The organism is Tenacibaculum finnmarkense (assembly GCF_900239185.1).
Lineage (GTDB): Bacteria > Bacteroidota > Bacteroidia > Flavobacteriales > Flavobacteriaceae > Polaribacter > Polaribacter finnmarkensis.
Map to the genome: position 1 here is coordinate 1 of NZ_OENA01000001.1, position 45301 is coordinate 45301.

The window sequence follows — 45301 nt, forward strand, 5'->3', positions numbered from 1 at the left end:
AACCGATATCGCCGATGCTTATAAAGAATTTACTGCGGAATTTGTGAAAGTAATTGAGAAGTTCACTGTAAAATATACCGCAGGAAATAACGGAACAATCACAGGAGATTTATCACAAACTATTGAAGAAGGAAAAGCAACATCACAAGTAAAAGCAATTGCCGATGCAGGATATAAATTTGTAAAATGGAGCGATAATAATACTTCTGAAACGAGAACTGATATCGCGGATGCTGATAAAGAATTTACTGCGGAATTTGTACAGGTTGTAAAAGTCGTTAAAAATGGAATTACAGCTTCAAAAGGTTTTTCACCAAACGGAGATGCCAATAACGACACTTGGGTAATTCAAAATATAGACCGCTACCCTAATAATACCGTAAAAGTATTTAACCGATGGGGGAAAAAAGTGTACTATAAAAAAGGCTACCAAAACACTTGGGATGCCACGGCAACCGATACTGGTACAAAGCTTCCTGTGGGTTCATATATCTATATTATCAACCTAAATGAAGCAGGTATCAAGCCAGTTCAAGGCATGATTTACATAAATTACTAGAAACTTTTCAAAATTTTAATCGCTATAGAAACCTTTTTATAGCGATTGAAATACAGTTGTTTCAAAATAGGAAAAACAATATTTAAAAATATAAAATGAAAATAAATACTCTAAAATATATAAGCCTGCTATTCTTGGCAATGCTAAGCAGCAAGGCAATCGCACAGCAAGACCCCTCGTTTAGCTTGTATCAATTTAATATGAATATTATAAATCCTGCTTATGCGGGTAGTAGCGAAACTACAGAGGCTACAGCAATGATTCGTAGCCAATGGACGGGCATAGAAAATGCGCCATCAACACAAACTTTATCGTTTTCATCGCCTACTGTTTTAGGTAAAAATATGGGACTGGGTTTTTCAATTGTAAACGATAAATTTAACATCGCAAAAGAAACCGCTGTTTCGCTAGATTTTTCTTACAAATTACCCTTATCAGAAAATCAAAGTTTATTTTTAGGCTTAAAAGCTGGTGGTTCATTTTTTAATGTAGAACTGGCTTCCTTACAAATAAATGATCCATTATTTTCTAAGAATATCAGTAGTTTTAATCCTAATTTTGGGGTGGGTGCTTATTTAAAAGGAAAAAATTACTATGCTAGTTTGTCTGTCCCTGCCTTATTAAAGAGTAGCCGATACCAAAAAGATGGCAACACAATTACAGAAGCCTCAGATAAGCCCCATATTTATTTATCATCTGGTTATATATTTGATTTAGATGGTGTTTACAACGCTAAATTAACGCCTTCATTTATGATGCGTTATGTATCGGGAGTGCCGGTATCGTTTGATATTACAGTAATTACAAGTATGTTAGAAAAATATGAAATTGGTGTATCGCATCGTTTTCAAGAATCTGTTAGTTTCTTCGGATTGTTTAAGTTTTTAGACCATTATAAAATAGGATATGCCTACGAATATACGACTACTGATATTTCAATATACAGCAGTGGTTCACATGAATTTGTGTTTAAATACCATTTTTAACATCGAATAATTTACACTATGAGAAACGCGATAAATCGCGTATGTATTTACATTTTAAAAAAGCCGATTATTTATTTAATCGGCTTTTTTTGTGGGGTTAGAAACCTCAACCTAATACCTCTTTTAAAAGCTAAAAAATACGGCAAATTAGGATGCGAAACTGAACTAAAAATCCTTTGACAGCTTCCGTTTTTTAGTTAAAAAAGTTTTCTATATTTATAGGATTCCTTAACTTATATATCAGCCTGTTTTAGTACTTTTAAGGTTAAAATTTTGCTATGAAATTTAATGAAGACTCTAGGGTTAAGATTCCCTCAATTTTACATTTAATACAGTTAGGATATACCTATTTATCTTTAAAAGATAATCATTGGGATATTGATACCGATATTTTTTATGCTCAACTAAAAAAAATTAATACGAACCTTTCTCAAAAAGAAGCTGAAAAACTTTATAATGAAGTTTCACTTACTTTAGAAAATGAAGATTTAGGAAGGGCTTTTTATAAGAAGTTAACAAATAAATCTGGAATTAAATTAATTGATTTTGAAAATTTTGAAAATAATTCCTTTCATGTAGTTACAGAATTACCTTACGAAAAAGATGAAGATAATTTTAGACCCGATATTATTTTATTAATAAACGGAATGCCTTTGGTTTTTATTGAAGTTAAAAAACCTAATAATAAAGATGGAATTTTAGCGGAACATAAACGAATGCAAAGGCGTTTTAAAAATAAGAAGTTTAGAAAATTCATCAACTTAACACAGTTAATGGTTTTTTCTAATAACATGAAGTATAACGATAATGATACGCAAATGTTAGCAGGTGCTTTTTATAGTACCACAAATTACAAAAAACCAATATTCAATTATTTTAGAGAAGAAGAAAACTTTGATTTAGCTAAAATATTAGCGCCTATTTCTGATGAACAAGAAAATTATGTATTAAAAGATACAAATCTTATCAGTATTAAAAATGCTAAAGAATTTATTTCAAATAAAAATCCTACTTCACCAACAAATTCAATAAGTACTTCCTTATTTCAGAAAAAACGTTTACAATTTATATTACAATATGCTTTTGCTTATGTAGAAGAAGAAAATGGTTTGGAAAAACATGTAATGCGCTATCCTCAAATTTTTGCAACAAAAGCTATTGAAAACAAGTTAGAAAATGGTGTTAAAAAAGGAATTATTTGGCACACACAAGGTTCTGGTAAAACGGCATTGGCGTATTTTAATGTAAAGCATTTAACAGATTATTATCAGCAAAAAAATATTATTCCTAAGTTTTATTTTATTGTAGATAGAATAGATTTATTAAATCAGGCTGCAAAAGAATTTAGTTCTCGTGGTTTAGTCGTACACAAAGTAAGCAGTAGAGAAGAATTTACAAAAGATATTAAATCAAGCAAAGTAATTCATAATAATTCAGGAAAAGCAGAAATTACAGTGGTTAATATCCATAAATTTAAAGATGATCCTGATCTTATAAAAAACAACGATTATAATTTAAAGGTGCAACGAATTTTCTTTTTAGATGAAGTACATAGAAGTTATAACCCAAAAGGAAGTTTTTTAGCAAATTTAGAATTAGCAGATAAAAATGCTATCAAAATAGGACTAACAGGAACACCGCTTTTAGGAAAAGAATACAATTCTAAAACCTTGTTTGGTGATTATATTCATAAATATTATTATAATTTATCGATAAAAGATGGCTATACTCTACGTTTAATTCGTGAAGAAATAGAAACAAAATATAAATTAACACTTCAAGAAACTTTAGAAAAAATTAAAATTTTAGAAGGGAATGCTGATAAGAAGACACTCTATTCGCATTATAAATTTGTAGCGCCGATGCTACATTATATTGTTCAAGATTTAGAAACCGCCAGAATTTCTATGAATGATAATAGCATTGGCGCAATGGTGGTTTGCGATTCATCTGAACAGGCTGAAATGATGCAAGAAATTTTTGATGAAAAATATGCTATTAAACCAGCAAGCTATTTCTTGCAAGCTGCAGAAGATCCCGAACAATATGGGGATAAAAAAAATACAAATAGCAAAGTAAATAAAGCTGCTGTAATTTTACACGATGTAGGCACAAAGCAAGAACGTAAAGATTGGGTTTCTGATTTTAAAGCAGGTAAAATAGATGTACTTTTTGTCTATAATATGTTATTAACTGGTTTCGATGCTAAAAGATTAAAAAAATTATACATTGGGCGTAACATAAAATCACATAACTTATTACAAACATTGACCAGAGTAAATAGAACCTATAAAAATCATAAATACGGTTTTGTAGTTGATTTTGCCGATATTCAAAAAGAATTTGATAAAACAAATCAAGCGTATTTTAACGAATTGCAAAGCGAGTTAGGCGATGAAATGGAACATTATTCGAACCTGTTTAAATCATCCGAAGAAATTGAAAAAGAAATTGAAGAAATAAAAGATGTTATTTTTAAATTTGACACCAATAATGCCGAAATATTTAGTGAGCAAATATCAGAAATAAACGAACGTACAGAAATTAGAGAAATTGCAAAGGTTTTAAACAATGCTAAAGAACTGTATAACTTAATTAGATTATCGGGTAATTTTGAATTATTAGAAAAATTAGATTTTAAAAAATTAGCTATTTTATCAAGATTAACAAACGACCGTTTAGCACTTATCAATACCAAAATAGCCTTAGAAAATAATGTTGAAACGAATAATATTTTAAATACCGCTTTAGAAGATGTCATTTTTGCTTTTACAAAAGTAAAACAAGAAGAAATGATATTGGCTGATGAATTAAAAGATGTTTTAGGAAAAACTCGTGGGAAATTAGGTGATAATTTTGATCATAAAGACCCGAAATTTGTTTCTTTACGCCAAGAATTAGAACGTTTGTTTAAAAATAAAAATTTAAGTGAAGTTTCTAAGCAAGAAATGGAAGCCAATATAAAAGCCTTAAATGAAATTTATAATATGGCTAAAAAGTTAGAAAGAGAAAATCAGTTATTAAAAGCTAAGTATGATTATGATGAAAAATATGCTCGTATTCATAAACGCTTAATGGAAAAAGACCCGCTAACAGATAACGAACGCAAACTTTTTGATGCTTTAAAAGGATTGAAAACTCAAGTAGATAATGAAATATTACAAAATTCAAAGCTTTTAGAAAATGAAAGTTATGTAGAAAAAATGATGATGCGTTTGGTTATCAATGAATTTAAAAACAAACAAAACATCCATATAAATGCAACCGATGTAAAACGCATTAACAATATTTTAGTAAAAGAATATATTAACGAATACAATAGCGTAGCCTAATACAAAAAATGGAAGAAACAAAGCAATTTGAAACCCAAACCAAAGCATTAATAGACGATTTAAAAAGCGTTTGTGCTAATTACGGTTTAGGGAATGATGGAAATGAATTTAAAATTATAACGCAAGTTTTTTTATATAAATTTTTAAACGATAAATACGTTTACGAATTAAAACAATTAGACCCAAAATTAGCATCCGAAGAAAATTTTGATGAAGCCTTAGAAAATTATCCTGCTGATGATTTAGAAATGCTAATGATGCAAATTAGCGCAAAAACAGCTCGTTTTGCTCCTAAAAACTTATTGCCAAATTTAGCAAAACAGCAAAATAAACCCAAATTTGCCACGATTTTTGATGAAACTTTATTAGAAGTAGCCAAAGCAAACAACGATATTTTTTCTGTAAAAACAAAAGGAGGCGAAAAAATAGTATTATTCGATAATATTAGTAAATATGTAACCGATAATAGAGATGATTTTTGCAAAGCCTTAGTTAGCAAAATGACAACGTTTAGTTTTGAGCATATCTTTACGCAAAAGTTCGATTTTTTCGCCACTATTTTTGAATACCTAATTAAAGATTACAATACCAATGCAGGTGGTAAATATGCCGAGTATTTTACACCGCATGCCGTGGCAAAAATTATGGCAGCCTGTTTAGTAACCGATAAAAATGTAAATAATGTAACCTGTTATGACCCGAGTGCGGGTTCTGGTACGTTGTTAATGAATATTGCGCATGCTATTGGCGAAGAAAAATGTACTATTTATTCGCAAGATATTTCTCAAAAATCGTCTGCGTTGTTGCGTTTGAATTTAATTTTGAACGACTTAGTACATTCTATCAAAAATATTATACAAGGAAATACTATTTTAAATCCGTATCATAAACAAGATGACGGACAATTAGAACAGTTTGATTATATCGTATCTAATCCGCCATTTAAGTTAGATTTTTCTGATTATTCGGCAGATTTAGATAGTAAAGCTAACAAAGAACGCTTTTTTGCAGGAATCCCAAATGTTCCGAAAAGTAAAAAAGATGCTATGGCTATTTATTTGTTGTTTATCCAACATATTATGCACAGTTTAACCGAAAAAGGAAAAGCTGCAATTGTTGTGCCTACTGGTTTTATTACCGCTCAATCTGGTATTGATAAAAAAATACGTCAAAAAATGGTGGAAAGTAAAATGTTAGCTGGTGTGGTTTCTATGCCCTCGAATATTTTTGCAACTACAGGAACTAATGTTAGTATTTTATTTTTAGATAAAACCAATACTAAAGACGTAGTTTTAATTGATGCTTCTAACTTAGGAACAAAAGTTAAAGAAGGAAAAACACAAAAAACGGTTTTATCAGCAATTGAAGAACAACAAATTATTGATGTTTTTAATAACAAAGAAGCGAAAGAAGATTTTTCTGTCGTGGTTTCTTATGATGAAATAAAAGCTAAAAATTATTCTTTAAGCGCAGGACAATATTTTGAAGTTAAAATTGAATATACTGATATTTCTTCGGATGAATTTACTGCTAAAATGAAAGCTTTTGAAGATAATTTAGAAAGTTTGTTTGCAGCATCTAAAGGTTTGGAAAAGGAAATTCAGCATAATTTAAAAGGCTTGAAGTATGAATAGAATATCTCTTGAAAAAATTTCTAAAATAATAAACAGTGGATTAACACCTTTAAGGTCGAATAAAGAATATTGGATTGATGGAAATATTCCTTGGGTTAAAACAGAACAATTAGGAGATAAATATATTTATGATTCAAACGAGAAAATAACAAATTACGCTTTACAAAACACTTCAATTAAACTAAACTCTCCAAATACATTAAGTATTGCAATGTATGGTGAAGGAAAAACAAGAGGAAGTGTTTCTATTTTAAAGAACGAAACAACGACAAATCAAGCTTGTTGTAATATATTTATTGATGAAGAAAAAGCTGACTTTGAATTTGTTTATTATAATATAAAAACTCAATATAATAATTTAAGAAATTTATCTTCTGGTGTAAGAAAAAATCTTAATTCTAGAGATATTAAAAACTTTGAAATATTATTACCTAATCTTCAAACCCAAAAATCCATAGCGAAAGTTTTATCAGATTTAGATTCAAAAATAGCAATCAACAATAAAATAAACGCAGCATTAGAAGCGATGGCAAAAACGCTTTATGATTATTGGTTTGTTCAGTTTGATTTTCCTGATAAAAACGGAAAACCCTATAAATCATCCGAAGGAAAAATGATTTTTAATGAAGAATTAAAACGTGAAATTCCTGTTGGGTGGGAGGTTGAAACATTATTATCTATCGCAAACTTTCAAAATGGTTTAGCATGTCAAAAATTTAGACCTATTGATGATAATTTTTTAAATGTCATCAAAATAAAAGATATGAAAGAAGGTTTTTCTTCAAAAACTGAAAAGGTTAGAGTTGATGTTCCTGATAAAATTAAAATTTTTAACGGAGATATTTTATTTTCTTGGTCTGCTTCTTTAGAAGTTATTCAGTGGTCAGGTGGAAAAGGAGCTTTGAATCAGCATATTTTTAAAGTTACTTCTGATAAATACCCAAAATCATATTATTACTTTGAATTGCTTAATTATTTACAGCATTTTAAAATGATGGCTGAATTACGTAAAACAACGATGGGACATATTACACAAGAGCATTTAAAACAAAGTAGAATAGTAATTCCTCCTAAAGAAATAATAAATCAATTAGATAAGTTGATTAATCCTATTTTAGATAAAATAAATAAAGGTAAAATTGAAAATCAAAAGCTTTCAGAATTACGAGATTGGTTATTGCCCATGTTAATGAATGGACAGGTTCGGGTTGGTGAATAAAATATGTCGTAGAGACGCGATGCTTCGCGTCTTTATATTACAATTATAAAACATCAAAAAAAATTGTATAAAAACGCAATTATTTATGATGAAATATGCCGATTTATCGCATTTCAACAATCAAGATTATAATAATTAAACCACAATGTGAAACATCATAAATAGCAAAACAGACGCGAGGAAAATCGCGTCTGTTTTGCTATAAAAAATTATCAAAAAAACTATAAAACCCTTCCCGCTAATCGATGTGCTGACATTGGCTTATGATTTTCTAATCCTTTTATGTAAACCTTTCCGCCGCTAAACTGATAATCATGCTTAAAATGTTCTAAATTTTCCATTACAGAATGATCTACAAGTTTTGTTTTTTCTAAATCTATGGTAATATTTAAACCTTCGGGGATAGCCTCTAAAACTCTTTTAATCCCTAAATAATTCGTAAAAATTGCCGATTTATCAATTTCAACCAAATAATCATCGCCTATATTAGACACCACAGTAGGCGCTTTAAAAAATGAACCTATCGGTACGCCATTAATTAAATGGATTATCATTTTTAAAACCATACCCGCTACAATTCCTATTAATAAATCTTCAGCAAGCGTAACAACTATCGTTACTATAAATATTAATAATTGCTCCTTCCCTATTTTAAAAACATGTTTAAATTCTCGTGGATGTGTTAATTTTATACCAACCGCCACTAACATTGCTGCTAATGCTGAATTAGGAATCATTTCTAATACTGGGGCTGCTACTAATAAAAATATCAGAATAAAAAAACCGTGAAAAAAATTTGCCCAGCGTGTTTGTGCGCCGTTGGCTACGTTTGCTGAACTACGTGCTACTTCCGATATCATGGGTACTCCGCCTAAAAATGCCGCAATCGTATTCCCGATACCCACAGCAATTAAATCTTTATTCATATCCGATTTTCGCTGGTGAGGGTCTAGCATATCTATTGCTTTTACGGTCAGTAACGACTCTAAACTTCCTACCAAAGCAAACATAATTACATATTTTATAAATATTCCTGTTTGAAAAACGCCCGCAAAACTTGCGTTAATATTCAAATTATCTAATAAACTTCCTACCTCTAATAAGGCGTATGATGGCTCTGTATTGGCAAAATCCATAAAAAATTCAGCAGGAATAGCAAAAATTAATACAACCAATGCCGCTGGAATCATTTTAATTGTTTTGTTTTTTATACCTGGCCACAGTAACATTATTAACAAACTTACCACGCCAATTAAAGCAGCTTTAGGATCTAGGTTTTTTATAAAATAAGGGATGTTCCAAAGTAATTGTAAAGGACTCATTCCTTTTGAAATATCTGGCGCATCATTTAGTAATACAGGAATTTGTTTTGCAATGATAATAATACCAATAGCGGCAAGCATTCCATGAATTGCCGACAACGGAAAGAAATCAGCAAGTTTACCGAGCTTTAAAACACCAAAAATAATTTGAACTAAACCTGCAACAACCATTGCTCCAAGGGCTAGTTTCCAGCCTAAAACAGCATCGCCATGACCAAAATCAGACACCGAGCCTGCAATAATCACAATAAGCCCAGCCGCAGGACCTTTAATCGACAAGCGAGAACCCATAATAAAACTAACCAATAAACCGCCAATAATAGCAGAAATTAATCCCATAATTGGCGGAAAATCTGCCGCTTTTGCAATTCCTAAACTTAACGGCAATGCCAATAGAAATACAATAAAACCCGAAATAGCATCGGCTTTAAAATTTTCTTTAAAACCCGCCCAACCATCCGCAGGAATTTGTTTTAATTTTTGAGTTTTCATTCTATATGTTTTTAATTTAAAATTTATTTTAATTGTTTCTTTAAGCCGATCTTCTAGCTTCAGCATTAGACCATTTGTGGTTAGGTCCTAAAAATATTCTGGCGTAAATTCTCATTATCGAAATACCTGATACTACATAATTGATGGCAAGCATCCCCATAAAAAAAGGTTGATTTATACGCACATGAGAAAACAGTAAATCTTCGCCTAAAAATGTTGTGGTAATAGGAAAACCCCCTAAGGCAATTGCGCTTATTAAAAAAATAATTGCTTTGTATTTATGCTCAATAGCATGCCCGTAGTAATCGTCTAAACTGTATTTTTCTTGCTTTGCTAATTTGTACAAAATAACAAGCCCTACCACTCCCGATACAACCACACCAGAGAGGTAAAAAACAATTTCGATATACTCAAAATGTTCATTGAACGATATTGCTAAGGCAATTAAAAAATGGTTAAGAATTAATAAAATCCAAGCGCCATACGGATGCTTTCGAATGGTAAATGCTCGCAACACAAAAATTAAGGCAATTAAACCAAATACATCGGGTAAATACTGTTTAAAAATGAAGTGATCATACTCATAAAAAGATAAAATATATCCTGCTACGCCTCCAATTAAAGCAAATAGTATAAGCGCCGTTTTGGTATTTAAATTAGAAAATTTATCGCCTAATTTTTTAAAAGGAAACCACAAATAGTTATAAATATAGGTATCCATATGAAATTCTTTAAGCCCGAAAACATACAAGGTGTTGTATAATTTTTTTTGCCAAGCACCCATCGGTTTAAAACTCTTTTGTTTATAATTAAAAAACTGATCTCTTAATTTATATGTTACAATAGAAGGGCTAATTAATAATTGATACGAACGTAAAAAAGCATTTCCTGTTAAATGTAATAAGGCTAAGGTTTCAAAGCCCAATGCTACTTCCACCATCATAATTCCTATTTGAGCAAGAGACGAATAGGCAATTTGACCTTTAATTGAAAATTGAACCCTTGCAATTGTTGTAGAAACAAGTGTTGTAACCAAGCCTAAGAGTATTACATTAACCTGAATAAAGGGTATGTGATGCCAAAAAGGATAAGTTCTTAACATCAGATAAACACCAATATGAACAGCAATCGAGCCATAAAAAATAGAGCTAGAAGGTGTTGGTCCTTCCATAGCTCTTGGCAACCAAGATGAAAAAGGAAATTGCGCCGATTTAATTGAAGCAGCTAACATAATCGCAAAAGAAACCATAATGGCAACACCCATATTTCCAGCGATATGATTTTGCACAAATTCAGGATTTAACAACTGTATAAAAGTTACATTTTCATGAAATAAATGATGCATAAACCACATGGCTAATAAAATACCGATGTCTGCCAATCGATACATTGAAAATACTTTAAAGGCATTTCTAACAGGCAAATACCTGTCTCGATAATACGCAATTAATAAAAATGATGACAATCCTAAAATTTCCCAACCGATAAACATGGTTTCAAAATTTCCTGAGAAAATAATTACCTGAACACCAAAGAAATACAAAATCATGGTGGTAAAATACCGCTTAAAACCATTGTCTTTATGCATATATCCTCGGCTGAACATCGCAATCATAAAGGTTAGCGTACTAGACATCATTAAATAAGTTGCGGTAACTTTATCGAATAACAAATCAATAAAAAAGCTATAATCACCTGTACTATAAAGTGTTATTTCTTTAATATTTAACGTATTTTGATTAAAAAATAACCAATAAAAAATAAAGCCAATTCCAAAAAATACTTGAAGCCCTGCAGGAATAGCCATTGATAAAAAAATGCCTTTTTCATTTTTACTAGGGATGATAAGACTCACTACAAATCCTAAGAAAGGAATTAATAGAAATAAAGGTAATAATTGTTCCATTGTGCGCTGCTTAATTAAATTGATGAATAGGTAAATTATTAGAAGAACTTTCAATAAATCGCTCGAAATTCTCAATTTTAGGAACCACCTTTTGAATCGGATGGTATATTTGAAAACTGCCATTTACCAAAATATAAAGCTCCTTATTAAAAGGATTGTAAACCGCTAATTTCATCCAACCTTTATCGTACCATCCAAAAGTATCAGGATTTTCTTTGAGTACTTTGAGTACTATTTCTGGTTTTTGTTCTACAATTGTCAAAATGCGTACTGGGTCATGAACATCAATCATTTGATATGGCAAACCAGGTCTTAAATCGCCCTTTACGCCATTGGCTACCGAATATAATCCCATTACATTTTGTGGTAATTTTGAACCTGCACCAAGCTTTTCATTATCTACAGTAGAAAAAAAATATTCTAAGTTTATTCCACCTGCAACCCCTGTTCCTGCGCTTAGTATATTGGCTAAAAGCGCTCCATCTACATCCGATTTATAATCATAAGAATTTAAAAAAGCACGCTGATCTAAAAATAAATTTCTAGTTAAATTTCGATGCCCCACAATAAACAACGCATTGTTAGAATGATTATACTCAGGACGAGGTTCAAAAAGAGATAAGGCTCTTTTTTTAACAACTTCATGTACTTTTTTAGGTGTTTTTTTTGTGTTAATTAACAAAAATTGACGCGCACGTTCTTTGGCATTCATCGCTAACCCTGCTTCAAATTTTTCTTTATTTTTTGCATGTGCTGTAGCCAATATTTCAGGAATCAATTCTTGGTCAAAATAATCAAAAGTATCTTGGGTAGTATCGTGATACGCCCCTACAAAATGGGTGCTTTCAGGAATTATTACACCCTGTTTTACAAGCGCTTTTCGAAGGTCTTTTCGGTTTGCCATTTGAGCAAATAACCTAGCGTTTACCGTACTTGGTCGCCCTGCACAAGCACCACAGTTATACCCAGCAAAATAGGGGTTATTTGTACTACTTCCGCCATGACCAAAAAAATAAACTAAGGGCATAAAATTTTTAGTTAACCCTGTATTAAACAGCTCTTCTTTTACCATTTTTATCATTTCTGATAAGGTAAATCCTACAATTAAATTATCCTCTAAATCATCTTTTTCATCCTTTAAATTATTTTTATTTTCATAAATTAAGGTTGAATTATAATCCATGTGATCGCTTTCGGCGCTATACTGCCCTACACTTTTCTTCGGATTAAAAATATTGAGTAATAATTTAAAGCTAGACCAAAATCCAACGGTTTGAGAAACTATAAATCCAACAAAAAAACCATGGGTATTATTATTAAAATGTATATCGGTTTTAAATGTTGTTTTTCTATTTACTTCTTTAATTAAGTGCTTTGGAGATGCCGATGAAGGGCAAATCTGAGTCGCAAACTTCGCTTTTTCGGGTTTAAATTTTGCTAAAATATTAAAATGAGCAGGTGTTCCAAAAGTTTGACATTCAGGAAATAATAATTCAATATTTCTTCGGATACTCTCTTCTCTGTCGTCAATACAAAAAAATGCTTGTGTTTTTATCGCTGTTAATTCTTCCTTTTTTGAATATTTTATTCCCGCCAAAACTTGGTCGTGAAACATCAATTCAAATGAGGTGTGCCATAATTCTAAAACCTCCCAGTAATCAGTAGTTTTAACCTCTCTAAAAATATCTTCAGGCGCAAAATCGGCACCAATCGCTAGTGGTCTAAAATTTTTATTTACCGATAATTCTAAGGCTTCAAGTTCTAGTAATAATTCTAAATAAATAAATTCAAACAACAAAATTGGACGTGCTGCATACAGCGCATCAGGTTTTTTTTCAATGGCACAAACCATACCCGATATTCCTGGATGTGTGTATTGTTGATCTAGCAAATATTGCTCATAATAACGCTCATCACCTACAATTAAACACAGTATATCCGATAATGATTTCTCTTTTTTATAAAGAAGTTTTATGGCTCTTTTTGAATTGAAAACCTTTGCATAACTATGTTCTTGAATTTCAATAATGGTGTTCAGTAAACCATCAGCTTGCTTAGGAAATCCTTTAATTGCAATTCCTTGATCTAGGTAGGCGTTAATAAGTCGAATTAATTTTGGACGAACCATTGCATCCATATCGATGCTGTAATCGCTTTGCCAATGTGCTCTTAATTGTCCAATTCTTGGATTTATAAAAACAGGTTCTTCTAAGTTGAACATCTTTTTACGCCAGTCATCAATTTGATTTTCGCCTTTTTTAACGGTAATTATTTCATTAATAATTTGATCGTTAATTTCGCCATTTTTATACTTTTTTCTATAATTAGATAGCGGTAATAATGTTCGATTACCAAAAATAGTAGAAGAAACTCGTAGTGCTTTAAAAAATTCTAACTCTTGAAAAGCATGTAATGTATTGTGATGCACAAAATCTTTTAAGGGTGCTTGTGCTGGTAAAAAGTGCTTGAGCTGATGTAGCGTAAATGCTTCATCAAAAACGGCTTTTTTTGTAGACATTTTTGTGTATTTATATTGAAAATCAATGTGGTTTTATAAAAACCATCAGCAACCACCCTGACTTAAAAGAAGTTACAAGGAGTCGAACTATTGAAATTCAAAAAATTAAGAAAATTAAGAAGATAAGTGGTTAAGAGCCTGTTTAAATTTTATCTAAAAAAGTTTTATCGCTAAAAGTAAAAAACAGAACCATCAAAGGGGTTTTGTTTCAGTTTTACACACTGATTTGTGGCAGTTTTTTACGATGTTGAAATAAATTCAGCCAAACTTTTAAAGTATTTAAAACAGGCTCTAAGAAAAAATAAGAAGAATGTAAAATTTGAATTAACAAGGAATTTTTAACGAACAATATTCAATATACTTTGCGTTTTTAGGGGTAAAAACACAAAACTCAAAATCAATAAAAAGAGGAATGTAATAATCGTGAAAAATAAATGGATTTTTTGATTTTATAAAAACAGTATTAGCACCGCCAGAAGAACTTCCTGATTCTATTGTCTTTTTTTCAGATAATGCCGATACACTTTCTAGTTCCGTTTCTTCTTCAAGCCATTTATTACTTAAATTTTCAGTAGTATTGCAAGGAATAAAATTACCCAATAGCACCCCTTCCGAAACCTCTGGTATCAGAAAAAAAACAAGTGCTATTATAATATATTTTAAATTCATTCTCTAAAAACAAAATACTAAACAAAGCACAAATGTAACAAATATTACATTTAAAAATAATATTTATTACATTTATTGATATATTTTAATGATGAAAAATTTTTTTACACAGTTTGATTTCCAAAGTAACCTCTTATTTGAGGGCTTAAAAAAAGAAGATTTACAATTATTAGCGACTGTTTTAGAGCCTTGGCATATTAAAAAAGGTGCTGATTTATTTATTGAAAATGCGATTCCAACAGGAATTTTTCAAATTAAAGAAGGGCGTGCTAAAAAATTTAAAAAAGGGTTTAGTGGCGATAATCAAATATTTTATATTTATACAGCGGGTGATTTATTAGGATACCACGCTTTATTAGGCGAAGAGCGTTATCAGGATTCTTGTCAGGCGCTAGACGATGTGGTTCTTAATTTTATTTCTGAAAAAAACTTTAGAATGTTACTGCATAAAATTCCGACTCTTAAAGAAGCTTTCATCAAGAATATTAGCCATGAGTTTGGGGTGCTAGCAAACACAATTGCCTTGCTAGCTCAAAAAGATCAAAATGCCCGATTAGCCATTTTTTTAATATTACTAGACCATAAATTCAACCCTGATAAGGAACAAAATAAGGGTATTGATTTAACTAGAGATGATTTAGCAAATGTTATTGGTACCTCACGAGAAAGTTTGGGGAGAAGTCTTAAAATTTTTAAAGATAATAATTGGATTACAATACCTAAAAAAATCATTTATATTAAAAACAAAACAGCCCTTTTAAATTTTTTAAATTTAGATTTGACTGCTTTGTAGTTTTATAACTTTTTTAGATATGAAAAATGCGATAAATTACGGCGTTACATTACGCGTTCATCCGCTTTATAAGCACCACGTCTATGTAAAATCCATTGGGCTTCATCTAGTGGATTTACACCTTTATAATCTCGGTGTGTTCCTTCATTTTTAGGGCAAACATCATAGCCAGAAAATTGCAAACGCAAGCGTAATTTCCCGCTAGATATGGTATTTAATTTAATGCTAAAATCTAAGGAAGTAGCTACAGGAATTTTTCCTTTTAAACTAAAGGTATCGCCTGAAAATTCTGGCGTATCAAAAGTAGCTCTTCGGGTGCTTAACTCAGAGGCTACTTTTCCTAATAACGCCTCATTTGCCTTTATTTCAAAACTTAAAATTGGTTCTAATAAATGCGTTCCCCCCTTTTTTAAACCTTGCATAAGCCCCATCGGAGTTGCTAAATTAAAATCACCAGGACGAGAATGTATATTATGGTCTTCCCCTTTTATAAGCGTAATTTTTACATCGGTAACCTCCCAGCCTAAAATTCCTTGTGCCAATGCTTTTGGAATGGTTCGGGCTATTTCATTTTGATATTTTATATGCACATCATTTTGAGAAACAATACTACTATAACTAACCCCCGAATTTAACGGCGCAGGCTCAATTAAAAACGTCATAATTGCCCAACAAGGTTTTGGCATCCAATAACGAATATAACCTTCCGCTTTTTTACTGATGGTTTCTTTATACACCACTTGTGGGTCGGTAAAAGTTGCCGAAATATCAAAACGTTCTTTTAAAACATGGGCTAATATTTCAATTTGCATCTGCCCCATTAACAGCAATTGCAATTCTTTTTCTGCCTTAAACCATTTAAATTTTAACGAAGGATCTTCGCTGTCTAATTGCTCTAAAGCTTGTGCCAAGGCATTATAATCTTCATTTTTTTCAGGAATAACCTCAACGGTAAGCACCGGAATATGCAATTGCGGAAGTGTAGGGATTTTATCGGGGTTTCCTAAAATATCGCCTGCTTTTGTTCCTAAAACTCCTGTAATTACGCCAATATCACCCGCTTTTAAAACAATATTATCAACATATTTTGTTTGTTCTAATTGCTTGGTTTGATTTATTTTTGTTTCTAATTCCTGAGTATAATTGTACACCGTTATTTTAGAAGATAATTCGCCTGAAAAAACTTTTACATGTGCCATTGCACCAAAAACCTTATGATGTTCTAACTTAAAAACATAGGCTGAAAGTGCTGTTTCTGCTATTTTTTCTGATGATGCTATTTCTGTTTTTTCTGATATCGGACAGAAAGCGATAATTCCATCTAACAATTCGGTTACACCCAAGTTATTTTTAGCAATTCCTGTATAAACAGGTGTAATTTTTGCATCAATAGTTAAATTTCGGATGCTTTTTAAATAGGTTTCATCAGTTATTTTTTCATCATTTAAAAAAGAGACTAGTAAATTTTCGTCCGCCTCTACTAAATGTTCCATTGTTTTTTCTCTGATATCTGAAGTTGCCACTGCTGCTTTATTATCCGAAGAAACATTAAAAATAGCCGAAATATTCGCTTCTAGCAAACCATCATTTTCAGAAGCGTATAACACAACAGGTGTTGCTTTTAAATCGGTTTCTAATTGCGTAATTACCGTTTCGGAATCGGCTCCTTGCCTATCTATTTTATTGATAAAAATAATGGTCGGAATTTGTAATTCTTGTAAGGAATCCCAAATATTTAAGGTGTGGGCTTGCACGCCTTCTACAGCAGAAACCACCAAAACAACAGCATCAACTACACAGAGTGCTCGCTCTACTTCGCTCGAAAAATCAACGTGACCCGGTGTATCAATTAAATTAATTTTAACGCCTTTCCAATCAAATGATGTGGTGGTGGCTTTTATAGAAATTCCACGTTCTTTTTCAAGCGCTAAACTATCAGTACTTGTAGAGCCTTTATCTACACTTCCAAGGGTTCTAATTGCTCCTGAATTGTATAAAAAATGTTCTGTTAATGTTGTTTTCCCAGCATCTACATGTGCTAAAATACCGATATTTAGTATTGGTTTATTCATAAAATATACACTTATAAAATTGCTTAAAAAGCGGTGTTTTAAATTAATCTAATTGCGCTTCATTTTTAGCTTCCACAACTTTATCAGTGGTTTTCTTTGCTTCGGATGCTTTCTTTTTTTTAACCTTTTTTTTCGGCATTTTATCTTTAATACGCTTTTTTTGTTCGGTAATTATTTCCATAAAAGGCGTATTAAAAGTATAGGTTTTTGCTTTTTTAATAAAATGCAATGCCTTTTTATATTTTTTCAATTTCTCATATAACACTGATTTCTTAGTGTATAAAACCGCTTTATCAGCGCCTTTTATTGTTAGAGCAAAGTCAATAAAATCAGTTGCTTCCTTCATATCTTCGTTCCACAACAAGGCGTTTATAAAAGGTTCATATACTTCAAAAGCATTTATTTTAATCGCCAATACTTGTTTGAAGTAGTTAATTCCTTCTTGATAATCGTATAATTTTTCACTGTATATACGTCCCATTAATGTTAATGCCATCGTATTTTCGGCATCGTAAGACAAGGCATAATTTAAAGCCTCCATGGTTTCTTCTGTATCGTAATTAAAAGAATCTAATGCTTTAAAAACATAATTATTTGGTACTGTTCCCATTTTATTTTTTATTTATGTTCGTTTTAAATGAAATTAAGTAAAGTACTTATAAATGTTGATAAAAAATACAACACTAAAAAAAGCTTGTTTTTTACTATTTAAAAATTGAACGCCACAAAGATACTGTATTACCCGTAAATAGATTATTCGGTAGAGAGATGATTAATTGTGTTGTTTCTGTGGATAAAAAAGGAAGATGATCTTTTTAAAAAACAAAGACTTTTATGATTGATGTGGTTATTTTATTTATTATTGATAAATTGTTAGACACATACATATTTACGCGACATAAATCGTACATATATACACTATACCCATAAATACTATCAATAAAAATGGATAAATTTAAGGATAAATACCGCATACTATCGGCTCGTTTACAAAATTGGAATTATGGAAATAATGGAGCTTATTTTATAACCATTTGTACAGTAGGAAACCAACATTTTTTTGGTGATATAAAAAATAATCCCGCCAATTGGAATGAGGATAAATTTTATCGATAAATAATATACGTGATAAATCGCATCCACCCCGTACAGACGCGATTTATCGCGTCTCACATAATAATTCTCACATAATAGATTCACGATTAATAGATTCCGTTAAATAGACGCGATAAATCGCGTCTCTACAGTAAAACACAAAAACCCTAACCAAATAATACACAATCTATATTTTATTCAATATTTTTGTGCTTCAAAAAAATAAAATGAAAAACCTACACCCTATAATGTTAGTCGGCACAGGCTCTGATGTTGGTAAAAGCTGGATAACTACAGGAATTTGTAAGTGGCTAAAACAAAAAGGATATAATCCTGCGCCTTTTAAAGCGCAAAATATGTCGTTAAATAGTTTTTCTACGCCCGATAATCTTGAAATTGGAAGAGCGCAAGCGGTACAGGCAGAAGCCTGTGGTATTTCACCAACTGTAGAAATGAATCCTATTTTATTAAAGCCATCTTCTTTAAATAAATCACAAATTGTTTTACACGGAAAACCAATTGGTGATCAAACAGCTAAAGAATATTTTTTAGGCGATAATAAAAAACAACTGTTTGAAGAAGCTAAAAAAGCCTTTAAAAAATTAGCGTCAAAACACAATCCTGTTGTTATGGAAGGTGCAGGAAGTATCAGCGAATTAAATTTAAAACATCGAGATATTGTAAACATGCCCATGGCAGCAGCAGCAAATGCTTGTGTCTATTTAATTGCCGATATTGATAAAGGCGGTGTATTTGGTAGCGTTTATGGAACGATTGAATTACTTGAACCTTGGGAGCGAAAACTTATAAAAGGTATTATAATTAATAAATTCAGAGGAGATCCTGATTTATTTATCGAAGGAAAAAAGAAATTAGAGGAGCTTACAAATGTTCCTGTGTTAGGAATTTTACCCTATGCTACGGATATTATTATCGAAGAAGAAGATTCTGTTGCTTTAAATAAAAGAATTACAAAAGCAACCGAGAATAAATTAAATATTGCGATAGTGAAACTTCGTTATATGTCTAATTACACCGATTTTCAAGCATTAGAACAAGAACCGCTTATCAATGTCTATTTTACAAGAGATGCCGAAGAACTAAAAAAAGCCGATGTACTTATTATTCCAGGTACAAAAAATACGATTGAAGATTTAATCGCTTTAAAAAAAGAAGGTTTAGATACTGTTATTAAAGAACAATACAAACACATTCCTGTTCTTGGGATTTGTGGCGGGTATCAAATATTAGGTAAAACTATTAACGATCCTTTTTCTGTAGAAAGTAACATTAAATCGGAAGCAGGCTTGGGTTTATTTGATATTGAAACGACACTTTCGAAAACCAAGCAAACCATACAGCGTAATTTTTATTTCAAAGATAAAAAAGAACTTTGTGAAGGATACGAAATCCATATGGGAGAAACTATTGTTCCGAAAAATAAGCATCTAAATTATATCATCAATAAAAAAAGCAGTCAAGAAAAAGAGCAAGAAGAAGGTTATTTTGACGGAAATAAAAGTTGGGGAACCTATTTACACGGTATTTTTGACAATCAAGAAATAGTAACCGATTTATTACAGTTAAAATATCCGACCGAAAAAGCCAGAAATTACAAAGCTTTTAAAGCAATTCAATTTGATAAATTAGCCGATTGGATTGATAAAAATTTAGACATGAAAGCTATTATTAAAAATAGTACACACTAAGAGCCTGTTTAAATTTCATGTAAAAAAGTTTTGTAGTATAAATATAGGAAATTGAATTTGTCAATTCGAGTGATTTTAATGACTAAAAGGAATTAAAATTGTATCGAGAATTTGAATTCTTTTATATGATTTTTGATTAACTTTCAAGCTAAAAAAGTTCTCGATACAATTTTTTTGAAGGAAAAAAATCACTCGAACTGACAGTTTTTGTCAAAAAAATTATTATTGAATAGAATTTAAACAGGTTCTAAAATTAAAAACAAAAATAATGTTAAACGGACATGGAGATGATCTTCATTTAATTAAAGGAGAAATTAAACACAATTTTAGCTCGAACGTTTATTATAAAGGATGCCCAGAAACGTTGCTTTCTCACATTTCAAAAAATGTTCCTTTAATTCAGAGTTACCCCTCGCCCACTGCAAGCGAATTAAATATTTTGGCAGCTAAAAAATTCGATTTAAAAACCGAAAACTTTTTATTTACAAACGGTGCTACGGAAGCTTTTTATTTGATTGCTCAATTATTTTCTGATAAAAAAACGGCTATTGTTGCTCCTACTTTTTCGGAATATGAGGATTCTTGTAAAATTTTTAAATTAGATTATCAATTAATTTCTAGAGATAAAATAAACCAAACAACTGCCGACCTTATTTTTATTTGTAACCCGAATAATCCTACGGGAGCTATTTTTTCATCCGAAGAATTAACAGCCTTTTTTAAACAAAAACCAAACACTATTTTTGTTATTGATGAAGCTTATATCGAATTTACTGATAGCGGAACATCTATTGTTTCATTAATAAAAGAGTTTGATAATTTAATAATCGTTCGTTCGTTGACAAAAACATTTACCATTCCTGGTTTGCGTTTAGGATATATTATTTCTTCGGATACATTAATAACATCACTTTTAAATTTAAAAATGCCTTGGAGTGTTAATTTATTAGCTATAAAAGCGGGTGAATTTATTTTTGATAATTATAAAACACTTCAATTTAATACTGCGGAATTAATTGCAGAAACAACACAATTTCAAAAAGAATTATCTATTTTAAAAGGCATAAAAGTTTGTAAAAGCAATACCTCTTATTTTTTAGTAGAAATTTTAAATGATAAAAAAGCCAAGGATTTAAAAGCGTATTTAATTGAAAATCATCAAATTTTAATTAGAGATGCTACTAATTTTAAAAAACTAAACGGCGAATATATTCGATTATCGACACAAAGTAAATCGGCTAATAACATTTTAATTAACGCATTAAAAGAATGGCTTTAAACGCAATTTATATTTTAATAAGTGCTTTTTTGTTAGATTTAATTTTTGGCGACCCAAAAAAATTACCGCATCTTATTATCGCTTTTGGAAACAGTATTTCTTTGGGTGAAAAATGGCTTAACAAAAAAAATAATCAATTTTTAAAAGGGGCTTTTTTAAGCATTTTTTTAGTGAGTATTTCTTTTATCGCTCCTTATTTTAGTATCAAATGGCTGAATTTAAATGATTATAAAATTTTAGCTAGTATTTTTTCAGTACTGATGTTATTTTATTGTCTTGCTAATAAAACCTTAGTTAAAGAAGGATATGCTGTTTTTAATACCTTAAAAAAGGAAGGTTTAGAAGCCGGAAGAAAACGTTTATCCTGGATTGTTGGGCGAGAAACCACCAATTTAAACGAACAACAAATCAGAATTGCTACTTTTGAAACCATGTCGGAAAATTTAAGCGATGGTGTTATTGCGCCGTTATTTTATTTTTTGATTTTCGGTGTTCCTGGTGCAATGGCGTATAAAATGATCAATACTTTCGATTCTATGATTGGTTATAAAAGTGATCGGTATTTTTGGTTCGGGAAATTTGCCGCAAAATTAGATGATGTTGCTAATTATATTCCTGCACGAATTACTGCAATACTAATGCTCGTTGTTCAAAATAAAATTAGTGGAATTCCTACTGTTTTTAAAGAAGGAAAAAAGCACAGTAGCCCAAATGCGGGATATCCTGAAGCTGCTTTGGCGTATATTTTAAATTGCCAATTTGGAGGCTCCAATTATTATCATGGTAAATTAGTTGAAAAACCTTTTATCGGAACTAATAACCGAATAATTAAACATGAAGAAATTAAAATAGTACATCAAATTAATTATAAAGTAAGCATATTGTTTGTTTTATTGATGATTAGTGTGTTTTTGCTTACCGTAAAATATGCCTAAAAACCAAAAGAAATACATTATTACTGGCGCTCCTGGCACAGGTAAAACAACCTTGATTAATCTTTTAAAAAACAGCTTTTCTTGTATGGATGAAGTTTCAAGAAAGGTAATTACAGAGGAACAACAAAATAACCGAAACGGAATGCCTTGGCGTAATATCAATCGTTTTGCTGAGCTAGTTTTCACCCGTACAAAACAAGAATTATTAACTTCGGATGCCCAATTTTGTGATCGATCGGTGTTAGATTTAGAGGCGTATTTATCCGTAGAAAAAAAAGAAATACCTGATTATTTAAAAAATTTCTGCTATAAAAAAAACTACCACAAAACCGTGTTTTTTACCCCTACTTGGTTTGCTATTTACCAACAAGATCCACAGCGATTACAAGAATTTGACTATTGTTTGAAATTAGAAAAATCGCTTTTAGAACACTATAAAAGTAAAGGCTTTAAAATCATTATACTACCTCGTTTTTCGGCTATAAAAAGAAAAAAACTCATTTTAGACTCTATCTTTTAAGTCAAAAAAAAACGATACATTCGCGCCGATTTTGGTTTCTTATTCTTTTTGATCATCAGAATATAGAATTAAAAGGGAATTTGGTGTAAATCCAAAGCTGTCCCCGCAACTGTAAAACTTATTTAAAGGCATCATTAATAAAACCACTGTAGCAAAACTATGGGAAGGTAAATGATTGCTTGAGTTGAGTCAGGATACCTGCCTAAATCAAAAACATAATCTAAACTTTCGGGAATAAAAGTTAAAGTGTTCGACTGCCTATATTTTAGGCTTCCGACCCTTCATTTTTATTTCTGAACAAATGAAATTCAATGAAATTCAAATTACTTTTTTCTTTTTTAATTAGCAGCAGTTTACTGATTGCTCAAAATTCAAAATCCGTTCAACTTTTAAATAAACAAAACGGGCTACCTATTGAGTTTTCCTCTATTATAAATAACAATTCTAAAAAAGGAACAAGCTCTAACCATAAAGGGATTTTCAAAATTACAGGAAACCCTAACGATGTTATCAATATTTCATATATCGGCTACAAATCAACAAGTATTTTATTTAAAAAATTAGCCGCTATTATTTATTTACACCCGCTATCGGTTCAATTACAAGGGGTCGAAATTTCGAGTACAAGAAAAAAATATGTTGAACTAAACAAGCTTCAATTAAAAAATTTAGACGCGCCATTAACAACCAATAGCGTAAGTTCTAAATTGATTAAAATTAGAAATACCAATGATTTAGGGACTGCTGTTAAAAGTGCTACAGGTGTTCGCCCGATAAACAGATACGGTGGTTTTCAAACTTTTAGAATACGAGGTTTTAACAATTTTGTTTTATTAAATGATGGTACAAGAGATGAACGTCATAATCTTTCTACAAGTGCGCCGAGTACTAATTTAGCCAATGTTGAGCGTATAGAAATACTTAAAGGTCCTTCTGGTGTTATGTTTGGGCACGCTGCTTTAGGCGGAATTATAAATATTATTCGTAAAAAACCAACCACCGCTTTTTCTGCCGAATTTAATACTACCTATGGTTCTTTTAATACCTACGAAATGTCGGTAGGTATGGGAGGTCCTATTAATCATAAATTAAGATATCGAGTAGATTTTGGTGTTTCTAAATCTGACGGTTGGAGAGATTTTGGCATCAATACGAATAACGCTTCTTTTGCGGTTAATTATACTCCGACTAAGAAAGATGTTTTAGATATTTCTTTCCAAGCGAACAATGATAAATATGATACTGATACAGGAATTCCTGTTGATAAAGATGGAAGTATTGTAAAAGCAATGGATGTTAAAACGCGATATAACGATCCTCAAGATTATTTGAAACACAAACGTTTTGACCTGCAAGTTAAGTACAAACATCAGTTTAACAACAAATTAAAATTAGCCAATAATTTTTCATGGTCTGATGATGATATTAATTATCTTTCAACAGAATGGCTATCTTTTAATGCAGCAAAAGATTCTATAACTAGAGGGTTTCCTTTTTATTTTAACCACACCACTAGTACCATTCAAAATCAATTAGATGTAAGCTATCAATTTAAAACAGGAAAGATAAAACACAAATCGTTGTTTGGTCAATCGGTAAGTATTTTAGAAAGAAAATCGTTTAGAGGAAGCGTTGTTGGTCCTGGTACATACACTACTATTTCTGTTCAAAATCCTATTCTGAACCAAGGGCATATAGAGGCTGTTGATCAAAAAGTACAGGTAAGAGATGAATTTAATAGTGGTTTTTATTGGCAAAACTGGTCGAATATTTCTGATAATTTTAAAGCGTTAATTGGTATTCGCTACGATATTTTTAAAGGAAGATATGCTACCGATAAAATTAAAGCAGATAGAACCTTAATTAAAGCGGGCGACAGAACAGAAATTCCTTCAACAGCTTTTAGTTATAGAGCTGGTTTAGTGTATCAGCCGCTTAAAAATCTTAGTATTTTTTCTTCTTATTCTAATTATTTTAAACCTTCAAGAACTATTGCTCCTAACAGTGAAATTTTTGATCCTGAAAAAGGATATCAAATAGAAGGAGGACTTAAGTTTGAAAGAAATAACACTTTAAACATCAGCCTGTCTACCTTTTATATTTTAAAACACAATATTGTTGAAAAAAATAAAGTAAACCAATACCTTCAAATTGGAGAAGCTGACTCGAAAGGTATCGAATTTGATTTAGAATACACTCCTATAAAAAATGTTTATCTTAAAGCTGGCTATGCTTTTACAGAAGCTAAATTAGGTGCTTACGGAGCAGCTAATTCACAGGTTAAAAAAGCAGGAAATGCCTTGCCTTTTACCCCTAAACATTTAGCAAACTTATGGGTTAATTATGAATTAGAAGACGGCTTAGGTTTTGGAGTTGGAGGTAATTATACGAGTGATAATTATACAAATTCTGACAATTCATATACACTACCCGCTTATTTACTACTTGATGGCGCAATTTATTATCAAAAAAACAATATCAGAATTGGTGTTAACATAAATAACATTACTAATAAATTATACTTTACAGATGCCATTTATGATTATCAGTTTTTTCCTGGTGCTGAAAGAAATTTCAAAATAAATTTAAGTTATAAAATTTAATATCAATTAAAAATTAGCGCTTTACATCATTACTTAGGTATTTTCTTTTTGATACTTTTTCTTGGTTCGTTTTTATCAAGATTTGTAATGATGTATAAGCGTTTTTCTTTTTTATCCGAAGTTAACCGCATAAAAACTCCTTTTCGATTCCATCTTTTAAGTCAAAAAATAACAATACATTTGCAGCATATTCGGTTTCTTATTCTTTTTTTATCATCAGAATATAGAATTAAAAGGGAATTTGGTGAAAATCCAAAACTGTTCCCGCAACTGTAAAACTTATTTCAATACTTTATTAGCAAAAACCACTGTAGTTACAACTATGGGAAGGTAAATAAAGTGGAGTTAAGTCAGGAGACCTGCCGTTAAAACAATAATTTATATTAATAACTCTCGGGTAAAGAGTTAGAAAATTATGTTTTTTCATATTTTCTTTCCTTGCCTGCTTAAACTCTTTTTTAAATGTTAAAAAAAATGATTTTATGCAGTCTATGGTTCATGTTTTTTGTACATGCCATATTCTCACAAAAAAGTACTAGTACAAACGAAACAAGTACAAACGAAACAGAAACACAGCTTTCTGAAGTAATTATCAACTCTAAAAATGAAAAAAAATTAGGGACTCATAAAGTTTCTAAAATTTCATTGCAATTAAGACCTATAAACAGCGCGCACGATTTTTTAAAAACAGTGCCTGGTTTATTTATCGCACAACATGCTGGAGGCGGAAAAGCAGAACAAATATTTTTAAGAGGTTTTGATAATGACCACGGAACTGATTTTGCTGTTTTAGTTGATGATATTGGCATTAATTTAAGTTCTCATGCACACGGGCAAGGATATGCCGATTTACACTTTTTAATTCCTGAAACTGTTCAAACTGCCGATTATTATAAAGGACCTCATGAAACTTCTTTAGGTAATTTTGCCGTTTCTGGAGCTGCTAAGTTTACATCAAAAGATAAAGTGCATCGTAATTTTGTAAAGTTAGAATATGGTCAATACGATTTTGCTAGAGCTTTGGCAATGGTATCGCTTATCGATAAAAACAACTTTTTAACTAAAAACGAAGAAAGTGCTTACATTGCTATTGAAGGAACTTATAATGATAGTTTTTTTGAAAGCGAACAAAGACTTAAAAGATTAAATACATTTACAAAATATACCGTAGTACTTTCTGATAATCATAAATTAAGAACATCAATTTCTACATTTCATAGTACTTGGAATGCCTCGGGGCAAGTGCCTTTAAGAGCTGTTAAAAGTGGGCTAATAAATAGATTTGGAGCTATTGATGATAAAGAAGGTGGTGATACTGAAAGAATGCATTTTAACATGCAATTATCTTCTGATATTTCTGATAAAACACAGCTTACAAATCAGTTTTATTATGTTGCTAATAAGTATAATTTATTTTCTAACTTTTCTTTTTATCAAAATAATCCTATTGATGGAGATATGATTCATCAACAAGAAAATCGTAAAATGTATGCTTATAAAGGAAATATTTCAATAAAAAATATACTTCAGATACCAAATAGCACCACTACTTTTGGCTGGGAAGCTAAACGAAATAATAACACTATTGGTTTAAATAATGCTATTGGACGTACGTTATCAAATCCTATAAATGAGTTTGATATTAAAGAAACAAATGTTGCTTTATTTTTAAAAGAAAGAATTCAAGTAGCTCCTAAATTAACGGCTTTAGCAGGTATTAGAGCTGATTATTTCGATTTTAACGTAACCGAAATAGTACCAATTCCTCAACAAGGAAAGACAAATTCTATTAGACTAAGTCCGAAATTTAGTTTGTTTTATGATGCAACTAAAAACCTTCAATTATATGCAAAAGCAAGTTCTGGTTTTCATTCAAACTACGCAAATGCCGCAGTAAAAAACAAAGAAATTAATCCGTTACCGAAAGCTGTTGGATACGATATTGGTACAGAATTTAAAATAGGAAAAAACTTTGTTGGTAATATTGCTACTTTTTATTTACAGAGCGATGCTGAATTTGTTTTTGTTTCTGATGGTTTTGAATTTGAAAATAAAGGAAGGTCTAAACGAATTGGTAGTGAAGCTTCTTTTAGATATCAACCACTATCTTATTTTTGGTTAGATACCGATTTAAATTATAGTTTCGGAACTTTATTAGACGCTCCAAAAGAAGAGAATAAAATTCCAAGTGCGCCTCGTTTTACCTCAACCGGTGGCGCTACTTTCCGTTTAAAAAATGGAATTAACACATCGTTACGTTATCGTTTTTTAGGAGAACGTCCTTTAATTGAAGATGAATCTGTGATTGCTAAAAGTTATTTTATTGCAGATTTTGTTATCAACTATACAAAACCAAAATATCAAATAGGTTTATCCGTAGAAAATATTTTTAATACCGCATGGAGAGAAGCTGTTTTTTATGATTCTTCACAATTACAAGGAGAATTACAACCTGTAGATGATATCCATTTTACACCAGGAACACCATTTTTAGCAAAATTAAATTTCACTTATTTCTTTTAAATATTTATTTTAAATTATGGGTAAAAATATCGCCAATACAACACATACTTTTTTCTTTTGCGACGGAGGTTCTTGTCAAAAAGCAGGAAGCGAACAAGTAACAAGAGCCGCTAGAGCGTATTTACGTAACAATAATCTTTGGGATAAAACCCATACGATTAAAACAAGATGTAATGGTAGATGTGAAGATGCTCCGACTTGTATTGTGCAACCTGGTGAATTTTGGTATAAAGAATTAACTCCTGAAAAAATTACTCCGATTGTAAAATCGCATATTAATAATGAGCCTTTTAATGAAGATAATTTATTATACAAAAAAGGATGGGAAAAGCAAGTTTCTAATAACGAAAGAGCGCCTATAAAACCCAAACCTTTTGAATTAAAAAATGATGCTGAATTAGGCGAATGTTTTATTACCAAAGGTTTTAGTTCTGATCAATATTTATATCCTCTTTTCTTATATTTGTTGGAAAACCCAAAAGGGATAACCCTTGCTATGGCTGATAAAAAACTTATTTCATTTGAAAAAATAAATGCGGTAAATTATTCAGATACACATACGCTTGAATTAAAAACTGAAACAACTATTATAAAATTAACGATTGCCGCAGTTCCTAAAGAAAATAAGGAATTACAACAATCAAAAATTTCTAGTACAGAATATTTTCATCAAAAAGAAACGGCGCTAACAGGTATTCGTTTCAAAAATAAATTTGGTGAAATTTTAGGGAAAATAACATTCGATTCCATCGAAAATAAAGCGTGGGAATATTGTACTAAAATTCAGTTACAAAACACCTGCTTAGATTTAACATAATTATGAACAAACAACATATTTCCATAGTAGGATTAGGCTGGTTAGGTTTACCGCTTGCGTTGAAATTACAAAAAAGTGGCTATTCGGTTAACGGAACTACTTCTTCGTTAGAAAAACTAAAAACACTCGGCAAATATTCGTTTCATACTTGCAGAATAAAACTTGAAGCTGATACTATTACTGGTGATTGGGAATCTTTTATTACTGATACAAATACACTTATTATCAATTTCCCACCAAAGAGAATTGATACTATTGAAACAATTCATCCCAAGCAAATAGCACAGATTATACAACGAACTCCAAAAACGACAAAAGTTATTTTTGTGAGTTCTACTTCGGTATATCAAAACAATAATAGTCTTATAAATGAGACTGAAAAATGTGTTCCTGAAAAAGCATCTGGACACGCATTAATTAAAGCCGAAGAATTATTACAACAACATTTTGGTGATAATTTAACTATTTTACGTTTAGCAGGATTAATTGGTGCTAAACGTCATCCTGGGAGATTTCTTGCTAATAAAAAGCAATTAAAAAACCCAAATGTACCTGTTAATTTAATTCATCAGAAAGATGTTATTGGTTTAATCGAAACTATTTTAGAACAAAATTGTTTTGGTGAAATTATCAACGGTTGTGCAGATATACATCCGAAGCGAAAAGAATTTTATGAGAATGCTGCCATCAAATTAAATATGCCTGCTCCTATTTTTGAAACAGCATCAGAAGAACGTTTTAAAATAATTGACAATTCAAAATCAAAATCTTTATTAAATTTCACGTATCAATTTGCTAATCCCGAATGGATTTTCACAAGAGAGCATTTACCTGAAATTTCAATTGTTGGCGCAGGTCCTGGAAATAAAAATCTACTAACTTTAAAAGCTTTTGAGGCGATTGAAACTGCAGAAATTATTTTACATGATAATTTAATTTCTGATGAAATATTAAACATAAATACACAAGCGGAACGTATTTATGTCGGTCGAAAATTTGGCGATAAAGAAGACCAAGAAACACGTCAAAACAACATCAATTTATTGATGAAAAAACATTGTGAACAGGGTGATAAAGTAGTTCGCATAAAATCTGGCGACCCGTATATTTATGGAAGAGCTGCCGAAGAAGTTCGTTTTTTAAAGAAACATGAACTTCCTTTTACCGTTGTCCCAGGAATTTCAGCAGCTTTAGCCGCTGCAAGTACCGCAAATATTCCGATTACCGAAAGAAGAAAATCAAACGCTATTTTAATTTGCACCGCACATACGGCAGATTATTCAACAGCACAATTGAAAGGAATTGCAGAAATGCTAAAAGCAGGAAATACATTGGCACTTTATATGGGCTTAAAAAGCTTAGATAAATTAATTCCGAAATTAATAGCCGTTTGTGGAAATTCAGAAATCCCTATTAATGCCGTTTCTAATGTTTCAAGAGAAAATGAAGTGGTACTTTCATCAACATTAGGCGACATAGAAAACGACATCAAAAAACAACCACTACAAATGCCTGTAGTCTTTTTAATAGGTGTAAAACCAATCAATTAAATCAATGAAAAAAGGAATTTTACTTTGCGGACACGGTAGCAGAACCAAAACAGGAACTGATGCTTTTAAACAATTAGTTGAAGCTTTACAGGCTCGTTATACCGATTATGAAGTTGATTACGGATTTTTAGAATTCAATCATCCTGTGTATGAAGCTTCTATTGAACGTATGTATCAGAAAGGAATTCGTGAAATTTATGCTTTACCAATTATTCTTTTTGCAGGTTCGCACGCTAAAAATGATATTCCGTATGAAATGAATACCATACAGAGTTATTACAGCGATTTAACCATAAAAATGGGAAAACATCTTGGTGTAAATTCGTTTTTATTAGAATTGGCTCAAAAAAGAATTTTAGAAGAAGAAAGTAAACATCCTGTTATCGATAGAAAAGATGTTTGTTTAATGGTCGTTGGACGAGGAACTACAGATACTGATGCAAATTCTGATGTACATAAATTAGCGTGTATGTTAGGCGAAGGAATGGGCTTTGGTTTTACAACGGTTTCTTATAGCGGAACGGCATATCCGACGGTTACTAAAAGTTTAGAGCTAACAAGTAAAATGGAATTTAAACGAACTATTGCGATTCCATTTTTCTTTTTTACAGGAATTCTTTTAGAACGTATTTATAATCAAATTCGCACTTTTAGTGAAAATTCTCCGAATGAATATATATATACCGATGCTTTTGGAAGCGATGAATTAATCTTAAAAGCTTTTGATGAGCGCTTAGATGAAACCATTAACGGTACAGCAAATATGAATTGTCAATTATGTAAATACAGAAAACAAATTGTTGGTTTAGAAGATGAAGTTGGAAAAGAACAAGTTGGACATCATTTAGGTGTAAAAGGTGTTTTATTTGAAGAAGATGAAAAAGTTGGGCAGAAAAGTAATGTATTTACTAAAATTAAAAAAGGTTTAGGAATATGATAACGGGTAAAATACATGGTGTTTCGTTAGGAACTGGTGATGCTGATTTAATTACCTTAAAAGGATTAAAAACCTTACAGCAAGCTGATAAAATATATTATCCAGGTTCATTATTTAAAGATGGTAGAAAAGTGAGTTATTCACGTACTATTTTAAATAACTATAATTTAGATACTAATAAACTAGTTGGATTTTATCTAAAAATGGATTTAGAAAGAGTTCAGGCTAAAGAGGTTTACGAAACTACTTTTCAACAAATTTTAAGCGATTATAAAAATGGTTTATCAATAGCAATTGTTAGTGAAGGCGATATTAGTACGTATAGCTCATTTTCTTATCTATTAGAAAAAATTAAAAAACATCAATTAAAAATAGATTTAATTCCAGGAATTACGTCTTACTTGCATTTATCATCAGAAAGTCAAATTCCTTTGTGTTTGCAAAATGAAAAAGTAACCGTTATTCCTCGCATCCAAAGTAAAGAAGAGTTACAAGAGGCTATTGATAATTTTGATACTGTCGTTTTAATGAAAATTATATCGGTTGTTGCTATAATTACCGCTGTAATTGATACTCAAAAACATAGTGTCACCTATGCCGAACGCTTAGGAACTGACGAGCAATTTATAACTAATAACTGGAATACAGCCAGTAAAAGAGAAACTCCTTATTTTTCTCTTATCATTATTAAAAAAATAAAAAAATGAAAATAACCGTTGCGGGATTAGGTCCTGGAGATATAGATTATATGTTACCCGTTGTTAAAAATGCGTTACAAAAAGCAGATGTTGTTATTGGGTACGACTATTATTTTCAATTTGGAAAATCGTTATTTAAAGAAGATGCCGAATTAATTTCGATGCCTTTAGGAAAAGAAGAAGCAAGAGCTCACAAAGCTGTTGAAAAAGCAAACGAAGATAAATATGTAGTAGTTATTGGTTCTGGTGATGCCAGTATTTATGCAATGGCCGCTATTGTTTACGAAGTTGTATCTAAAGGAAATCATGATGATATTGAGTTAGAAACCTTACCTGGTGTTTCTGCTTTTTTAGCTGCTGGAAGTAAATTAGGTGCGCCATTAGGTCACGATTTTTGTTGTATTTCATTGTCAGATTTAATGACTCCTTGGAACAAAATAGAACAAAGAATTAAGGCTGCCGCAATGGGTGATTTTGTAACGAGTTTATACAATCCGAAAAGTAAAAAAAGACATTGGCAATTAGGTAGATTACAAAAAATATTTTTAGAAAAACGCTCGCCTTCTACTCCTGTTGCAATTATTAGGCACGTAACTCGCCCTGAAGAAGAATGTGAAATTACCACTTTAGGCGAATTTAATCCTGAAGATGTAGATATGTTTTGCTTGGTGATGATTGGAAATTCGCAAACATATCGTTTTAAAGATTATTTAGTAACTCCTAGAGGATACTTAAATAGAAAACCTCATACAGGAAAAGAAATTCAACAAGAAAGTTTTAGAATTGTTACCCAGCATATTCAAGATTTACCTTTTACTGTTGCGGATAAATGGGCTATAACAAGAGTGATTCATACTACAGGAATTTTAGAAGATTTCAATCATTATTCAGCAACTCCAGAAGCTATTGAAAACTGGCATGAACATCTTAAAAATGGTGGCGAAATTGTAACAGATGTTACCATGGTTAAAGCTGGAATTACAAAAGCTTTTACAAAAGAATATGGAAATCAGATACATTGTTTATTAAATGATGAAGATGCGCAATTATTAGCTACTTCAGAAAATATTACACGTTCTCAAGCAGGAATTAGAAAAGCTATTGAAAAATATCCAAACGCTTTATATGTTGTTGGAAACGCTCCTACTGCTTTATTCGAAATTGTAGATCAAATAAGAGATAACGACACTTTTAAACCTGCTGGAGTTGTTGGTGTACCTGTTGGTTTTGTCAATGTTTTAGAAGCAAAAGAGCAATTATCGCAAACAAAAAACACCAATTGGGTAGTTATAGAAGGTAACAGAGGCGGAAGTAATGTTGCCGCAGCTATTGTGAACGCTGCTTTTACCTTACCTGAAGCTTCCACTTATTTTAAATCTTAAATGATGAACAAATTTACTCCAGAAAATATTGAAACCCTCGAACAGATAATACTTGCACGTAGAGATGTTAGAGGAAATCGGTTTATAAATACGCCTATATCTAAAGAACATTTAGATAAAATTCTATTTGCTGGAGTAAATGCCCCATCTGTTGGATTTTCTCAACCGTGGGAATTTGTTGTTATCAAAAATTTAAAAATCAGAAATAAAATTAAAGACAGTTTTTTTGAAGAAAATGAAAAGGCTAAAACTCTTTTCGAAGGAAAAAAAGCTGACGCATACACACAATTAAAATTAGAAGGAATTGTAGAATCAGCATTAAATATTGCTGTTTTTTACAAACCAAGTGAACATCCTGTTTTAGGGCAAACTTCTATGAAAGAAGCGGGTGTTTATTCGGTGGTTTGTGCCATTCAAAATATGTGGTTAATGGCTAGAGCGTTAAATGTCGGTTTAGGCTGGGTTAGTATTTTAAATGCGAACAAAGTTAAAACTATTTTAAATGCTCCTGATGACAGACAATTAATCGGTTATTTATGTTTAGGTCATGTAGATAAATTTTATGAAAACCCCGAATTAGAACGTTTAAAATGGGAAAAACGTAAAAATATAAATGATGTTGTTATTAAAGAATGTTATCAATAAATGAATAAAATTCAAAAACATATCGATTTTCATTTGATTGGAATCAGCAATCATCCAACACCAAAATTTAATAATGATGTCTTGAAATTAATTCAAGAATCAACTGTTTTTTCTGGTGGAAAACGTCATTATCAATTGGTAAAATCATACTTACCAAAAAGTCATACTTGGATTGAAATTTCAGGTAAAATGGATTTTCTTATCAATAAATATAAAAAAATTGATACAACAATTGTAGTTTTTGCTTCTGGAGACCCTTTTTTCTATGGATTCGGAAATACGTTACAACGTTTATTACCAAACGCAAAATTAAAAGCAACGCCTTATTTTAATAGCATTCAATTGTTATGTCATAAAACACAAACAAATTATAATACTTTAAAATCGATATCTGTTCACGGTAGAGATTGGTCGGCTTTAGATGAAGCTTTAATCAACAGAAATAAATTAATCGGCGTATTAACAGATGCTAAAAAAACACCTTCGGAAATTGCAAAACGTTTGTTAAAATATGGTTTTTATAATTACACCATAACTGTTGGCGAAGCTTTAGACGGAAATAATGAACATATTGAAACGCTTGATTTAGCAACTTGTACAAAAAAATCACATGACAATTTAAATTGTGTTTTATTAAAACAAACAACATCCAAAGAAAAACCTTTTGGAATTGCTGATGATGCTTTTATTCCTTTACCAAATCGGGCAAATATGATTACCAAAATGCCTATCCGATTAAGTACGATAAACGCTTTACAATTACAAAACAAAACAGTTTTTTGGGATATTGGAGCTTGCACAGGTTCGGTTGCTATTGAAGCAAAACAACAGTATCCACATTTAAAAATAGTAGCTTTTGAAAAACGAATTGTATGCGAAGGTATAATTCAGCAAAACACCCAACGCTTCTCTACTCCTGGAATTACTATTATTATTGATGATTTTTTTAACCTCAACTTAGAAGAATTTCCAATTCCAGATGTCGTATTTATTGGCGGACACGGTGGCAGATTAAACGAATTAATTCATCTAATTCATCAATTAAATCCGAAAGCTAGAATTGTTACCAATGCCGTAAAACAAAACAGTACCAACATATTTATAAAAGAGCTTACTACATTAAATTACACTATAAACACGAGTGTGATTCAAGTAAACGAGCATAACAAAATTAGCATTCATTCAGCAGAAAAAATATAAATGAAAAAAATAGCCATTATAGCAGTTACTGAAAAAGGATTAGAAAAAGCCCTTATCATTCAGAAAGAATTTTCAAAATCATTGGTAATAACTACCTTAGAATCTACGAACGGAAATGTATCAACTATTACCTCTATTTCTGATTATTTAACCGATAATTTTTCAAAATTAGATGGTATTTGTTTTGTTACAGCATTAGGTATTTGTGTGCGATTAATTGCACCATATATTCAAGATAAAAATACCGACCCTGCGGTTATTTCTGTGGATGATTTAGGAGTAAACGTACAATCTGTATTAAGCGGACACAAAGGAGGTGCTAATAATTTCGCTTTAAAAGTATCGGCTGTTTTAGGAGCGAATCCTGTGATATCAACATCTAGCGATGTGCAAGAAATTTGGGCTTTAGATACGCTTGGTACTCAATTTGACTGGCAAACAGAAAGTTCTTTATCAATAACTAAAACAATGGCGTTGTTTGTGAATAATAAACCAACCGCTTTACTTTTAGATATTAAAGATAAAGGAACACAGCATTTAGAAAAAACAGTTCCTAGTTTTGTGACTGTTTTTTATGATGAAAAAGATATTGACTATACACAATTTGATTTATTTATTGCAGTTAGTTACAAAATTTACGAAGCAAAAATTGCTAGTTTATTTTTAATTCCAAAGGTACTTTCTGTTGGTTCAGGATGTTCGAAAGAATTAGATTTCAGTGTTTTTCAAGAAACATTCAAAACTAAATTAGCTAACGAAGGATTGCATTTTTCAGCAATTAAAAACTTTGGTTCTATTGATATAAAAGCAAATCAACAAGCTTATTTAGATTTTAGCACAAAAAATAACATTCCTTTTAGCACCTTTACTTCGGATGAAATAAATACGATTTCAATACCAAATCCGAGTGAAATGGTACAATCTAAAATTGGCGTTGCAGGAGTTTCAGAATCTTGTGCAATGTTATTATCTGGAAATAAAGAATTACTTGTTGAAAAACAAAAAATTCATATTGAAAACAATGAAAAGTTCACTTTTTCGGTTGCTTTAGATGCAAAATCTGTTCGTAAAACAGCTATTGCAATTATTGGTGCAGGTCCTGGAGATGAGGAGTTAATCACCGTAAAAGGAAAAATATATTTAGAAGAAGCTGACTGTGTTTTATATGCAGGAAGTTTAATTCCTGAAGAAATGACCAATTGGTGTAAAGCAGGCGCTGTAGTTAGAAATTCTGCAATGATGACTTTAGAAGAACAAGTTTCGTTAATGCAAGAACATTATAAAAAAGGAAATTCAATTGTACGTTTACAATGTGGTGATCCTTCTTTATATGGTGCAATTCAAGAGCAAATGACCATTTTTGATGAGTTAGATATGGAGTATTTTATTGTTCCAGGAATTTCTTCTTTTAGTGCAGCAGCTGCCGTTTTAAAATCAGAATTTACCATTCCTGAAGTTGTACAATCTATTGTATTAACTCGTGGCGAAGGAAAAACGCCAATGCCATCAAAAGAAAGTATTTCGGCATTTGCAGCAACAAATTCAACAATGTGTATCTTTTTAAGTGCAGGAATTGCATCAAAAGTACAAGCGCAATTATTAGAGCATTTTGATGCCGATACTCCAGTAGCTGTACTATACAGAATCACTTGGAAAGATGAAGAAATTTATCAAGGAAAATTAGAAAACCTTGCCGAAATTGTAAAAAAGAGTAAAAAAACAAGAACCGTATTAATTGTTGTTGGTAGTGCTATTGGAGCACGTAAAAACAGATCGCAATTATACAATCCTGAATGGAAACATATTTTTAGAACTAACAAGAAATTTGTAGTTACTGAGTAATAGTATTTAGTTTTAGACCTCACAAGTTTTAAAAACCTGTGAGGTCTTTAAAATAAAAATAAATAAGAAAAATGATACTTGTATTTGGAGGAACAACAGAAGGTAAAAAAGTAGCAGTCTTGCTTCAAAGCGAAGCTATGCCTTTTGTGTATTCAACAAAAACAAGTATCTCTTTTGATGAAACAGAAATTGCGAGTTACCGATATGGTGCGTTAACTGAAAAAGATTTAGAAAATTATCTAATCAAAAATAAAATTCAGACGATTATAAATGCCTCGCATCCTTTTGCAGAAATTTTACACAAAACTATTGCAAAAGTTGCCGAAAAATTACAAATTCCTGTAATACGTTTTGGACGAAAACTACTTTCTAAAACCATAAATTCATCCGTATTTTATGTAAATAATTATACCGATGCTTTAAATTTATTATCATCAGAAAAAATAGTATTGGCATTAACAGGTGTACAATCTATCAAAATATTAAAACCTTGGTGGCTAAAAAACACGACTTATTTTAGAATATTAAACAGACCCGAATCTTTAGCGATTGCATCTGAAAGTAATTTTCCTGAAAATCAATTAATTTTAGAATTTCCTTCTTCGGATTTAGATAAAGAAATTTCGATTATCAAAGAAAAAAATATTGATATCATTTTAACTAAAGAAACAGGTAACAGCGGTTTTTTAAACACTAAAATTCAAGCAGCTTTAAAAACTGACACACAAATAATAATTATCAAACAACCCAAAATTCCGAAGTATTTTAAAATGGTTTTTAATGAAAATGAGCTAATTAGCGAATTATCTACTCTAAAAAATTCAAAAACATGAGTTTAAGAGAAATTCCAAAAGGACCTTTACGGGATGGTTTCACTACAGGAACTTGTGCTACTGCTTCGGCAAAATCAGGATTGATGGCAATTATTCATCAGAAAAAAAATGCTACCGTAAAAGTTCATTTACCTATTGATAAAATAATCGAGATTCCAATTCATCATTGTGAATTTACGCAAGACACCGCTAAATGTTCGGTTATTAAAGATGCAGGAGATGACCCTGATGTTACAAACGGGGCTGAAATAGGTTGTATTTTAAGATTAACGCAGCAAAAAGGTATTCAGTTTTTTGCTGGTGAAGGCGTTGGAACAGTTACGCTTAAAGGTTTAGAATTAGCAATTGGCGAACCTGCTATAAATCCTGTTCCTAGAAAAATGATAAGCAGTGCAATTCAAAAATTATTACATGAGTACGATTTAGAATGCGGTGTATCGGTTACTGTTTATGTTACCGACGGAAAAAAATTAGCAAAACGAACGCTTAATGAACGCGTTGGAATTATGAATGGCATTTCTATTTTAGGAACAACAGGAATTGTAAAACCATATTCATCATCCTCCTATATTGCAAGTATTGAACAAGGTATTGATGTTGCAATTGCAAATAATATTACAGAATTAGTTATTAATTCTGGCGCAAGAAGTGAAAAATTTTTATCAGATAAATTTAGCCATTTACCTGAATATGCTTTTATTCATTATGGAAATTGGATTGGTGAAACACTTGCGAAAGTAAACACATGTGCTATAAAAAAAGTAAGCATTGGAATTATGCTTGGTAAGGCTGTAAAATTAGCTGGTGGAATTACAGATACACACAGTTGCGTATCGAGTTGGAACAAAGATTTTGTTGTTGAATTAGCACAACAAGTTGGTTTTTATGATGCTGATAAAATCAAAGAATTAAACATGGCTGGGCGATTAATTGAACTGTTTGAATTTGAACAAAATTCGCCATTTTTTCAATTATTATTAGCCCATTGTTACCAGCACACACATACAAAAATGAAACAGGTAGACTTAAATATTTACCTAATTCATAAAAACGGAACACTTATTAAATACATTAAAAACACATTATAAAATGACAATAGTATCATTAGTTAGACCTTTAATGGCAGGGATTTTACATTCTTTTGAACCCGACCATGTAACCGCAGTTTCTGTTTTAGCTACTGAAAATGCTATCAATAAACAAAAAGTGAGTTTTAAAACGGTTTTTAAAGCATCGCAATGGGCGTTTGGGCATTCTGTAACGTTATTGCTTTTCGGAGGAGTTGCGTTATTATTCAAAAGTATGGCAACTTTATTTATCAATGATCTTTCTTTTTACGCCGAACTTGCCGTTGGTCCTATTATGATTTGGCTAGGAATTGTAGCTATCAAAAGAAATCATCAAATAAATGAAATGGTAAAAGATCATAAAAAAATTGAAGCACACGAACATGATCTTTCTAATCCGATACATTTACACGGAACTAAAGGCGAAGAAATTGCCGTAAATCCGATGAATAAATCATTTTGGATTGGAATGTTACACGGTTTAGCAGGTACAGGTGGCGCTTTAACATCGGCCTTAGTTTTAAGTAGTACTACCATAGGAGAAGCACTTCTTATACTTGCCGTAGAATCAGTAGGAATTATTGTAGCAATGGGTGTTTATAGTTATGTTTTAATTTATGTAATGAGCCGTTTTTTAGAGCGAAACCTAGCTATTTTTAAATGGATGAACGGAGTTGCAGGAGTTGCATCGGCAATTATTGGATTTGTTTGGTTGTATAATTGTATTTCTGCATTATAATGGAAAATAAAAAACAGCAGTACTTCCCTTTTTCGGCAATCGTTGGGCAAGATAATTTTAAGTTAGCTTTAATTTTAAATTTAGTCGATCCGCTTATTGGCGGCGTATTAGCAATCGGCGATAAAGGAACAGGAAAAACTACTTTAATACGGTCGTTAACCAGCCTAATGGGCAATCAACAAAAACAGCCTTTTGTTAATTTACCAATTGGTGTTTCTGAAGATAGACTTCTTGGAAGTATCGATTTAGAGCAATTGATAAATGCTAAAAAAGAAGTGGTTAACCTCGGATTAATGGCACAGGCACATCAAGGTATTTTATATGTTGATGAAGTTAATCTATTACAAGATTATTTAACTGATATTTTATTAGATGCTTCGGCTTCTGGAAATTATTATTTAGAAAGAGAAGGAATTTCTCGTCATTTTAAAAGTAGATTTTGCTTAGTCGGTTCTATGAATCCTGAGGAAGGAAATTTAAGACCGCAACTAAAAGATCGTTTTGGTTTAAGTGTAAACGTTACAACTCCTACGGATGTAAAAATCCGTCAAAAAATAATAAAGCAACGTTTTTTGTTTGATGATGCGCCTATCCCTTTTATCGATGCTTATAAAAGTAAAGATGCTACTATCGCTAAACAAATAACTAAGGCAAAAGAGGTTTTATTATCGATAAAAATAACTGATAAAATTATTGAATATTGTAGCGAATTAGCCGTTTTAAATCAAGTAGAAGGACTTCGTGCCGATATTTTATTAGTAAAAACTGCCAGAGCTTTTTCGGCTTATAAAAATGCTACTGAAATCACAAAAAAAGACGTAGATACTATTGCCGATTTTGTTTTAAATCATCGAAGTTTAAACCCGAATCAAAATCAGCAAAACCAAGCTCCTGAAAGTAAATCTCCAGAAAATAAAAATGAAAAACCTCTTGAAAATCCTTCTGAAACAAACCCTTCTGAAACAAATCCATCAAAAGACACATCAAAAGGCATATCAGAAGAAGAAATAATTTCATTTTTAATTCCAAATAATAAATTTCAGAAACAAAAAAACAGCACTAAAAACATCCAAGAAAATGGTATTAATTCAATTAAAAATTCAGCAGGAAATAGTATAATTACTGATACAAAAAAAACAGTTGGGCAGTATTTAGCTACCGATAAATTCGATTTAAAAACCAAACGAAAAAGTACACTTTTAAAACAGCATCATATTTTTTTAATAGATTCTAGCGGTTCTATGTTAAAAAATCAAATTATTGCGTATGCAAAAGGAAGTGTACATAAAATAGCCGAAAACTCTAAAAATCAAAACACACAATTTTCTATTATTTCATTATTTGATGGAGATGCGCAATTAATTTTAAATCAAACTGCTGTTTTAGCTGATGTTGAAATAGCGTTAAAAAATCTTAAAACAGGCGGAAAAACAAATTTAAGTGCAGGTTTTAAATTGATAAAAAGAAATTGTGCTACTATCGATTTTAATCACAATCTTCATATTATTACTGATGGAAAATTAAACGCAGAAAATAATTTAGAAGATACCGTATTATCTTTTCAAACGTATTGCAAAGGAATTGATAAAACACAAATTATTGATGCCGAAAAAGGAATTGTAAAAATTGGAGAAGCCAAAGAACTTGCAAACAGCATTCATGCCAATTATGAAATTTTAATTACTGAAAACCTATAAATTTTATTTTTTGACCAAACAACTCATCATATCAGCCCCGAGTAGTAATGCAGGTAAAACAACACTTACCTTAGGATTATTGCGTTTATTCAAACGAAAAAATTACGCTGTACAACCTTTTAAAGTTGGTCCAGATTATATCGACCCGAAATTTCATCAATTAGCTTGTAGCAACGTTGGTGTGAATCTCGATTTATTTATGATGCCTCAAAATGACATAAATAACAACTTACATTTTTACGGAAAAGATGCAGAAATTAACTGTATCGAAGGTGTTATGGGTTTATTTGATGGCGCAAAAAAAGACCAAGGAAGTACCGCCGAAATGGCTAAAAAACTAAAAACACCCGTTTTAATGGTGATTGATGCCAAAGCTGTTGCGTATTCTGTTGCGCCACTTATTCAGGGTTTTGTAAACTTTGATAAAGAAATTCAAATAATGGGCGTTGTTTTTAATCGTGTTGGTTCTGAAAGACATTATAAAATGTTAAAAGAAGCTTGTGACGATATTGGCGTACACTGTTTTGGTTATTTATCGAACTTAAAAAACATTGAAATTCCTTCGAGGCATTTAGGATTGAATATTCAAGAAATTGAAAAATTTGATACTGTTATCAATCAAATTGCTGATGAGCTAGAAAAAACAATCGATTGGAAAGCTATTTTAGAAGCATCCAAAGAAATTAAACCAATAAGTGTTTCATCAGAAAAAATAATTCAGCCTAAAAAAATAAAATTTGCAGTAGCTAAAGACGAAGCTTTTAATTTTATGTATCCTCAAAGTATTTCGGCGATGGAAGCATTAGGAACTGTTGAATTTTTCAGTCCTATAAAAGATGCTGAAATTCCTGATTGTGATTTTATATATTTTGCTGGAGGGTATCCTGAATCGTATTTAAAAGAATTATCGAGTAACACGAAAATGCTTGCTAGTATTCAAAAATTCGCAGAAAATAACGGGCAAATTTATGCCGAATGTGGCGGAATGATGTATTTAGGAAAAACGATTATATCAGAAAATAAGACCGCTTTTAAAATGGTAGGGGTTTTTGATTTTGAAGCTACAATTGCTGATAAAAAATTGCATTTAGGATATCGAACTTCTAAAATTAACGAGCATATTTTTAAAGGACACGAATTTCATTATTCAAGCTTAGTAAATGATAACGAAACATCTATTAACGCAACAATTACAAACGCCAGAGATGGTAATACTACTACTAAAATTTATAAAAAAAATAAGGTAATGGCTTCTTATGTACATCATTATTTTGGTACATCAGAACTGCTTTTACAATTGATTAACGAAATAAATACTACTATATGAAAATTTACACAAGAAAAGGAGACAAAGGTACAACTGGCGTTTTTGGAGGAAAAAGAGAGTTTAAAAACTCGGCACGAATTGAATGTATCGGAACTTTAGACGAAGTAAATTCGACCATAGGATTGATGCGCTCTAAACTAGGAAACGACCACGAATGGCAACCAAATTTACACCGTATTCAAAAAGATATGATGAATATGATGTCGCATTTGGCACGTCCGTCAGATTCTAAAAAAGTTAATCCAAATCCTGAGCCTAAAGATGGCGCAGATTTCTGTGAAGTTTGGATGGATGAAATGGAAGATAATATAAGTTCTCCTTCTGATTACTTTTTATTACCTGGAGGAAATGAAATATCGGCACTTTGCCACGTTTGTAGAACACAAATGAGAAGAGGTGAACGACAATTAGTGACCTTAATGCAAGAAGATCCTGAATGTGTACACGATTATATTATGAGTTACGTAAACAGAATGTCTGATTTATTTTTCACCATGGCAAGAGCAGAAATGGACAAACATGGAGTTGCTGAAGAAAAATGGAATTTATTTTTATACAAAAGAAAAAAGAAAGCAGTGACTAAATAAGTTGATTTTTTCTGATAAATTATTTAACACTGTCAGTTCGAGTAATTTTTAAGAAGTGGAACGAAGTAAAAATTGTATCGAGAACAATACAATACTTCTCGATACAAAATTATTTTTCATTTTATTACAAATAATTTCACTCGAAGTGACAAAATACAACCTAATAAAAAACGCATCAAACAAAACTTAAAAAAATGAATAAGAAGATACCAATTACCATCGTAACAGGATTTTTAGGCGTAGGAAAAACGACCTTAGTACATAATATGTTAAAAAATGCGAACGGAAAACGCATCGCTGTTTTAGTCAATGAATTTGGAGAAGTTGATGTTGATGGTCAATTAATTGCTTCTTCTGAATGTGGCGAACAAGGCTGTAATTTAGTGCAATTACCAAACGGTTGTATTTGCTGTACGGTTCAAGAAGAATTTTTACCATCGATGTTACAATTACTAGAACGTAAAGAAGAAATTGATCATATTGTTATTGAAACATCTGGTTTATCAATGCCGAAACCTTTAGTAAAAGCGGTAAACTGGCCAGACTTAAAACCTCATATTACTATTGATGCAGTTATTACTGTAGTTGATGCTGTAGGAATTGCAACTGGCGAAATTTGCGATAGAGAACGTGTACAAGCACAACGTTTAGCGGATGATTCTTTAGATCATGAAACACCGATTGAAGAATTATTTTTAGATCAATTAGGGTGTGCCGATTTAGTTTTAGTTAGTAAAAGAGATTTAGTTGATGATGAAAAATTTGAAGAAATTGAAAAATTAATAGCAGCTAAAGCAAGACCTAACATCAAAATAATTCCTGTTGAAAATGGTAAATTAGATAATACATTATTATTAGGTATTGAAGCTTCTGCGGAAGATGATGTAGATAATCGTCATTCAATTCACGAAGAACACCATAAATCAGGTAATCACCATCACCATAATGATGATATTAAAACTGTTTTGTTAGAATATTCTGAAACTTCTGATATTAAAGCATTCGTTAAAGACTTGAAAAAACTTGTTGAAGACCACGAAATTTATAGAATCAAAGGGTTTGTAAATATTCCGAATAAGCCAATGCGTATGGTTTTACAAGGTGTCGGTGCTCGTTTCGATTATTATTTTGAAAGACCTTGGGGTGCTAATGAAGAGCGTAAAACAAGTATTGTAGTTATTGGTAAAAATATTGAACTTACTAAAAATAACGAAGTAATTACACATTCACATAGTCACGGACATTCTCATGCACATTAAGAGATGACAAATATTTTCACAACAAAAAAACTAGAGAAAATAATCCATAAAAAAATTGAAGATAAGACTTTAACTCATGAAAATGACCTTGGAAGTTGGAATGCTAATGTTTTTTATATTGCTAAAAAAAAGTGTATTCTTTTTGTTAATTCTAAGACTTTTTTTTCAGTAATAATTCCTCGTTTCTCTGTGAAAGATATTAATAATCTTGATACATTATTTATTGAAAACTTACATCAGCAATTATTATTTGAAAAAATAGCGATTGATTATGACGTAATATCTTCAAAAATTGGGCAAATAGCATTTAATTCAACAAATAATAACAGAAAAAGTATTGGTATTCTTAATTATAATATTGAAAAGCTAAATTACTTTAAGTTTGAATATTCTATTTTTAATTCTTCTGTAATCAGAGAAATGACAAATAAATTAAACAAAACCCCTTTTAAACAATTAGATCAGGGCAAACTCACACTTTTATTAAATTAATTTCATTGACTCTAAATTGTTCCTTTTGTTAATTTGAACTATATTGTATTGATTTTTAGATAA

General features: G+C 31.0%; 35 protein-coding genes and 2 riboswitches. Of the genes, 29 read left to right on the top strand and 6 right to left on the bottom strand.

Going from position 1 to position 45301, the window contains the following annotated elements; translation table 11 throughout:
- The 5 genes from AQ1689_RS00005 to AQ1689_RS00025 form a co-directional block, all read left to right on the top strand.
- Positions 1 to 559: T9SS type B sorting domain-containing protein (locus AQ1689_RS00005; protein ID WP_145993704.1), on the top strand; the 559-nt coding region annotated here is incomplete at its 5' end.
- Between the two features lie 95 nt (positions 560 to 654).
- Positions 655 to 1545 carry a PorP/SprF family type IX secretion system membrane protein gene (locus AQ1689_RS00010; protein WP_083501060.1) on the top strand — a complete coding sequence of 297 codons (891 nt, stop codon included), beginning with the start codon at positions 655 to 657 and terminating at the stop codon, positions 1543 to 1545.
- Between the two features lie 278 nt (positions 1546 to 1823).
- Positions 1824 to 4877 carry a type I restriction endonuclease subunit R gene (locus AQ1689_RS00015; RefSeq protein ID WP_101954784.1) on the top strand — a complete coding sequence of 1018 codons (3054 nt, stop codon included), beginning with the start codon at positions 1824 to 1826 and terminating at the stop codon, positions 4875 to 4877.
- 8 nt (positions 4878 to 4885) lie between these two features.
- The gene (locus AQ1689_RS00020; RefSeq protein ID WP_101954785.1) at positions 4886 to 6511 is read left to right on the top strand and encodes an HsdM family class I SAM-dependent methyltransferase; all 1626 of its coding nucleotides are present in this window, start codon (positions 4886 to 4888) and stop codon (positions 6509 to 6511) included.
- Positions 6504 to 7730 (top strand): restriction endonuclease subunit S, encoded by a 1227-nt coding sequence (locus tag AQ1689_RS00025; protein ID WP_101954786.1) that lies wholly within the window; start codon positions 6504 to 6506, stop codon positions 7728 to 7730. Before AQ1689_RS00020 ends, AQ1689_RS00025 begins: the two co-directional genes overlap by 8 nt.
- A 221-nt stretch (positions 7731 to 7951) precedes the next feature.
- Here the strand turns inward: AQ1689_RS00025 and AQ1689_RS00030 are convergent, their stop codons facing one another.
- The 4 genes from AQ1689_RS00030 to AQ1689_RS00045 all read right to left on the bottom strand — a co-directional run bounded on the left by AQ1689_RS00030 (position 7952) and on the right by AQ1689_RS00045 (position 14637).
- On the bottom strand, positions 7952 to 9544 hold the full coding sequence (locus AQ1689_RS00030; protein WP_101954809.1) for a SulP family inorganic anion transporter: 1593 nt from the start codon (positions 9542 to 9544) through the stop codon (positions 7952 to 7954).
- A gap of 40 nt (positions 9545 to 9584) precedes the next feature.
- Entirely contained in the window at positions 9585 to 11450 is a 1866-nt protein-coding gene (locus AQ1689_RS00035; RefSeq protein WP_101954787.1) for a proton-conducting transporter transmembrane domain-containing protein, read from the bottom strand.
- A 10-nt stretch (positions 11451 to 11460) separates the two neighbouring features.
- Positions 11461 to 13968, bottom strand: coding sequence for a YbcC family protein (locus tag AQ1689_RS00040; protein ID WP_101954788.1), 2508 nt, complete (start codon positions 13966 to 13968; stop codon positions 11461 to 11463).
- A 324-nt stretch (positions 13969 to 14292) separates the two neighbouring features.
- Positions 14293 to 14637 (bottom strand): hypothetical protein, encoded by a 345-nt coding sequence (locus AQ1689_RS00045; protein ID WP_058884872.1) that lies wholly within the window; start codon positions 14635 to 14637, stop codon positions 14293 to 14295.
- 88 nt (positions 14638 to 14725) lie between these two features.
- Here AQ1689_RS00045 and AQ1689_RS00050 point away from each other — a divergent pair, with 88 nt between their 5' ends.
- A complete protein-coding gene (locus AQ1689_RS00050) occupies positions 14726 to 15430 on the top strand; it encodes a Crp/Fnr family transcriptional regulator (protein WP_232113001.1) in 705 nt (234 codons plus the stop codon).
- A 44-nt stretch (positions 15431 to 15474) separates the two neighbouring features.
- Here AQ1689_RS00050 and AQ1689_RS00055 read toward each other — a convergent pair whose 3' ends face one another.
- Positions 15475 to 17502, bottom strand: coding sequence for a GTP-binding protein (locus AQ1689_RS00055; RefSeq protein ID WP_101954789.1), 2028 nt, complete (start codon positions 17500 to 17502; stop codon positions 15475 to 15477).
- Between the two features lie 43 nt (positions 17503 to 17545).
- Positions 17546 to 18112, bottom strand: a complete 567-nt coding sequence (locus AQ1689_RS00060; protein ID WP_101954790.1) for a tetratricopeptide repeat protein — start codon at positions 18110 to 18112, stop codon at positions 17546 to 17548.
- 335 nt (positions 18113 to 18447) lie between these two features.
- Between AQ1689_RS00060 and AQ1689_RS00065 the strand changes: the two genes are divergently transcribed.
- The 23 genes from AQ1689_RS00065 to AQ1689_RS00175 all read left to right on the top strand — a co-directional run bounded on the left by AQ1689_RS00065 (position 18448) and on the right by AQ1689_RS00175 (position 45238).
- Positions 18448 to 18618 (top strand): hypothetical protein, encoded by a 171-nt coding sequence (locus AQ1689_RS00065; protein ID WP_180947499.1) that lies wholly within the window; start codon positions 18448 to 18450, stop codon positions 18616 to 18618.
- A gap of 206 nt (positions 18619 to 18824) precedes the next feature.
- On the top strand, positions 18825 to 20306 hold the full coding sequence (locus AQ1689_RS00070) for a cobyric acid synthase (protein WP_101954791.1): 1482 nt from the start codon (positions 18825 to 18827) through the stop codon (positions 20304 to 20306).
- A 268-nt stretch (positions 20307 to 20574) separates the two neighbouring features.
- Positions 20575 to 21585 (top strand): pyridoxal phosphate-dependent aminotransferase, encoded by a 1011-nt coding sequence (locus AQ1689_RS00075; RefSeq protein WP_101954792.1) that lies wholly within the window; start codon positions 20575 to 20577, stop codon positions 21583 to 21585.
- Positions 21576 to 22520, top strand: coding sequence for an adenosylcobinamide-phosphate synthase CbiB (gene cbiB / locus AQ1689_RS00080; RefSeq protein WP_101954793.1), 945 nt, complete (start codon positions 21576 to 21578; stop codon positions 22518 to 22520). The genes AQ1689_RS00075 and cbiB overlap by 10 nt, the downstream gene beginning before the upstream one ends.
- Positions 22513 to 23040 (top strand): AAA family ATPase, encoded by a 528-nt coding sequence (locus AQ1689_RS00085; protein WP_101954794.1) that lies wholly within the window; start codon positions 22513 to 22515, stop codon positions 23038 to 23040. The genes cbiB and AQ1689_RS00085 overlap by 8 nt, the downstream gene beginning before the upstream one ends.
- A 15-nt stretch (positions 23041 to 23055) precedes the next feature.
- A riboswitch (cobalamin riboswitch) is annotated at positions 23056 to 23260 on the top strand.
- Positions 23261 to 23351: 91 nt separating this feature from the next.
- A complete protein-coding gene (locus AQ1689_RS00090; protein ID WP_101954795.1) occupies positions 23352 to 25643 on the top strand; it encodes a TonB-dependent siderophore receptor in 2292 nt (763 codons plus the stop codon).
- A 175-nt stretch (positions 25644 to 25818) separates the two neighbouring features.
- Positions 25819 to 26024: riboswitch (cobalamin riboswitch) on the top strand.
- A 93-nt stretch (positions 26025 to 26117) separates the two neighbouring features.
- Positions 26118 to 28166, top strand: a complete 2049-nt coding sequence (locus AQ1689_RS00095) for a TonB-dependent receptor (protein WP_180947500.1) — start codon at positions 26118 to 26120, stop codon at positions 28164 to 28166.
- 16 nt (positions 28167 to 28182) lie between these two features.
- Entirely contained in the window at positions 28183 to 28983 is an 801-nt protein-coding gene (locus AQ1689_RS00100) for a (2Fe-2S) ferredoxin domain-containing protein (RefSeq protein ID WP_101914545.1), read from the top strand.
- Between the two features lie 2 nt (positions 28984 to 28985).
- The gene (gene cobA, locus AQ1689_RS00105) at positions 28986 to 30533 is read left to right on the top strand and encodes a uroporphyrinogen-III C-methyltransferase (RefSeq protein WP_101954797.1); all 1548 of its coding nucleotides are present in this window, start codon (positions 28986 to 28988) and stop codon (positions 30531 to 30533) included.
- 4 nt (positions 30534 to 30537) lie between these two features.
- Positions 30538 to 31470: a sirohydrochlorin chelatase gene (locus AQ1689_RS00110; RefSeq protein WP_101954798.1), complete on the top strand. Its 933-nt coding sequence runs from the start codon at positions 30538 to 30540 to the stop codon at positions 31468 to 31470.
- Complete coding sequence (cobI, locus tag AQ1689_RS00115; protein ID WP_101954799.1) at positions 31467 to 32177, top strand: precorrin-2 C(20)-methyltransferase; 711 nt, start codon at positions 31467 to 31469, stop codon at positions 32175 to 32177. Before AQ1689_RS00110 ends, cobI begins: the two co-directional genes overlap by 4 nt.
- The gene (cobJ, locus tag AQ1689_RS00120; RefSeq protein ID WP_101954800.1) at positions 32174 to 33550 is read left to right on the top strand and encodes a precorrin-3B C(17)-methyltransferase; all 1377 of its coding nucleotides are present in this window, start codon (positions 32174 to 32176) and stop codon (positions 33548 to 33550) included. Before cobI ends, cobJ begins: the two co-directional genes overlap by 4 nt.
- Positions 33551 to 33553: 3 nt before the next feature.
- The gene (bluB, locus tag AQ1689_RS00125) at positions 33554 to 34195 is read left to right on the top strand and encodes a 5,6-dimethylbenzimidazole synthase (protein WP_101954810.1); all 642 of its coding nucleotides are present in this window, start codon (positions 33554 to 33556) and stop codon (positions 34193 to 34195) included.
- Positions 34196 to 35395, top strand: a complete 1200-nt coding sequence (gene cbiE, locus AQ1689_RS00130; RefSeq protein WP_101954801.1) for a precorrin-6y C5,15-methyltransferase (decarboxylating) subunit CbiE — start codon at positions 34196 to 34198, stop codon at positions 35393 to 35395.
- On the top strand, positions 35396 to 37237 hold the full coding sequence (gene cobM, locus AQ1689_RS00135; RefSeq protein WP_101954802.1) for a precorrin-4 C(11)-methyltransferase: 1842 nt from the start codon (positions 35396 to 35398) through the stop codon (positions 37235 to 37237).
- A gap of 71 nt (positions 37238 to 37308) precedes the next feature.
- Positions 37309 to 38070, top strand: a complete 762-nt coding sequence (locus tag AQ1689_RS00140) for a precorrin-6A/cobalt-precorrin-6A reductase (protein WP_101954803.1) — start codon at positions 37309 to 37311, stop codon at positions 38068 to 38070.
- On the top strand, positions 38067 to 39158 hold the full coding sequence (gene cbiD / locus AQ1689_RS00145; protein ID WP_101954804.1) for a cobalt-precorrin-5B (C(1))-methyltransferase CbiD: 1092 nt from the start codon (positions 38067 to 38069) through the stop codon (positions 39156 to 39158). The genes AQ1689_RS00140 and cbiD overlap by 4 nt, the downstream gene beginning before the upstream one ends.
- A gap of 1 nt (position 39159) precedes the next feature.
- Positions 39160 to 39876, top strand: coding sequence for a hypothetical protein (locus AQ1689_RS00150; protein WP_101914554.1), 717 nt, complete (start codon positions 39160 to 39162; stop codon positions 39874 to 39876).
- The gene (locus AQ1689_RS00155) at positions 39876 to 41573 is read left to right on the top strand and encodes an AAA family ATPase (RefSeq protein WP_101954805.1); all 1698 of its coding nucleotides are present in this window, start codon (positions 39876 to 39878) and stop codon (positions 41571 to 41573) included. Before AQ1689_RS00150 ends, AQ1689_RS00155 begins: the two co-directional genes overlap by 1 nt.
- Positions 41574 to 41583: 10 nt before the next feature.
- Positions 41584 to 42900, top strand: a complete 1317-nt coding sequence (locus AQ1689_RS00160; RefSeq protein ID WP_180947501.1) for a cobyrinate a,c-diamide synthase — start codon at positions 41584 to 41586, stop codon at positions 42898 to 42900.
- Entirely contained in the window at positions 42897 to 43487 is a 591-nt protein-coding gene (locus AQ1689_RS00165; protein WP_101954807.1) for a cob(I)yrinic acid a,c-diamide adenosyltransferase, read from the top strand. Before AQ1689_RS00160 ends, AQ1689_RS00165 begins: the two co-directional genes overlap by 4 nt.
- A 194-nt stretch (positions 43488 to 43681) precedes the next feature.
- Positions 43682 to 44746 (top strand): cobalamin biosynthesis protein CobW, encoded by a 1065-nt coding sequence (cobW, locus tag AQ1689_RS00170; RefSeq protein WP_101954808.1) that lies wholly within the window; start codon positions 43682 to 43684, stop codon positions 44744 to 44746.
- A 3-nt stretch (positions 44747 to 44749) separates the two neighbouring features.
- Positions 44750 to 45238 (top strand): DUF6933 domain-containing protein, encoded by a 489-nt coding sequence (locus tag AQ1689_RS00175; protein WP_101914559.1) that lies wholly within the window; start codon positions 44750 to 44752, stop codon positions 45236 to 45238.
- The last annotated feature ends 63 nt before the right edge of the window (positions 45239 to 45301 follow it).

What these genes read in the sequence shown, in the direction of transcription:
- AQ1689_RS00025 (WP_101954786.1), top strand. Translation starts at nt 6,504, where the DNA reads ATGAATAGAATATCTCTTGAAAAAATTTCTAAAATAATAAACAGTGGA.
- cbiD (WP_101954804.1), top strand. Translation starts at nt 38,067, where the DNA reads ATGAGTTTAAGAGAAATTCCAAAAGGACCTTTACGGGATGGTTTCACT.
- AQ1689_RS00150 (WP_101914554.1), top strand. Translation starts at nt 39,160, where the DNA reads ATGACAATAGTATCATTAGTTAGACCTTTAATGGCAGGGATTTTACAT.
- AQ1689_RS00055 (WP_101954789.1), bottom strand. Translation starts at nt 17,502, where the DNA reads ATGAATAAACCAATACTAAATATCGGTATTTTAGCACATGTAGATGCT.
- bluB (WP_101954810.1), top strand. Translation starts at nt 33,554, where the DNA reads ATGAACAAATTTACTCCAGAAAATATTGAAACCCTCGAACAGATAATA.
- AQ1689_RS00095 (WP_180947500.1), top strand. Translation starts at nt 26,118, where the DNA reads ATGATTTTATGCAGTCTATGGTTCATGTTTTTTGTACATGCCATATTC.
- AQ1689_RS00020 (WP_101954785.1), top strand. Translation starts at nt 4,886, where the DNA reads ATGGAAGAAACAAAGCAATTTGAAACCCAAACCAAAGCATTAATAGAC.
- AQ1689_RS00085 (WP_101954794.1), top strand. Translation starts at nt 22,513, where the DNA reads ATGCCTAAAAACCAAAAGAAATACATTATTACTGGCGCTCCTGGCACA.
- cbiE (WP_101954801.1), top strand. Translation starts at nt 34,196, where the DNA reads ATGAATAAAATTCAAAAACATATCGATTTTCATTTGATTGGAATCAGC.
- AQ1689_RS00060 (WP_101954790.1), bottom strand. Translation starts at nt 18,112, where the DNA reads ATGGGAACAGTACCAAATAATTATGTTTTTAAAGCATTAGATTCTTTT.
- AQ1689_RS00050 (WP_232113001.1), top strand. Translation starts at nt 14,726, where the DNA reads ATGATGAAAAATTTTTTTACACAGTTTGATTTCCAAAGTAACCTCTTA.
- AQ1689_RS00165 (WP_101954807.1), top strand. Translation starts at nt 42,897, where the DNA reads ATGAAAATTTACACAAGAAAAGGAGACAAAGGTACAACTGGCGTTTTT.
- AQ1689_RS00175 (WP_101914559.1), top strand. Translation starts at nt 44,750, where the DNA reads ATGACAAATATTTTCACAACAAAAAAACTAGAGAAAATAATCCATAAA.
- AQ1689_RS00090 (WP_101954795.1), top strand. Translation starts at nt 23,352, where the DNA reads ATGAAATTCAAATTACTTTTTTCTTTTTTAATTAGCAGCAGTTTACTG.
- AQ1689_RS00155 (WP_101954805.1), top strand. Translation starts at nt 39,876, where the DNA reads ATGGAAAATAAAAAACAGCAGTACTTCCCTTTTTCGGCAATCGTTGGG.
- cobM (WP_101954802.1), top strand. Translation starts at nt 35,396, where the DNA reads ATGAAAAAAATAGCCATTATAGCAGTTACTGAAAAAGGATTAGAAAAA.
- cbiB (WP_101954793.1), top strand. Translation starts at nt 21,576, where the DNA reads ATGGCTTTAAACGCAATTTATATTTTAATAAGTGCTTTTTTGTTAGAT.
- AQ1689_RS00010 (WP_083501060.1), top strand. Translation starts at nt 655, where the DNA reads ATGAAAATAAATACTCTAAAATATATAAGCCTGCTATTCTTGGCAATG.
- cobJ (WP_101954800.1), top strand. Translation starts at nt 32,174, where the DNA reads ATGAAAATAACCGTTGCGGGATTAGGTCCTGGAGATATAGATTATATG.
- cobW (WP_101954808.1), top strand. Translation starts at nt 43,682, where the DNA reads ATGAATAAGAAGATACCAATTACCATCGTAACAGGATTTTTAGGCGTA.
- AQ1689_RS00040 (WP_101954788.1), bottom strand. Translation starts at nt 13,968, where the DNA reads ATGTCTACAAAAAAAGCCGTTTTTGATGAAGCATTTACGCTACATCAG.
- AQ1689_RS00100 (WP_101914545.1), top strand. Translation starts at nt 28,183, where the DNA reads ATGGGTAAAAATATCGCCAATACAACACATACTTTTTTCTTTTGCGAC.
- AQ1689_RS00030 (WP_101954809.1), bottom strand. Translation starts at nt 9,544, where the DNA reads ATGAAAACTCAAAAATTAAAACAAATTCCTGCGGATGGTTGGGCGGGT.
- AQ1689_RS00015 (WP_101954784.1), top strand. Translation starts at nt 1,824, where the DNA reads ATGAAATTTAATGAAGACTCTAGGGTTAAGATTCCCTCAATTTTACAT.
- AQ1689_RS00110 (WP_101954798.1), top strand. Translation starts at nt 30,538, where the DNA reads ATGAAAAAAGGAATTTTACTTTGCGGACACGGTAGCAGAACCAAAACA.
- AQ1689_RS00035 (WP_101954787.1), bottom strand. Translation starts at nt 11,450, where the DNA reads ATGGAACAATTATTACCTTTATTTCTATTAATTCCTTTCTTAGGATTT.
- AQ1689_RS00140 (WP_101954803.1), top strand. Translation starts at nt 37,309, where the DNA reads ATGATACTTGTATTTGGAGGAACAACAGAAGGTAAAAAAGTAGCAGTC.
- AQ1689_RS00070 (WP_101954791.1), top strand. Translation starts at nt 18,825, where the DNA reads ATGAAAAACCTACACCCTATAATGTTAGTCGGCACAGGCTCTGATGTT.
- AQ1689_RS00045 (WP_058884872.1), bottom strand. Translation starts at nt 14,637, where the DNA reads ATGAATTTAAAATATATTATAATAGCACTTGTTTTTTTTCTGATACCA.
- cobI (WP_101954799.1), top strand. Translation starts at nt 31,467, where the DNA reads ATGATAACGGGTAAAATACATGGTGTTTCGTTAGGAACTGGTGATGCT.
- AQ1689_RS00065 (WP_180947499.1), top strand. Translation starts at nt 18,448, where the DNA reads ATGGATAAATTTAAGGATAAATACCGCATACTATCGGCTCGTTTACAA.
- cobA (WP_101954797.1), top strand. Translation starts at nt 28,986, where the DNA reads ATGAACAAACAACATATTTCCATAGTAGGATTAGGCTGGTTAGGTTTA.
- AQ1689_RS00075 (WP_101954792.1), top strand. Translation starts at nt 20,575, where the DNA reads ATGTTAAACGGACATGGAGATGATCTTCATTTAATTAAAGGAGAAATT.